Source organism: Pseudomonas sp. DF11 (assembly GCF_058148565.1).
Genome location: NZ_JBYVYN010000006.1, coordinates 1 through 55258, shown reverse-complemented (window position 1 = coordinate 55258; position 55258 = coordinate 1). Strand labels below are relative to the sequence as shown.

The 55258-nt window shown below is 61.8% G+C and carries 55 protein-coding genes and 1 pseudogene (1 of these 56 cut by a window edge); 32 read left to right on the top strand and 24 right to left on the bottom strand.

Translation table 11 applies throughout. The features are described from left to right. Both AC30D9_RS18460 and AC30D9_RS18455 read left to right on the top strand, forming a co-directional pair. Positions 1–1096, top strand: the 3' portion of a protein-coding gene (locus AC30D9_RS18460) for a TRAP transporter large permease (protein ID WP_134923897.1). The gene continues 185 nt to the left of window position 1, outside the view; only the last 1096 of its 1281 coding nucleotides appear in the window; its start codon lies beyond the left edge, outside the window; it ends in the stop codon at positions 1094–1096. A 191-nt stretch (positions 1097–1287) separates the two neighbouring features. Beyond that, positions 1288–2157, top strand: coding sequence for an aldose 1-epimerase (locus AC30D9_RS18455; RefSeq protein ID WP_490144542.1), 870 nt, complete (start codon positions 1288–1290; stop codon positions 2155–2157). A gap of 138 nt (positions 2158–2295) precedes the next feature. Here the strand turns inward: AC30D9_RS18455 and AC30D9_RS18450 are convergent, their stop codons facing one another. Then, positions 2296–3096: a sulfite exporter TauE/SafE family protein gene (locus AC30D9_RS18450; protein ID WP_134923895.1), complete on the bottom strand. Its 801-nt coding sequence runs from the start codon at positions 3094–3096 to the stop codon at positions 2296–2298. 138 nt (positions 3097–3234) lie between these two features. Here AC30D9_RS18450 and AC30D9_RS18445 point away from each other — a divergent pair, with 138 nt between their 5' ends. Then, on the top strand, positions 3235–4098 hold the full coding sequence (locus AC30D9_RS18445) for an MBL fold metallo-hydrolase (protein ID WP_490144541.1): 864 nt from the start codon (positions 3235–3237) through the stop codon (positions 4096–4098). Between the two features lie 224 nt (positions 4099–4322). On the opposite strand, the gene bkdR is transcribed toward AC30D9_RS18445, so the two are convergent. Then, a complete protein-coding gene (gene bkdR / locus AC30D9_RS18440) occupies positions 4323–4811 on the bottom strand; it encodes a Bkd operon transcriptional regulator BkdR (protein ID WP_109755132.1) in 489 nt (162 codons plus the stop codon). Between the two features lie 192 nt (positions 4812–5003). On the opposite strand from bkdR, the gene AC30D9_RS18435 reads away from it, so the two are divergent. From AC30D9_RS18435 to AC30D9_RS18415, 5 genes are all read left to right on the top strand, one after another. After that, complete coding sequence (locus tag AC30D9_RS18435) at positions 5004–6239, top strand: 3-methyl-2-oxobutanoate dehydrogenase (2-methylpropanoyl-transferring) subunit alpha (RefSeq protein WP_134923893.1); 1236 nt, start codon at positions 5004–5006, stop codon at positions 6237–6239. Between the two features lies 1 nt (position 6240). Next, complete coding sequence (locus AC30D9_RS18430) at positions 6241–7299, top strand: alpha-ketoacid dehydrogenase subunit beta (RefSeq protein ID WP_018605866.1); 1059 nt, start codon at positions 6241–6243, stop codon at positions 7297–7299. Continuing rightward, the gene (locus tag AC30D9_RS18425; protein ID WP_490144540.1) at positions 7300–8577 is read left to right on the top strand and encodes a dihydrolipoamide acetyltransferase family protein; all 1278 of its coding nucleotides are present in this window, start codon (positions 7300–7302) and stop codon (positions 8575–8577) included. 3 nt (positions 8578–8580) lie between these two features. After that, positions 8581–9966 (top strand): dihydrolipoyl dehydrogenase, encoded by a 1386-nt coding sequence (gene lpdA / locus AC30D9_RS18420; protein WP_490144539.1) that lies wholly within the window; start codon positions 8581–8583, stop codon positions 9964–9966. Between the two features lie 309 nt (positions 9967–10275). After that, positions 10276–11295: a branched-chain amino acid aminotransferase gene (locus tag AC30D9_RS18415; RefSeq protein ID WP_134923890.1), complete on the top strand. Its 1020-nt coding sequence runs from the start codon at positions 10276–10278 to the stop codon at positions 11293–11295. A gap of 85 nt (positions 11296–11380) precedes the next feature. Here AC30D9_RS18415 and AC30D9_RS18410 read toward each other — a convergent pair whose 3' ends face one another. Beyond that, positions 11381–12310 (bottom strand): DMT family transporter, encoded by a 930-nt coding sequence (locus AC30D9_RS18410; RefSeq protein ID WP_490144538.1) that lies wholly within the window; start codon positions 12308–12310, stop codon positions 11381–11383. A gap of 108 nt (positions 12311–12418) precedes the next feature. Here AC30D9_RS18410 and AC30D9_RS18405 point away from each other — a divergent pair, with 108 nt between their 5' ends. Beyond that, positions 12419–13210 (top strand): AraC family ligand binding domain-containing protein, encoded by a 792-nt coding sequence (locus AC30D9_RS18405; RefSeq protein WP_490144537.1) that lies wholly within the window; start codon positions 12419–12421, stop codon positions 13208–13210. Positions 13211–13419: 209 nt separating this feature from the next. Here the strand turns inward: AC30D9_RS18405 and AC30D9_RS18400 are convergent, their stop codons facing one another. After that, positions 13420–14175 carry an ArsR/SmtB family transcription factor gene (locus AC30D9_RS18400; protein WP_490144536.1) on the bottom strand — a complete coding sequence of 252 codons (756 nt, stop codon included), beginning with the start codon at positions 14173–14175 and terminating at the stop codon, positions 13420–13422. Between the two features lie 59 nt (positions 14176–14234). Beyond that, positions 14235–14576, bottom strand: a complete 342-nt coding sequence (locus tag AC30D9_RS18395) for an FKBP-type peptidyl-prolyl cis-trans isomerase (RefSeq protein WP_003182897.1) — start codon at positions 14574–14576, stop codon at positions 14235–14237. 145 nt (positions 14577–14721) lie between these two features. Here AC30D9_RS18395 and AC30D9_RS18390 point away from each other — a divergent pair, with 145 nt between their 5' ends. Together AC30D9_RS18390 and AC30D9_RS18385 are read left to right on the top strand one after the other, a co-directional pair. Continuing rightward, positions 14722–15783: a M4 family metallopeptidase gene (locus tag AC30D9_RS18390; RefSeq protein ID WP_307571071.1), complete on the top strand. Its 1062-nt coding sequence runs from the start codon at positions 14722–14724 to the stop codon at positions 15781–15783. Then, entirely contained in the window at positions 15783–16106 is a 324-nt protein-coding gene (locus tag AC30D9_RS18385) for a protealysin inhibitor emfourin (protein ID WP_134923885.1), read from the top strand. The genes AC30D9_RS18390 and AC30D9_RS18385 overlap by 1 nt, the downstream gene beginning before the upstream one ends. 3 nt (positions 16107–16109) lie before the next feature. On the opposite strand, the gene AC30D9_RS18380 is transcribed toward AC30D9_RS18385, so the two are convergent. After that, positions 16110–16418: an RcnB family protein gene (locus tag AC30D9_RS18380; protein ID WP_109755169.1), complete on the bottom strand. Its 309-nt coding sequence runs from the start codon at positions 16416–16418 to the stop codon at positions 16110–16112. Between the two features lie 162 nt (positions 16419–16580). On the opposite strand from AC30D9_RS18380, the gene AC30D9_RS18375 reads away from it, so the two are divergent. Further along, complete coding sequence (locus AC30D9_RS18375; RefSeq protein ID WP_490144535.1) at positions 16581–17681, top strand: DNA alkylation repair protein; 1101 nt, start codon at positions 16581–16583, stop codon at positions 17679–17681. 7 nt (positions 17682–17688) lie between these two features. Here the strand turns inward: AC30D9_RS18375 and AC30D9_RS18370 are convergent, their stop codons facing one another. Then, positions 17689–19767, bottom strand: a complete 2079-nt coding sequence (locus AC30D9_RS18370; protein ID WP_490144534.1) for a putative bifunctional diguanylate cyclase/phosphodiesterase — start codon at positions 19765–19767, stop codon at positions 17689–17691. A gap of 445 nt (positions 19768–20212) precedes the next feature. On the opposite strand from AC30D9_RS18370, the gene pncA reads away from it, so the two are divergent. Both pncA and AC30D9_RS18360 read left to right on the top strand, forming a co-directional pair. Next, positions 20213–20866 (top strand): bifunctional nicotinamidase/pyrazinamidase, encoded by a 654-nt coding sequence (gene pncA / locus AC30D9_RS18365; protein WP_134923881.1) that lies wholly within the window; start codon positions 20213–20215, stop codon positions 20864–20866. Positions 20867–20907: 41 nt separating this feature from the next. After that, positions 20908–21549: a DUF1345 domain-containing protein gene (locus tag AC30D9_RS18360; protein ID WP_307571073.1), complete on the top strand. Its 642-nt coding sequence runs from the start codon at positions 20908–20910 to the stop codon at positions 21547–21549. Between the two features lie 68 nt (positions 21550–21617). On the opposite strand, the gene AC30D9_RS18355 is transcribed toward AC30D9_RS18360, so the two are convergent. The 7 genes and pseudogenes from AC30D9_RS18355 to AC30D9_RS18325 form a co-directional block, all read right to left on the bottom strand. Further along, on the bottom strand, positions 21618–22919 hold the full coding sequence (locus tag AC30D9_RS18355) for an ATP-binding protein (protein ID WP_490144533.1): 1302 nt from the start codon (positions 22917–22919) through the stop codon (positions 21618–21620). A 3-nt stretch (positions 22920–22922) separates the two neighbouring features. After that, entirely contained in the window at positions 22923–23624 is a 702-nt protein-coding gene (locus tag AC30D9_RS18350; RefSeq protein ID WP_134923879.1) for a response regulator, read from the bottom strand. 184 nt (positions 23625–23808) lie between these two features. Further along, a complete protein-coding gene (locus AC30D9_RS18345) occupies positions 23809–24993 on the bottom strand; it encodes a pyridoxal phosphate-dependent aminotransferase (protein ID WP_490144532.1) in 1185 nt (394 codons plus the stop codon). Positions 24994–25034: 41 nt separating this feature from the next. After that, the gene (locus AC30D9_RS18340; protein ID WP_373459150.1) at positions 25035–25898 is read right to left on the bottom strand and encodes a methyl-accepting chemotaxis protein; all 864 of its coding nucleotides are present in this window, start codon (positions 25896–25898) and stop codon (positions 25035–25037) included. Continuing rightward, a pseudogene (locus tag AC30D9_RS18335) lies at positions 25890–26660 on the bottom strand (MCP four helix bundle domain-containing protein); the annotation flags it as partial. The pseudogene AC30D9_RS18335 and the gene AC30D9_RS18340, both read right to left, overlap by 9 nt. A 177-nt stretch (positions 26661–26837) precedes the next feature. Then, positions 26838–27974 (bottom strand): glycerate kinase, encoded by a 1137-nt coding sequence (locus AC30D9_RS18330; protein WP_307571078.1) that lies wholly within the window; start codon positions 27972–27974, stop codon positions 26838–26840. A 305-nt stretch (positions 27975–28279) separates the two neighbouring features. Then, positions 28280–29404 carry a sugar diacid recognition domain-containing protein gene (locus tag AC30D9_RS18325; RefSeq protein WP_490144531.1) on the bottom strand — a complete coding sequence of 375 codons (1125 nt, stop codon included), beginning with the start codon at positions 29402–29404 and terminating at the stop codon, positions 28280–28282. Between the two features lie 185 nt (positions 29405–29589). On the opposite strand from AC30D9_RS18325, the gene AC30D9_RS18320 reads away from it, so the two are divergent. The 3 genes from AC30D9_RS18320 (at position 29590) to rarD (ending at position 33172) form a co-directional block, all read left to right on the top strand. Continuing rightward, positions 29590–30900 (top strand): MFS transporter, encoded by a 1311-nt coding sequence (locus tag AC30D9_RS18320; protein WP_307571079.1) that lies wholly within the window; start codon positions 29590–29592, stop codon positions 30898–30900. Between the two features lie 197 nt (positions 30901–31097). Continuing rightward, positions 31098–32132 carry an aldo/keto reductase gene (locus AC30D9_RS18315; protein WP_490144530.1) on the top strand — a complete coding sequence of 345 codons (1035 nt, stop codon included), beginning with the start codon at positions 31098–31100 and terminating at the stop codon, positions 32130–32132. Positions 32133–32287: 155 nt separating this feature from the next. Beyond that, complete coding sequence (gene rarD / locus AC30D9_RS18310) at positions 32288–33172, top strand: EamA family transporter RarD (RefSeq protein ID WP_490144529.1); 885 nt, start codon at positions 32288–32290, stop codon at positions 33170–33172. Between the two features lie 178 nt (positions 33173–33350). On the opposite strand, the gene hppD is transcribed toward rarD, so the two are convergent. Further along, the gene (gene hppD / locus AC30D9_RS18305; protein WP_109755185.1) at positions 33351–34427 is read right to left on the bottom strand and encodes a 4-hydroxyphenylpyruvate dioxygenase; all 1077 of its coding nucleotides are present in this window, start codon (positions 34425–34427) and stop codon (positions 33351–33353) included. 250 nt (positions 34428–34677) lie between these two features. Further along, positions 34678–35622, bottom strand: a complete 945-nt coding sequence (locus AC30D9_RS18300; RefSeq protein WP_490144528.1) for a DMT family transporter — start codon at positions 35620–35622, stop codon at positions 34678–34680. A gap of 239 nt (positions 35623–35861) precedes the next feature. On the opposite strand from AC30D9_RS18300, the gene AC30D9_RS18295 reads away from it, so the two are divergent. The 3 genes from AC30D9_RS18295 to AC30D9_RS18285 all read left to right on the top strand — a co-directional run bounded on the left by AC30D9_RS18295 (position 35862) and on the right by AC30D9_RS18285 (position 39093). Then, the gene (locus AC30D9_RS18295) at positions 35862–36725 is read left to right on the top strand and encodes a LysR family transcriptional regulator (RefSeq protein ID WP_307571083.1); all 864 of its coding nucleotides are present in this window, start codon (positions 35862–35864) and stop codon (positions 36723–36725) included. 234 nt (positions 36726–36959) lie between these two features. Then, positions 36960–38504 carry an EAL domain-containing protein gene (locus AC30D9_RS18290; protein ID WP_490144527.1) on the top strand — a complete coding sequence of 515 codons (1545 nt, stop codon included), beginning with the start codon at positions 36960–36962 and terminating at the stop codon, positions 38502–38504. 223 nt (positions 38505–38727) lie between these two features. Next, positions 38728–39093, top strand: coding sequence for a histone-like nucleoid-structuring protein, MvaT/MvaU family (locus AC30D9_RS18285; protein ID WP_307571085.1), 366 nt, complete (start codon positions 38728–38730; stop codon positions 39091–39093). Between the two features lie 106 nt (positions 39094–39199). On the opposite strand, the gene AC30D9_RS18280 is transcribed toward AC30D9_RS18285, so the two are convergent. Next, on the bottom strand, positions 39200–39736 hold the full coding sequence (locus AC30D9_RS18280; protein WP_307571086.1) for a DUF4946 domain-containing protein: 537 nt from the start codon (positions 39734–39736) through the stop codon (positions 39200–39202). A 194-nt stretch (positions 39737–39930) separates the two neighbouring features. On the opposite strand from AC30D9_RS18280, the gene gloA reads away from it, so the two are divergent. Continuing rightward, entirely contained in the window at positions 39931–40452 is a 522-nt protein-coding gene (gloA, locus tag AC30D9_RS18275; RefSeq protein ID WP_134923867.1) for a lactoylglutathione lyase, read from the top strand. 233 nt (positions 40453–40685) lie between these two features. Here the strand turns inward: gloA and ahpF are convergent, their stop codons facing one another. The 4 genes from ahpF to galU all read right to left on the bottom strand — a co-directional run bounded on the left by ahpF (position 40686) and on the right by galU (position 45628). Continuing rightward, positions 40686–42248, bottom strand: a complete 1563-nt coding sequence (gene ahpF, locus AC30D9_RS18270; protein ID WP_490144526.1) for an alkyl hydroperoxide reductase subunit F — start codon at positions 42246–42248, stop codon at positions 40686–40688. Between the two features lie 124 nt (positions 42249–42372). After that, entirely contained in the window at positions 42373–42936 is a 564-nt protein-coding gene (ahpC, locus tag AC30D9_RS18265; protein ID WP_134923866.1) for an alkyl hydroperoxide reductase subunit C, read from the bottom strand. A 173-nt stretch (positions 42937–43109) separates the two neighbouring features. Then, positions 43110–44468 (bottom strand): glutathione-disulfide reductase, encoded by a 1359-nt coding sequence (gene gorA, locus AC30D9_RS18260; RefSeq protein WP_490144525.1) that lies wholly within the window; start codon positions 44466–44468, stop codon positions 43110–43112. Between the two features lie 320 nt (positions 44469–44788). Then, entirely contained in the window at positions 44789–45628 is an 840-nt protein-coding gene (galU, locus tag AC30D9_RS18255; RefSeq protein ID WP_003182953.1) for a UTP--glucose-1-phosphate uridylyltransferase GalU, read from the bottom strand. Positions 45629–45862: 234 nt separating this feature from the next. Between galU and AC30D9_RS18250 the strand changes: the two genes are divergently transcribed. Both AC30D9_RS18250 and AC30D9_RS18245 read left to right on the top strand, forming a co-directional pair. Then, positions 45863–46078, top strand: coding sequence for a hypothetical protein (locus AC30D9_RS18250; protein ID WP_134923864.1), 216 nt, complete (start codon positions 45863–45865; stop codon positions 46076–46078). 115 nt (positions 46079–46193) lie between these two features. After that, complete coding sequence (locus AC30D9_RS18245; RefSeq protein WP_134923863.1) at positions 46194–46475, top strand: hypothetical protein; 282 nt, start codon at positions 46194–46196, stop codon at positions 46473–46475. Between the two features lie 3 nt (positions 46476–46478). Here the strand turns inward: AC30D9_RS18245 and AC30D9_RS18240 are convergent, their stop codons facing one another. Then, entirely contained in the window at positions 46479–46709 is a 231-nt protein-coding gene (locus AC30D9_RS18240; protein WP_109755196.1) for a hypothetical protein, read from the bottom strand. Between the two features lie 109 nt (positions 46710–46818). Continuing rightward, positions 46819–47172 (bottom strand): hypothetical protein, encoded by a 354-nt coding sequence (locus tag AC30D9_RS18235; protein WP_109755197.1) that lies wholly within the window; start codon positions 47170–47172, stop codon positions 46819–46821. A gap of 202 nt (positions 47173–47374) precedes the next feature. Between AC30D9_RS18235 and AC30D9_RS18230 the strand changes: the two genes are divergently transcribed. From AC30D9_RS18230 to ada, 5 genes are all read left to right on the top strand, one after another. Beyond that, complete coding sequence (locus AC30D9_RS18230; RefSeq protein ID WP_003182962.1) at positions 47375–47677, top strand: DUF1883 domain-containing protein; 303 nt, start codon at positions 47375–47377, stop codon at positions 47675–47677. Positions 47678–47705: 28 nt separating this feature from the next. Then, positions 47706–47876: a hypothetical protein gene (locus tag AC30D9_RS18225; RefSeq protein WP_167659312.1), complete on the top strand. Its 171-nt coding sequence runs from the start codon at positions 47706–47708 to the stop codon at positions 47874–47876. 263 nt (positions 47877–48139) lie between these two features. Next, on the top strand, positions 48140–48859 hold the full coding sequence (locus tag AC30D9_RS18220) for a 2OG-Fe(II) oxygenase (protein WP_490144524.1): 720 nt from the start codon (positions 48140–48142) through the stop codon (positions 48857–48859). Continuing rightward, positions 48846–49526: a DNA oxidative demethylase AlkB gene (gene alkB / locus AC30D9_RS18215; protein ID WP_490144523.1), complete on the top strand. Its 681-nt coding sequence runs from the start codon at positions 48846–48848 to the stop codon at positions 49524–49526. The genes AC30D9_RS18220 and alkB overlap by 14 nt, the downstream gene beginning before the upstream one ends. A gap of 88 nt (positions 49527–49614) precedes the next feature. Continuing rightward, the gene (ada, locus tag AC30D9_RS18210; protein ID WP_490144522.1) at positions 49615–50688 is read left to right on the top strand and encodes a bifunctional DNA-binding transcriptional regulator/O6-methylguanine-DNA methyltransferase Ada; all 1074 of its coding nucleotides are present in this window, start codon (positions 49615–49617) and stop codon (positions 50686–50688) included. Here ada and AC30D9_RS18205 read toward each other — a convergent pair. After that, entirely contained in the window at positions 50652–51140 is a 489-nt protein-coding gene (locus tag AC30D9_RS18205; RefSeq protein ID WP_134923860.1) for a GyrI-like domain-containing protein, read from the bottom strand. The two genes, ada and AC30D9_RS18205, sit on opposite strands and share 37 nt — an antisense overlap. Before the next feature lie 148 nt (positions 51141–51288). Here AC30D9_RS18205 and AC30D9_RS18200 point away from each other — a divergent pair, with 148 nt between their 5' ends. From AC30D9_RS18200 to modC, 4 genes are all read left to right on the top strand, one after another. Continuing rightward, positions 51289–52362: an NAD(P)H-dependent flavin oxidoreductase gene (locus AC30D9_RS18200; RefSeq protein WP_307571092.1), complete on the top strand. Its 1074-nt coding sequence runs from the start codon at positions 51289–51291 to the stop codon at positions 52360–52362. Between the two features lie 356 nt (positions 52363–52718). Next, positions 52719–53471: a molybdate ABC transporter substrate-binding protein gene (gene modA, locus AC30D9_RS18195; protein ID WP_490144521.1), complete on the top strand. Its 753-nt coding sequence runs from the start codon at positions 52719–52721 to the stop codon at positions 53469–53471. After that, the gene (modB, locus tag AC30D9_RS18190; RefSeq protein WP_490144520.1) at positions 53472–54152 is read left to right on the top strand and encodes a molybdate ABC transporter permease subunit; all 681 of its coding nucleotides are present in this window, start codon (positions 53472–53474) and stop codon (positions 54150–54152) included. It abuts the gene before it with no gap. A gap of 3 nt (positions 54153–54155) precedes the next feature. Continuing rightward, on the top strand, positions 54156–55235 hold the full coding sequence (gene modC / locus AC30D9_RS18185; RefSeq protein WP_490144519.1) for a molybdenum ABC transporter ATP-binding protein: 1080 nt from the start codon (positions 54156–54158) through the stop codon (positions 55233–55235). The last annotated feature ends 23 nt before the right edge of the window (positions 55236–55258 follow it).

The window sequence follows — 55258 nt, the reverse complement described above, 5'->3', positions numbered from 1 at the left end:
GCTGGCCGGTGCGATTATGGCCGAAGGCGGCATGTCCCGCCGATTGGTGGCATTCGCCAGTGTGTTGGTAGGCTTTGTGCGCGGTGGCCTCTCCTTGGTGAACCTCGTGGCCTCGAGCTTTTTTGGCGCGATCTCCGGTTCCTCGGTAGCCGATACGGCCTCGGTCGGCTCGGTGCTGATCCCGGAAATGGCACGCCAGGGCTATCCGCGTGATTACGCCACCGCCGTCACCGTCAGTGGTTCGGTACAAGCGCTGCTGACACCGCCAAGCCACAACGCGGTGCTGTACTCCCTCGCCGCTGGCGGCACCGTCTCCATCGGTTCGCTGTTCATGGCCGGCATCGTCCCCGGCATCATGATGAACCTCTGCCTGATGGCGCTGTGCCTGGTCTTCGCGAAAAAGCGCAACTACCCCAAGGGCGAAGTGATTCCCCTCAAGCAAGCGTTGAAGATCTGCCGGGAAGCCATGTGGGGCATGATGACGCTGTTCATCATCCTTGGCGGCATTCTCTCGGGTGTTTTCACCGCCACCGAATCGGCCGCCATTGCCGTGGTGTGGGCGTTCTTCGTGACCATGTGCATCTATCGCGACTACAAGTGGAGCGAGTTGCCGAAACTGATGCACCGTACGGTACGCACCATCTCCATCGTGATGATCCTGATCGGCTTCGCCGCCAGCTTCGGCTACATCATGACGCTGATGGAGATTCCGGCGAAGATCACCACCGCGTTCCTGACACTGTCGGACAACCGCTACGTGATCCTGATGTGCATCAACGTGATGTTGCTGCTGCTGGGCACCGTGATGGACATGGCGCCATTGATCCTGATCCTGACGCCGATCCTGATGCCAGTGATCGTGGGCATCGGCGTGGACCCGGTGCAGTTCGGCATGATCATGCTGGTGAACCTGGGTATCGGGTTGATCACGCCACCGGTGGGCGCGGTGTTGTTTGTCGGTTCCGCCATCGGCAAGGTCAGCATCGAAAGCACCGTCAAGGCCCTGCTGCCGTTCTACGCCATGCTGTTCGTGGTGCTGATGCTGGTGACCTACATCCCTGCCATCTCCCTGTGGTTGCCGCATCTGGTGTTGTAAGAGACAACGACAAATCCCCTTGTGGCGAGGGGATTTATCCCCTCTGGGCTGCATAGCAGCCCAAAACCAGCAACCTCGATCTGCCTGATATACCGAGATTGGGCCATTTAGGGCTGCTTCGCAGCCCAGCGGGGATAAATCCCCTCGCCACAAAAAGCTATCTACCCCCCTTCCAAACAGAAGCGACTACCATGACGCAGCCTCTCCTGTACCTCGAAGACGAGCTGACCCGCCTCACCCTGGCCCCGCACCTGGGCGCCAGTCTCGTTGAATGGACATTGCGCAGCACCGGCGCTCCCCTGCTGCGCCCTCCGGCACCGCAAGCCCTGAAAAACGGTTTACCCGGCAAGCTTGGTGGTTTCCCGCTGATTCCCTGGTCGAACCGGATCGCCAACGGCGGTTTCGACTGCCCGGACGGCTGGCTTGCCCTGGAGGCCAACAGCCCCAACGATCCGTTTCCAATCCACGGCAGCGCGTGGCAACAACCCTGGCAGGTGACCGAACAAAATGCCCAGGAAGTGTTGTTGCAACTCGACAGCCAATACCCATTCGCCTACTGCGCCAGCCTGCGGATCCGCTTGAGTGGCGGCCAGTTGCAAATCTCGATGCACGTCACCCATATGGCCGAACAGGCCGCCTGGCACGGGCTGGGTTTGCATCCGTACTTTCCGCGCACCGCCGGCACTCGCTTGCAAACCCGCGCCCGCGAAGTCTGGATGTGTGACGCCTCGAAACTGCCGACAGAACTTCGGAAGATTCCTGAAAGTTGGGATTTCCAGCAGCCCCGATTGCTGCCGGATACGCTCGTGGACAATGGCTTTGGCGGTTGGGACGGACAGTGCCTGATCCAGCAACCGGACCTGGGGTATGAACTGCAATGCCGCGCCAGCGGTAGCACGTACTTCCTGCTGTACTGCCCCGTGGGCCTGGATTTCTTCTGCATCGAACCGGTCAGCCATCCGGTCAATGCCCATCACCTGCCAGGGCGACCGGGGTTGCGCTTGCTGGAGCAAGGGCAGTCGGCGGCGCTGGGGTTTTCGATGCAGTGTCGGGAGCTGTAAGCGGCACACGATCCCTTGTGGCGAGGGGATTTATCCCCGCTCGGCTGCGAAGCAGACGTCAGGCTTGAAAATGGATGGGCCTGCTTCGCAGGCCAGCGGGGATAAATTCCCCCGCCACAGAAGCTCTGTCGGGGGTGGTTACGCCCGCACCCACATGAACACTGCAACCCCCAGACACACCCCGGCAAACCCCACTTGCAAAGCTCGGGCCGGGACCTTGGCCGACACTCGCCGCCCGAGCACCATCCCGACGATGCTCGCCGCAATGAACGCCGCCCCGACCCGGTCGATGCTCACCCCGGCATGAAACGCGCCCACCACGCCGATCAACGAAATCAGGCTGATGACCATCAAGGATGTCGCGACGATCCCGCGCATCTGCACATCGGTCAGTTGCTTGAACGCCGGCACGATCAGGAAGCCCCCACCCACCCCCAGCAAACCCGAGACCAAGCCCGTCACCGCCCCCAATGCCGACAGCGTGGCGGTGCAGCGAGCGGTCCAGGCCAGGCGCCCGGTCTCGCGGTCGAGCATGCAATTCTTCTGGCCCCAACTGGCGGCGCCGTGATCGCTGGGCCCCGCTTGCGGCGTTTCCCGACGCAACATGCGCGCCGCCACCAGCACCATCAACAGGCTGAACAGCATCATCAGGATTTTTTCCGGAAGCTGATGGGCGAAATAGATGCCCAGCGGCGAAAACACCGCGCCCAGCAGCGCAATCAGCAGGGCCGCACGGTAGCGCACCAGGCCATGGCGCAAGCCGTCGATAGCGCCCACCGCCGCCGCGCTGCCTACCGCGAACAGCGCCACCGGCGCGGCCTGGGTCATGCTCCAGCCCAGGCCCAACACCAACGCCGGCACCGCCAGGATGCCACCGCCCGCCCCCGTCAGGCCAAGGACCAGGCCCATGACCACGCCAAAAAAACTTGCCAGTAACATTCATGATCTCTCAAGCCGCGCACACCTGTTGGCAGGTGCGATCGCATTTGCAGGACGCCTTGGCCCTCACTAAGCTGCGGACCATATGTTGTAAACCTCGAGCGTTGCAACCGCTTCTTCCCGCATAGGTTCGCTGTCATGCCCGCGCAGATCCAGAGTTTTCTCGACCCCGCCTCAAAGACCTACACCTACGTTGTTTTTGAACACGATGGCGGGCAATGCGCGGTGGTCGACCCGGTGCTCGACTACGATCCGGCCTCGGGACGTAGCGCCACCACCCAGGCTGACCGGGTGATCGCCTTCGTGCGCGAACACCAGTTGACGGTGCAATGGCTGCTGGAAACCCACGCCCACGCCGATCACCTGTCCGCCGCGCCGTACTTGCGCCGGGAACTGGGCGGCAAGATCGCCATCGGCCAAGCCATCGGGCAGGTCCAGAGCGTCTTCAAGACCCTGTTCAACCTCGAAGCGCCATTTGCCGTGGATGGCTCGCAGTTCGATCACCTGTTCGCCGCCGACGAGTCCTTTCTGATCGGCAACCTCAAGGCCACGGCGCTGCATGTGCCCGGCCACACCCCGGCGGACATGGCATACCTGATCGACGGCGACGTGATCCTGGTGGGCGACACCTTGTTCATGCCCGACGTGGGCACCGCCCGCTGCGACTTCCCCGGCGGCAACGCCCATCAACTCTACGCCTCGATCCGCAAGCTGCTGGCCTTCCCCGCCAGCGTGCGGCTCTATGTGTGCCACGACTATCCACCGGACGCACGCGAGCCCCAATGCATGAGCACCGTGGGCGAGCAGCGCCAGCACAATATCCATGTCCACGACGGCATCGATGAAGCCACGTTCGTCGCCATGCGTACCCAACGCGACAAGACACTGGGCATGCCGACGCTGCTGTTGCCGGCGATCCAGGTGAATGTGCGGGCGGGCCACCTGCCGCCGGCGGAGGACAATGGCGTGACGTATCTGAAGATTCCGATCAACCAGCTCTAGATGCTCAACAGATCACCACATCAAGTCAGTTTGCATCATGTTGAATGACAGGCCGCTATCGCGAGCAAGCTCGCTCCCACAGGGGATCGGCGGCGGACACAAGATCAAGCATCACCACGGACCCAATGTGGGAGCGAGCCTGCTCGCGATAGCGGTGGGTCTGCTTGCATCAGTGCTGAATGTGCCGACGCTATCGCGAGCAGGCTCGCTCCCACAGAAACTCTTCAGGTGCCCAAGGTCAACCCATTGGCCGGCAACGGCAACGCTGTCTTGTAGCGCACCTGCTTGAGGGCAAAGCTGGAGCGGATATTCGCCACGCCCGGGACCTTGGTCAGAAAGTCCATCATGAACCGCTCCAACGACTGGATGGTCGGCACCAGCACGCGGATCAGGTAATCCGGATCGCCGGCCATCAGGTAGCACTCCATCACTTCCGGCCGGTCGGAAATCGCCTCTTCGAAGTGCTGCAGCGCCTCCTCCACCTGTTTCTCCAGGCTGACATGGATGAACACGTTGACGTGCAACCCCAGCAGATCGGCGTCCAGCAGCGTGACCTGCTCGCGGATCACCCCCAGCTCCTCCATGGCCCGGACGCGGTTGAAGCACGGGGTCGGCGACAGGTTGACTGAACGGGCAAGCTCGGCGTTGGTGATGCGGGCATTTTCCTGAAGGCTGTTCAGAATCCCGATGTCGGTGCGATCCAATTTACGCATGAGAGAAATAATCCTGTTTTTTATCGTTATGCAGATTTTTTATCTGCAAATGATCTGAACAGCAAGCCAACAGAGAAAAATATTCTTCTGCGTCGAGCCTATGATTGTTGTAGGACAATTTTCCTTACCCAGGAAAGTTCGTCAGCTAGCGCGCCCACTACAAGAAATTCACAAGATCGAGCGTAGAAAGCCATGAACCCAGCGTATGAACCGCTACGCCTGCACGTCCCCGAACCCTCGGGCCGTCCCGGCTGCCAGACCGACTTCTCCTACCTGCATCTGTCCGATGCCGGCACGGTGCGCAAACCCTCCATCGACGTTGAACCGTCCGACACGGCCGACCTGGCCCGCGGGCTGATTCGCGTGCTCGATGACCAGGGCAATGCCCACGGCCCATGGGCCGAAGACGTGCCACTCGAAATCCTTCGCAAAGGCATGCGTGCCATGCTCAAGACGCGCATCTACGACAACCGCATGGTGGTCGCCCAGCGCCAGAAAAAAATGTCGTTCTACATGCAGAGCCTCGGCGAGGAAGCGATCGGCAGCGGTCAGGCCCTGGCGCTGAACATCGATGACATGTGCTTCCCCACCTATCGCCAGCAAAGCATCCTGATGGCCCGCGAGGTGCCGTTGGTGGGCATGATCTGCCAACTGCTGTCCAACGAGCGCGATCCGCTCAAGGGCCGGCAGTTGCCGATCATGTACTCGGTCAAGGACGCCGGTTTCTTCACCATTTCCGGCAACCTCGCCACGCAATTCATCCAGGGCGTGGGCTGGGGCATGGCCTCGGCGATCAAAGGCGATACCAAGATCGCCTCGGCCTGGATCGGTGACGGCGCCACCGCCGAATCGGACTTCCACACCGCCCTGACCTTCGCCCATGTCTACCGCGCGCCGGTGATCCTCAACGTGGTCAACAACCAGTGGGCGATCTCCACCTTCCAGGCCATCGCCGGCGGTGAAGCCACGACCTTCGCCGGACGCGGCGTCGGTTGCGGCATCGCCTCCCTGCGTGTCGACGGCAACGACTTCATGGCGGTCTACGCCGCTTCGCGCTGGGCCGCCGAACGCGCCCGCCGCAACCTCGGCCCGGCGCTGATCGAATGGGTCACCTACCGCGCCGGCCCGCACTCCACGTCCGACGATCCCTCGAAGTATCGCCCCGCCGACGACTGGAGCCACTTCCCACTGGGCGACCCGATTGCGCGCCTCAAGCAGCATCTGGTGAAAATCGGCCACTGGTCCGAAGAGGAACATGCCGCCGTCACCGCCGAACTCGAAGCCGAGGTGATCGCCGCGCAGAAGGAAGCCGAGCAGTACGGCACTCTGGCCGGAGGGCAGATTCCAAGCGCCGCGACCATGTTCGAAGACGTCTACAAAGAGATGCCGGAGCACTTGAAGCGCCAGCGTCAGCAGTTGGGGATCTGACATGAACGATCACAACAACAATATTGCGTTGGACACCGCCATGACCACTACCACCATGACCATGATCCAGGCCCTGCGCTCGGCCATGGACGTGATGCTCGAACGCGACGACAACGTCGTGGTCTTCGGCCAGGACGTGGGCTACTTCGGCGGCGTGTTCCGTTGCACCGAAGGCCTGCAGAACAAGTACGGCACCTCGCGGGTGTTCGACGCACCGATTTCCGAAAGCGGCATCGTCGGCGTGGCCGTGGGCATGGGCGCCTACGGGCTGCGGCCGGTGGCCGAGATCCAGTTCGCCGACTACGTCTACCCGGCGTCGGACCAGATCATTTCCGAGGCCGCGCGCCTGCGCTATCGCTCCGCTGGCGAGTTCACCGCGCCGATGACCCTGCGCATGCCCTGTGGCGGCGGCATCTATGGCGGCCAGACCCACAGCCAGAGCATCGAGGCGATGTTCACCCAGGTCTGTGGCTTGCGCACCGTCATGCCTTCGAACCCTTATGACGCCAAGGGCCTGCTGATCGCCTCCATCGAAAACGATGACCCGGTGATCTTCCTCGAACCCAAGCGCCTGTATAACGGCCCGTTCGACGGCCACCACGACCGTCCCGTGACACCGTGGTCGAAACATCCCTCGGCGCAGGTGCCAGACGGTTACTACACCGTGCCGCTGGACGTGGCCGCCATTACTCGTCCGGGCAAGGACGTGACCGTTCTCACCTACGGCACTACGGTCTACGTCTCCCAAGTGGCGGCCGAAGAAACCGGCATCGACGCCGAAGTCATCGACCTGCGCAGCCTCTGGCCGTTGGACCTTGAGACCATCGTCAAATCCGTGAAGAAAACCGGCCGCTGCGTGGTCGTCCACGAAGCCACCCGTACCTGCGGCTTTGGCGCCGAGCTGGTTTCTCTGGTGCAAGAACACTGCTTCCACCACCTGGAAGCGCCCATCGAGCGTGTCACCGGTTGGGACACCCCCTACCCGCATGCGCAGGAGTGGGCGTATTTCCCAGGGCCGTCCCGTGTGGGCGCGGCGTTGAAACGGGTCATGGAGGTCTGAATGGGCACGCACGTTATCAAGATGCCGGACATTGGCGAAGGCATCGCCGAAGTTGAGCTGTCGGTGTGGCACGTCAAGGTCGGCGACATGGTGGTCGAGGACCAGGTACTGGCCGATGTCATGACCGACAAGGCCATGGTCGACATTCCCTCGCCGGTGCATGGCCGGGTCATCGCCCTGGGTGGCGAGCCAGGCGAAGTCATGGCGGTAGGCAGTGAACTGATCCGCATTGAAGTCGAAGGTGCGGGTAACCTGAAAGAATCGGCACAACCGGCTCCAGCTGCGGCGACGCAGGCGGCTCCACAGACGCCAAAGCCGACGCCGGTGGCAACACCTGAACCCGTGGTGGAAAAGACCACTGCGCCACGCTGCGCCACGCAAGCGCCGGTGGCCCGCGATCCCGAAGAACGCCCACTGGCCTCGCCGGCCGTGCGCAAGCACGCGCTGGACCTGGGCATTCAATTGCGCCTGGTCCAGGGCAGCGGCCCCGCCGGGCGTATCCTGCATGAAGACCTCGAGGCTTATCTGGCCCAGGGTCCATCGACCCAGGCCAAGGGCGGTTCGGGCTATGCCGAGCGCCACGACGAGCAGCAGATCCCGGTGATCGGCATGCGCCGCAAAATCGCCCAGCGCATGCAGGAAGCGACCCAACGCGCCGCCCATTTCAGCTACGTCGAGGAAATCGACGTCACGGCCCTGGAAGAGCTGCGGGTGCATCTGAATGAAAAACACGGGGCCAGTCGCGGCAAGCTGACCTTGCTGCCGTTCCTGGTCCGCGCGTTGGTCGTGGCCCTGCGGGACTTCCCGCAGATGAACGCCCGCTATGACGACGAAGCCCAGATGATCCACCGCTCCGGCGCCGTGCATGTCGGCGTCGCCGCCCAGAGCGACGTTGGCCTGATGGTGCCGGTGGTGCGTCATGCCGAGGCCCGCAGCCTGTGGGACAGCGCGGCGGAAATCTCGCGCCTGGCCACGGCGGCGCGCAATGGCAAGGCCAGCCGCGATGAGCTGTCCGGTTCGACCATCACCCTGACCAGCCTCGGTGCGTTGGGCGGCATCGTCAGCACGCCGGTGCTGAACCTGCCGGAAGTGGCGATTGTCGGCGTGAACAAAATCGTCGAACGGCCCGTGGTGATCAAAGGCCAGATCGTGATTCGCAAGATGATGAACCTCTCCAGCTCCTTCGATCATCGGGTGGTCGACGGCATGGACGCGGCGCAATTCATCCAGGCCCTGCGTGGCCTGCTCGAACAACCCGCAACGCTGTTTGTGGAGTAAGGCATGCAACAGACTTTGAACACCACGCTGCTGATCATCGGCGGCGGTCCTGGCGGTTATGTGGCAGCGATCCGCGCCGGCCAGTTGGGCATCCCGACCATCCTGGTGGAAGGCCAGGCGCTGGGCGGGACCTGCCTGAACATCGGCTGCATTCCGTCCAAGGCGCTGATTCATGTAGCCGAACAGTTCCACCAGACCCGGCACCACAGCCAGGGCTCGGCCTTGGGCATCACCGTGTCGGCGCCGAGCCTGGACATCGGCAAGAGCGTGGAATGGAAGGACGGCATCGTCGATCGCCTGACCACTGGCGTCGCGGCGCTGTTGAAAAAGCACAAGGTCCAAGTCATTCATGGCTGGGCCAAGGTGATCGATGGCAAGAGCGTTGAAGTCGGCGACACCCGCATCCAGTGCGAACACCTGCTGCTGGCCACCGGCTCGAAAAGCGTCGACCTGCCGATGCTGCCGATTGGCGGGCCGGTCATTTCCTCCACCGAAGCCCTCGCGCCCACCTCGGTGCCCAAGCACCTGGTGGTGGTCGGCGGTGGCTACATCGGCCTGGAGCTGGGCATCGCCTACCGCAAGCTCGGTGCCGAAGTCAGCGTGGTCGAGGCCCAGGAACGGATCCTGCCAGCCTACGACGGCGAGCTGACCCAACCGGTGCACGAGGCGCTCAAGCAACTGGGCGTGAAGCTGTACCTCAAGCACAGCGTCGAAGGTTTCGATGCCCAGGCCAGCACCTTGCAAGTGCGTGATCCCAATGGCGAGATGCTGAACCTGGACACCGACCGGGTGCTGGTGGCCGTTGGTCGCAAACCCAACACCCAGGGCTGGAACCTTGAGGCGTTGGACTTGGCGATGAACGGTTCTGCGGTGAAAATCGACCACCGTTGCCAGACCAGCATGCGCAACGTCTGGGCCATCGGCGACCTGAGCGGCGAGCCGATGCTCGCCCACCGGGCCATGGCCCAGGGCGAAATGGTCGCCGAGCTGATCGCGGGCCAGCATCGCGAGTTCAACCCGACCGCCATCGCTGCAGTGTGCTTCACCGACCCGGAACTGGTGGTGGTCGGCAAGACGCCGGACGACGCCAAGGCCGCCGGGCTCGATTGCATCGTGTCGAGCTTCCCGTTCGCCGCCAATGGCCGGGCCATGACCCTGGAATCGAAAAGCGGTTTCGTGCGGGTCGTGGCGCGCCGGGACAATCATTTGATCGTCGGTTGGCAAGCCGTTGGTGTCGGTGTCTCGGAGCTGTCTACCGCGTTCGGCCAATCCTTGGAAATGGGCGCACGCCTGGAAGACATCGCCGGCACCATCCACGCCCACCCGACGCTGGGCGAGGCGGTGCAGGAAGCGGCGTTGCGGGCGTTGGGGCATGCGTTGCATCTGTAACTGTTTCAGGTGATTGGCCTTGTGGCGAGGGGATTTATCCCTGCTGGGTTGCGAAGCAGCCCCAAAACCTGTCATCGCGGTACATCAGGTATATCGGGGATCGCAGCGCCAATGGGGTTGCTGCGCAACCCAGCGGGGATAAATCCCCCCGCCACAGGGTTATGTGGAGCGGCCAATCATTGGGTTTTCACCCACAGGATTGGTGTTACAGGCTGCGAAACAGCCCCGGAATGAAGTATTGTTGTCCCCATCCAAAAAACGTCAGAAGCCTTGAACCGTTTCGACGGTTGTTAAGAAATAGAGGGTGTCATGGGTAACGAGAGCATCAATTGGGACAAACTGGGCTTTGACTACATCAAGACCGACAAGCGCTACCTGTCGCACTGGCGCGATGGCGCCTGGGACGCCGGCACCCTGACCGACGACAACGTGCTGCACATCAGCGAGGGCTCCACCGCCCTGCACTACGGTCAGCAGTGCTTCGAAGGCCTGAAGGCCTATCGCTGCAAGGACGGTTCGATCAATCTGTTCCGCCCGGACCAGAACGCCGCCCGCATGCAGAACAGCTGCGCCCGTCTGCTGATGCCGCAAGTCGCGACCGAGCAATTCGTCGAAGCCTGCAAGCAAGTAGTCCGCGCCAACGAGCGCTTCATCCCGCCTTATGGCACCGGCGGCGCGCTGTACCTGCGCCCGTTCGTGATCGGCGTGGGTGACAACATCGGCGTGCGCACCGCACCCGAGTTCATCTTTTCGATTTTCTGCATCCCGGTCGGCGCCTACTTCAAGGGCGGCCTGACCCCGCACAACTTCCTGATCTCCAGCTACGACCGCGCCGCGCCACAAGGCACCGGCGCGGCCAAGGTCGGTGGCAACTACGCCGCCAGCCTGATGCCCGGCTCCCAGGCCAAGAAGGCCAGCTTCGCCGACTGCATCTACCTGGACCCGCTGACCCACTCGAAAATCGAGGAAGTCGGCTCGGCGAATTTCTTCGGCATCACCCACGACAACAAATTCGTCACTCCTAAATCCCCTTCGGTCCTGCCGGGCATCACCCGCCTGTCGCTGATCGAACTGGCCAAATCGCGCCTGGGCCTGGAAGTGATCGAAGGCGACGTGTTCATCGACAAGCTGTCGGACTTCAAGGAAGCCGGCGCTTGCGGTACCGCTGCGGTCATCACCCCGATTGGCGGCATCAGCTACAAGGACAAGCTGCACGTGTTCCACAGCGAAACCGAAGTCGGCCCGATCACCCAGAAGCTCTACAAAGAGCTGACCGGCGTGCAGACCGGCGACGTCGAAGCGCCAGCGGGTTGGATCGTCAAGGTTTGATCCCCGCTCGCCACAACGGCGCGCGGCCTCAATAAAAAAGCCCACCTCTGCTTCAACAGGGGTGGGCTTTTTATACTTCGTTCAGTTACTCCTGCCGCAACACCGGCCATCGCCCCCAACGCTGGCGAAACCATCCATAACCGCTGACCAGCAAGATCCCGCCCAGTACCAGAATCGCGCCGACGATGAAGTTCGGCTCCAGCGGCTCATCCAGCAACCAGACGCCAAAACCGATGCCGAACAGCGGCGTCATGAACGACAGCACACCCAGTTGCGAAGCGAGGTAGCGGCGCAGCAGGGAGAACCAGATCAGGAAGCTGGCGAAAGACACCAGCAACACCTGGAATGCCATGCTGGCAATGAGTTGTGGCGTGGGGTTGATCGTTGTTTGCCCCAGCGCCAGCGACATTCCGATCAGCAGTACGCCGGCGCCAACCAGTTGATAAAGCAGCGTCTGGCTGGCGGGCAGGTCCGTCAGCCGCGAACACCGCACCGTCACCGTGGTTGCGCCCCATAACGCGCCAGCCAACAAGCCCATGCCGTCACCGAGCAACGAGCTGCCACTCGCCGCGTCCGAGCCGCCACTGAAGGCCACCACGATCCCACCAAACGCAACGGCAATACCCAGCCATTGCGCCGGCTTGAGGCGTTCGCTCGGCAGTTTCCAGTGCAAGCCAAGGGCGGCGAACATCGGTGCGGTGTACAGGAAAATCACCATGTGCGAAGCCGTCGTATGACGCAGGCCTTCGCCTACCATCACGAACTCCAGGGCGAACAACAACCCCACCAGCAGGCCCGGGCGCCAACTGCCGCCGGCCAGCGACAGGCGCTCACCGCGCGCCAGCACCAAGAGCCAGACCAGTACCGCCGCGATGGCGGAACGCACACCCAGTTGCAGCATCGGCGCCATATCAGCGGCGCCGGCCTTGATTGCGACTTGCTGGAAACCCCAGATGGCGCAGAGGCCAGTCATCAGGGCGCAGACCTGGCCATCCAGGGCACGGCGGGTGGTCATGGGAAGATCCTTGGGCAGAAATAGATGAAAGGATTGTCTGCCTGACACCTTTGCTGGATATAGTGATTACCCGACAAGCCATCCCGGTAATCCGCCATTGCGGTCGATATGCAGCCTCCAGCCCAACATCTGAAGATTCCTCCGTTCGACGCGGCCCTGCCCTCGCCGATTTTCTTTCGCAGCGCCTGCATGCCGGCTCACGCCACTTACCCCCGGCACCGGCATGCCTGGGGTGAGTTTGTCTATTCCTATAGCGGGGTGATGGAAATCGAGATCGCCCAGCATCATTACCTGGCGCCACCGCAGTACGGCATCTGGCTGCCGCCGGACATGGAACACGTGGGGTTCAATCGGCATGAGGCCTGCCATTGTTCGCTGTACCTGGCCGCCGAACTGTGCGGTGCACTGCCTGCCGCGCCCTGCGCGCTGACCTTGAGCCCGCTGATCCGCGCGTTGCTGGAAGAGCTGCGCAGCGATCCGCCAAGCCAGCCACAGACGCCCGAGCAACAGCGGTTGTTGCAGGTGTTGGTGGACAAGCTGACGCAGGCGCCCCATGTCGGCAGCTACCTGCCGTCCTCGGATGATCCACTGCTGGGCCCCGTACTACGGGCCTTGGAGGCGAACCCCAGCGACCCGCGCTCCTTGCCGCAACTGGCCCGCGCCGCCAACACCACCGAATGCACGCTGATGCGCCGGGCGCAACGTGACCTGGGCATGTCACTGGTGGAATGGCGCCAGCGCCTGAGAGTCATCGAGGCCCTGGCCCTGCTCGAACGTGGCCAGAGCGTGGAAACCATCGGCCTGGACCTGGGCTACAGCAGCGCCTCGGCATTCATCAGCATGTTTCGCAAGATGATGGGCACCACCCCGGATGAATATCGGCGCAGGCATATGGCTTGATGATGTGGGTGGTGCTGGAATGGCTATCGCGAGGCTCGCTCCCACAGGGTCTGTCGGTGGAAATCAATCATGTGTTCACCGCAGGCCCATTGTGGGAGCGGGCTTGCTCGCGAAAGCGGTGGGTCAGCTTGCATGGAGGTTGGATGTGAGAGCCCCTTCGCGGGCAAGCCCGCTCCCACAGGGTCTGTCGGTGGACATCAATCATGTGTTCAGCGCAGGCCCACTGTGGGAGCGAGCCTGCTCGCGATGACGCCAGTGGGTTTGACCTCGATTTCGGCACTCACACCAAACCGCCCCGCCATCTCCCTGCGGCCACTGGCCGTCACCCCCAGCGCCCGGCTGTCCAGGTCCTGGATTACCCATTTGCGCTTGATCGCCACCTGCAATAACGCCGCTCCCAAGGCACCACCCAGGTGCGGGCGGCGCATGCTCCAGTCCAGGCAAGGGCAGGCGAATCGGCGGCGTTGCGTGGCGAGGCGTTGGACATCGATGCCCAATCCTTCGCACAGCGCCTCGCCGGATTCACTCAGCCGATAACCCTCGCCCTCCACGTCCACCAGCCACCCGGCCTCGATCATCCGGTCATGCAGGCGCACCGCCAAGGTGCCGGCCATGTGGTCGTAGCAGGTGCGGGCGAATTGCAGGCGATCCGGTGTGCGCGGCGTGAAGGTCGGCGTGGCGCTCTGGCCAATCACCATCAACGCCTCCAGTGCCTGGGCGACGCGCGGGTCCGCCAGGCTGTAATAACGGTGACGGCCCTGGACATGCAGGCGCACCAGGGCCATCTGCTTGAGTTTCGCCAGATGGGCGCTGGCGGTCGAGGCGCCGACCTCGGCGATGCTCGCCAATTCGGTGCTGGTGCGGGCATGGCCGTCCATCAGCGCACACAGCATTCGGGTACGGGCCGGCTCGGCAATGGCTGCGGCCACCTGGGACACGCCCAGATCATGCTGCTCTGCGTTCATATTTCGCTCCTCGACGAATCAAGCCATGCATCGACTGGAGATAGTAGCAACAGAGCCTTTCAATCGTCTCGGGTCAGGACTTCCAGCAACTCGATTTCAAAGATGAGGTTGGCATTGGGCTTGATGTGAGCGCCCATGGATCGTTCACCGTAGGCCAGGTGCGCCGGTACCAGCAGTTTGCGCTTGCCACCGACTTTCATGCCCATCAGGCCCAGGTCCCAGCCCTTGATGACGCGACCGGTGCCGATCACACACTGGAAAGGTTTGCCACGGCTGTAGGACGAGTCGAATTCGGTGCCGTCTTCAAGGGTGCCGCGGTATTGAGTGGTTATCAGCGCACCTTTGACTACGCTTTTGCCGTCGCCCTGTTCCAGGTCGATGATTTGCAGTTCTTCGTTCATGGCGTCTCGCTCTTGTGATCCAGGCGCGGGGTTTTCGCAGAAATCAGGACGCATGGCAAACGTTGTCTGCCATGCAGCAGGGAACCGCGACGGACTCTTCGGTTCACATGGGTATCGACCCTGTATTTCAGATAAGGATTTTCTGATGATCGACTCTCGCCCGCTCCACGGCTTCATTCCTCCATACATCCTCAATCGCATCATCGCCCACGGCTCCGAACAGCAACGCTCCAGCGCCCTCGGCACCTTGACCCACGTGCGCAGCCTGCGGCACAACCCCGGTCCGCCCAGCACCCCGCCCGTCGCCGCGGCGCTGCCCAAGCCCGGCAAGGCCGGACAGCCGCAGCGCAGTGTGCATGACGCCCAGAACACCATGGAACTGCCCGGCCAGCCGGTACGCCTGGAAGGCCAACGGGCCAGTGGTGACCCTGCCGTGGACGAAGCCTACGATGCCCTCGGCGCCACCTATGATTTTTTCTGGAAAGTCCTGGGACGCGATTCCATCGACAACAAAGGTTTTGCCCTGGTGGGCAGCGTGCATTATGGCCAGGGCTATGAAAACGCCTTCTGGAACGGCGCGCAGATGGTATTCGGCGACGGCGATGGCGAAATCTTCCAGCGCTTCACTCGCTCCCTGGACGTGGTCGCCCACGAGTTGGCCCATGGCGTCACCGAAAGTGAGGCCGGGCTGATCTACGCCAACCAGTCCGGGGCGCTGAACGAATCCATCTCCGATGTGTTTGGTGTGCTGGTCAAGCAGTTCGTGCTTGAGCAGACCGCCGACCAGGCCGACTGGCTGATCGGCGCCGACCTGCTCACGGACAAGATCAACGGCGACGGCCTGCGCAGCATGTCCAACCCCGGCAGCGCCTACGATGACCCGTTGCTGGGCAAGGACCCGCAACCGTCGCACATGCGCGAATTCGTCATTACCCGTGAAGACAACGGCGGCGTGCACATCAATTCCGGCATTCCCAACCGGGCCTTTTATCTGGTGGCGACCACGCTGGGCGGATTTGCCTGGGAAAAGGCCGGCCGGATCTGGTATGAAACCTTGTGCGACCGAAGACTGCCCAACGACGCGACCTTCAGCACCTTCGCCCGCCTGACCGTCGAGCATGCCCGCCAGCGTTTCGGCACACGGGAAGTGCAAGCGGTGCAGAACGGCTGGACCCAGGTCGGCGTCGACCTGACACAGGAGAGCTGATGAAAACCCTTCCAGACCTCGACGACAAGGCCGTGGTACGGCTATCGCGCCAGGGCGGCGTGGCCGCCATCCATGCGTTGAGCCGACCACGGGAAATCGAGTTCGCCCAGTGCGACCTCGACCAGCGCACACGCATCTGTTCGGTCCTGGAGGGCTGCCTGCCGCTGACCTCCTCCACGCCCGGGCGCGGCGACCAACGATTTTTCCAGATCGAGGTGCGCTATCGTGCCAACGACCAGGACGACGAAATGGTGCTGCAGGTGCCCGAGGACCAGGCACCCGGCGAGCTGGTTCACCTGTGGGACAAAGGCGAAGTGCTCTGAGATTTAACGTGTGGCCGGAACGATCTTGACGATGGCGCCGGACACGGTTTCGATCAGCAGGTACTTGTCGTCGATCTGCACCCACTGCTGCTCTTTTGTCGGCTGCTCAAGTTTTTTCTGTTTCCAGTCTTTCATGGCCCGGTCCGCGCGCTGGTAGTCCGCCGGTACCCGGTCGTTCTCCACCAGCCGGCGGCCATTGCTCGGCGAATGCTCCAGGGCGTCTCCGGTTTTCTCGACCGCCTGCGCAACAGGCCCAAGGGCTCCGAGGCCGGCGATCAGGACCAGACTGGCGATCAGGGTTGGTTTGCGCATAGAAAAAAACTCCAGTTATTCGAGGGACTGAAGCTGGGACTTCGCGGGTGGCGAATCATTCCCTTTACTGTAGCGACTGACGGCTGAGAGCCTCCCTCGCCATGGCTCATGCATGGCATAGTGACCGGCCCAGAACGATAACACCCGCCGGACGGACCCATCATGAGCACCACTGCCTCCTCCCCTGCCCTCAAGGAAATCTTCAACAGTGCCCGCCTGGAGCACATCGCCGGCGAAATGCTCGCGGTGTATCCGGCATTCGACGCCAAGGCGTTCTTGCACATGACCAACGACGGGCTGGCCCCATTGTCGGTAATGCAGCGCATGGCACGGGTCAGTGAATGCCTGCATGCGGTGCTCCCCCTGGGTTATGAAGCGTCGCTGGAGGTGCTGCGTGCCCTGGCGCCGCGCCTCAACAGCATGTTTGTCAGCATGTTCCTGCCGCACTATGTGGCATCTTACGGCCGGCACACCTTCGACCTGTCCATGGACGCGCTCAAGTACTTCACCCAGTTCAGCTCGTCGGAATTCGCCGTGCGGCACTTCCTGCGTGACGACCTGGCGCGCACCCTCAAGGTCATGCACGACTGGGCACTGGACGGCAACGAGCACGTCCGTCGCCTGGCCAGCGAAGGCAGCCGACCGCGCTTGCCGTGGTCATTCCACCTGGAACCGATCCAGGCCAACCCCGACCTCGCCGCCGGGATCCTCGACGCGCTCAAGGCCGACGACAGCCTCTATGTGCGCAAGTCCGTGGCCAACCACCTCAACGACGTGACCAAGCAGCATCCGGACTGGGTGCTGGAGCGGATCGAAAGCTGGCCCCTGCAAGAGCGCCACACCGCCTGGATCGCCCGGCATGCCCTGCGCAGCCTGATCAAACAAGGCCATCCCCGGGCGCTGGCCATCATCGGGGTCGGCGGCAAGGCCCAGGTCGAAATCCTTGACCTGAAGGTGACGCCGGCGGTCATTCGCTTGGGAGAACAAATCACCCTGTCCTTCACCGTGCAATCAACCCTCGACCAGAGCCAGCGCCTGGTGATCGACTACGCCGTCGACTACGTGAAAGCCTCGGGCGGCACCTCGGCCAAAGTCTTCAAGCTCAAGACCTTCGACCTGCCCGCCCGCGGTTGCGTCAACCTCAGTCGCTCCCAACACATTCGCGAGCTGACCACCCGCAAGCATTACGCGGGCCGGCATGCCGTGCACCTGTTGGTCAACGGCGAGCGACTGGGTAGCACGGCGTTCGATATCGTCCCCTGAGGCTGCCTCAGACCACTGCTACGCGTTTGGCCTGGCGTATCTCCCGCAGGAAACGCTCGGCCGGCAGCGGATGACCGAGCAGATAGCCCTGTAGCGAATCGCAGCCCAACTGGGTCAGGAAGTCTTGCTGCACATCGGTTTCCACCCCTTCGGCGACGATCCGCAGGCCCAGGGCCCGGCCGAGGGCGACAATGGCCGAGACGATGGCTGCATCATCGCTGTCATGTTCCAGGTCACGCACGAAACCGCGATCGATCTTCAACTCGTTGGCCGGCAGGCGCTTGAGGTACATCAGGCTCGAATAGCCGGTGCCGAAATCGTCGATGGACAGGTCCACCCCCATGTCCGAGAGCTGTTGCAGCACCGTCATGCTCGCGTCCGCATCACTCATGGCGGTGGTTTCGGTGATTTCCAGGGTCAGGCTGTTGGCCGGCAGCTGATGCGTCTCCAACGCCTTGGCCACGCTCTGCACCAGGCCTGTATGGCAGAACTGCAAGGCCGAGAGATTCACCGCGATACGCCAGTCGGTATAACCGAGCACGTACCATTCGCGCATCTGCCGACAGGCTTCGTTCAGTACCCATTCGCCGATCGGGATGATCAAACCGGTCTTTTCCGCCAGGTCGATGAACGTGTCGGGCATCAACAGACCCTGGGTCGGGTGGGTCCAGCGCAACAGGGCCTCGGCCCCCACCGGACGGCCATTGGCCGCATCGAACTTGGGCTGGTAATGCAGGCTGAATTGCCGCTGTTCGACGGCCGTGCGCAGGTCTTGCAGCAGTTGCAATTGCTTGCGGGCATTGCTGTTCATCGAGGCGTCGAAAAAGCTGTAGCCGTTTTTGCCGGCGCCCTTGGCGTGATACATCGCCGCATCGGCATTCATCAGCAGTTCTTCGGCGCTCCGGCCGTTGCCCGGGTAAAGGGCGATGCCGACGCTGGCGGATATCTGCAAGTCATGGTCAGCCACCCGGAACGTGCGTCCGATCAAGCCGACCTGACGTGCCGCCAACCGCAGGGCATCGTCGGGCTCGGCCAGTTGCACCAGCAGCACGAACTCATCACCGCCGATTCGTGCCAGGGTGTCCTGGCTGCGCAGGTCTTCGCGCAGGCGCAGGGCTACGTCCCGCAGCAACAAATCGCCCATGTGGTGACCAAAGGCATCGTTGACCGGCTTGAAACCATCGAGGTCGATGAACATCAGGGCGAAGCAACCGCCCTGCTCTTGCACAAGGTGCATGGCCTGGTCGATACGATCGGCCAGCAATACACGGTTGGGCAGTCCGGTAAGGGGGTCGTGCAGGGCCAACTGGGTCAGTTCCCGGTTGGCCTGGGTCAGGGACTGGGCCAGCTCTGCGGTCCGGGCTTCCAGGCGCGCGTCGAGAATCGAGGTCAGCAAGGCAATGGCCAACACCGCCAGGGTGGTGATCAACACCAGATTGTCCAGGCCCTTGCCGCTCAAGCCGTCCAAAGAGCCACAAAAGCTGCCCTCGCTGAACTGCGCCCCGGCCATGCCGGTGTAGTGCATGCCAACGATGGCAACACCCATGACCACCGCGGCGCCCGCGCGAGCCAAACGCACGTGAGGGGTGTTCTGGCGCAGGCGAAAGGCAATCCACAGCGCCGCCGCAGAAGCGCCGACCGCAATCACCAACGAAGCCCCGAACAGCGTCGGGTCATAATCGATGCCCGGCTGCATCCGCAGCGCAGCCATGCCGGTGTAGTGCATGGCGCTGATCCCGGCGCCCATGATCAGCGCGCCAAACGCCAACTGCCAGGCCGGCAACTGCGGTTGGCTGACCAGCCACAGGGCAAAACCGCTGGAAAGAATGGCGATCAACAATGACAGCGCGGTGATCGATACATCGTAGCCAAGCTCCACCGGCAAGCTGAACGCCAGCATGCCGATGAAGTGCATGGACCAGATGCCCACCCCCATCGCCAACGCGCCCCCGGTCATCCACAAATGCGCCGCGCGCCCCTGGGCGGTCGCGATACGCCCGGCCAGGTCCAGCGCGGTGTAGGAAGCCAGCACGGCAACAAACAAGGAAATCGAAACCAGGGCGGGGGAATAACTGCCGATGAGCATGGTTTTTTCTCGTAACTGGAGAACCGGACTGCGTCCATGCCCGGTTGGAGGCCGGCGATTGTACTTAATCGTGACAGGGACGCACGAACCAAATGTCAAAAAGCCATCAAAGCTGAATATTTTCGACGAAAGACACTACTCCCAACAGGGTGAAAAATTTTGAAGCCATCAATCATTCGTTCACCGCAAATCCTGTGCCCGCCCAGATATCCCTGTGGGAGCGAGCCTGCTCGCGATAGTGGTGGGTCAGCTTGCATCAGTGTTGAATGTGTCGCCGCCATCGCGAGCAGGCTCGCTCCCACAATGGATCTTCAGTGAACACAAATCCTGTGCCCGGCCCAAATCCCCCTGTGGGAGCTTTCTCCCGATGGCGGCGGGTCAGTCTGCACACCTGGCCAAGGTCGTTCAGCTACTATCGAAGAACCACTTCAAGGAGGATTCATTCATGGGCGTTCCAACCACCCGGGCGTTGACCACTGCGTTGGTAGTGATCGATGTACAGAACGATTTCATTCCTGGCGGCCAACTGGCTGTGCCGGGAGGCGATGAGATCGTGCCGTTGATCAACGAGCTCGGCCATTCATTCAGGCACGTCGTCCTTGCACAGGACTGGCATCCGGCCGGGCACGCCTCATTTGCCTCCAGCCATCCGGGCAAGCAACCTTTCGACATCATCCAACTGCCCTATGGCGAGCAGAAACTCTGGCCCGACCACTGCATACAGGGCAGCCATGGCGCCGCGCTGCACCCGGCACTCAGGCTTGACCATGCCAAGCTGATCATTCGCAAGGGTTGCAACCCGGACATCGACAGCTATTCAGCCTTCATGGAAGCGGACCACCTGACCCCCACCGGTTTGACGGGCTACCTCAAGGAACGCGGTATCGACACCGTGTACCTGGTGGGGCTGGCCCTGGATTTTTGCGTTATGTTCTCGGCGCTCGATGCCCGGCTGGCCGGGTTCAACGCGTTCGTGGTGCTGGACGCCTGCCGGGGCATTGATATGGATGGCTCGATGGCGGCGGCGATCCGGCGGATGCAGGAAGCGGGCGTGCAATTGATCGAGTCCAGCGCGATAGACCATCGTGCCTTCGCCTGATGGCTCATACTAGAGGCCTTTTTTCCGGACAGTGAGTCTCCATGCCCTTCCTCGCCCGCACCCACCCACGTCTTTCCAGCGCCACGGTCCTTGGCCTGGCGGTGGGCCTGCTGGTTCCCGTGGATTCGATCATCAGCAAAATCCTGATCGGTTGGAACGCCGGGGTCTGGACCTACCTGGTGCTGATGTCTTGGCTGACCGTGCGGGCCAAGGCTCCGGACGTCAAGCGCATCGCCGAGATCGAAGACGAAAACGCCGGGCTGGTCCTGCTGGTGGTCTGCATTGCGGCGTTGGCCAGCCTGGCGACCATCACCTTGGAACTGGCGGGCAGCCGCGACCTGCAAACCGGCGGCAAGCTGCTGCACTACGGCTTCACGGCAATGACCGTGATCGGTTCCTGGTTGCTGATCGGGGTGATCTTCAGCGTGCACTATGCGCGGTTGTATTACACCTGGGAGGGCAAGGAGCCGGCCCTGCGATTCGCCGAGGGGCTGACCACGCCCAACTATTGGGATTTCCTGTACTTCTCGTTCACCATCGGGGTCGCGGTGCAGACGTCCGACGTGGGGGTTGCCACGCGGCAGTTGCGCAAGATCGTGCTGGCGCAATCGTTGATCGGGTTTGTGTTCAATACGGCGATCCTGGGGTTTTCGATCAATATTGCGGCGGGGTTGTTTGGCTGATAGTCATTGGGGTCGCTTCGCGCCCCAGCGGGAGCAAGCGCCCTCGCCACAGGGGATCGTGTCGGGGCTCAAGACAGCGTGGGCAGCCACAGCCTGAAGCGTGCCCCGGCCAGCGGCGAGGCTTCGACCGTCAGGGTGCCGCCCTGGGCTTCCAGGGCGCGGCGGCTGATGGCCAGGCCCAGGCCAAAACCGCCCGTGGCGCGGTCGCGGCTGCGGTCCAGGCGGTAGAACGGCTCGAATACGCGCTCGCGTTCGCTGTCCGGAATTCCGATGCCATCGTCGTCCACCCAGATCTCACACCCGCGATCACTGACCAGCACGCCGACCTGGATCCGCTTTTCGCAATAACGCATGGCATTGCGCAACAGGTTCTGTAGCGCCCGTGCAGTCAGGCGCGGGTCCAGCACGAAACGCTCCAGCGTGCCGTGCAACTGCACATCGATCACCACGTCCGGTGCCACCAGGTCCTCGTCGACACTGCCCAGGATGCTGTCGATGAATTCGTCCAACGGCACTTCGACCCGCTCGGGCAAACGCTCGGGGTTCTGCAAACGGCTGTAGGACAGCAACTCCAGCACCAACTCATCCAACTCACGGATGTGTGCCACCAACCCTTGCAGGCGTTCACGACTGGCCGGTGGCAGGTCATCGGACAGGGCCAGGGCCAGGCCGAAGTCGAGCCGCGTCAGGGGCGTGCGCAGTTCGTGGGACACCGCATTGAGCAGATCGCGCTGCTGGTTGAGCAGGTTCTCGATGTCGCCGGCCATCGTATCGAACACATGGGCCAGGCTGCCGATGTTCGAGCTGGAGGCGATGTGCGTGCGTTCGCCCAGATGCCCCTTGCCAAAGCGCTCCGCGGTACTTCTGAGGCGCTCCAGATCGCGCCAGTGCGGTCGTAGCCAAAGCAACAGGCAGGCGAGCATCGTCGCGCCGATCAGAACGTTGATGCTCCAGTACAGCCAACTGACGTCTGCCGGGTCCGGAGGCACGATCATCTTGACCGCCGTGTGCTCGTCCAACGGCGCGGCCGTCAGGGTGCGCCAGGCCCATTCACCCAGGCGCACCACGTTTTCACCGCGTTTGAGACGGGCCTGTTCGTCGGGGCTGAAATCCTTATCCTCGACAGCCGTCAGCTCGATGCGCAACGGCTCGAACTCCTTGTCCATCTGCGCCGCCAGCGCCGGCCACTGTTCGCTGGGCACGGCGCGGAATTGCTTGACCATCAAGGTTTGCAAGCCACGGGAATGATCGAGGTTGTAAGTCAAAAAGCGCTCATGGAACAGGCGAATCACCAACTCCGGCATCAAGTAGATCGCCGCGCTGTAGGACACGATGGTGACCAGGTACAGGCGAATCAGCAGTTTCCACATTGCTCAGTATTCCCACTCGGAACGACTGAACAGATAGCCCTTGCCCCATACCGTCTTGATCTTGCGCGCTTCACCGGCGTTATCGTCGAACTTGCGCCGCAGCTTGGAAATCGCCACGTCCACCGAGCGGTCGGTGCCGTTGAATTCGATGCCCCGCAGGCGTTGCAGGATCTGGTCGCGGCTCAGCACTTCGCCGGAATGCCGGGCCAGCACCACCAGCAGGTTGTATTCGCCACTGGACAACTCCACCGGTTGTCCGCGCCAGGTCACGGTGCGCTCGGACAAGTCGATGCACAGGTTACCCATGAGGATGCGGTCGTTGGCCGTCTGCGGTTCGCTGAGGCTGCTGCGACGCAATAAAGTTCGCACCCGCGCCAGCAGCACCCGCGGCTCGCAAGGCTTGGTGACGTAGTCGTCGGCGCCCATTTCCAGGCCCAGGACCTGGTCGTGGCTGTCGTCCCGGGCGGTGAGCATCAGGATCGGCAAGGTCGCCGAGTCGGCCCGCAGCAAGCGGCAGACCTGCAAGCCGTCCAACCCCGGCAGCATCAGGTCGAGGATCACCAGGTCCGGCGGATCGACCCGGGCCCGCTCGCGCACATGGTCGCCACGGCTGAGCACGCTGACCTGATAGCCGTTGCGTTCCAGGTAACTGGCGATCAGTTCGGAGAGTGCGGTGTCGTCTTCGACCAGGAGGATGTTGGGCATGGGTGTTTCCAGAAAAGTGCTGTGGCGCCGGATAAATCGCTATCGCGAGCAGGCCCCCGTGGGAGCGAGCCTGCTCGCGATGAGGCCCTGCCAGGCGCAGAAAATCTCAAGCTGCCAAGGATATACGCCCTCGCCCATCCACGAGCAAAACCCTTACACAATTTCACACAGCCTCTACAAAACTTTACCGCTGGGCCCGCAGCAAATCCTCCGCACACGAGGCGATCCGCTGGCACGCATCCGCCAGCTTCACCTGATCGACCACCAACCCGATCCGAATATGCCCCGCCGCACTGGGCCCGAACGCCTCGCCGGCCAGTACCGACACGCCATACCCGTCCAGCAGCCGCTCGGCAAAAGCCTGGGCATCGAGACCGGTCTGGCGCACGTCGACCATCACGAACATGCCACCATCGGGCCGCACGGGCTTGAGACCCGGGCAGTCATCGAGCATGGCGCACACCAGATCCCGACGCTGGCGATATTCCTCATGCATCTGCGCCACTTCAGGCAAGTCTCGCTCCAGCGCCACCTGGGCGGCCCGCTGCACGAAGTCCGGCAAACCGAACAGCATGCACAAGGACAGGTTTGCCAGATGGTCGGCAAGGGACTCAGGACCAATGACCCACCCGATGCGCCAACCCGTCATGGCATGGGACTTGGACAGGCTGTTGATCGTCGCGGTGCGCTCGGCCATGCCCGGCAGGCTGGCCGGGCTGATGTGTTCGCCTTCATAGACCAGGTCGCTGTAGACCTCGTCACTGATCAGCCACAGGTCACGTTCGATGCACAACTGTGCCAGTGCTCGCCAGGTGGGCAACGACAGGCTGGCGCCGGAAGGATTGTTGGGGCTGTTGAGCAACATGGCCCGGGTACGCGGGGTAATCAGGCGAGCGACATCAGCCGGCTCGACCCGGAAACCGTTCTCCGGGCGTACCGCCACCGGCACCACTTTCGCCCCGCAGGCGCCGAATACCGCTTCGTAGGTGACATACATCGGTTCGGCGACAATCACTTCATCACCGGGATCGAGCAGGCATTGCGCGACCGCATACGCCCCGCACTGAGCCCCTGGCAGCACAATGACCTGTTCGGCTCCCACCGGCTGGCCACAGCGCAGGCGATGACGCCGGGCGATGCTGGCCCGCAAGGTGTGCAGGCCACGGATGTCCGAGTAATGGGTGTCCCCGGCCCGCAGGCTGGCCACGGCGGCGTCGACAATGGCACGCGGCGTGTCAAAGTCCGGGTCGCCCACTGACAGCAACAACACATCCATGCCCCGCTCGCGCATGGCCAGCGCCCGGTCGTGAATCTGCCAGGCGGCGGCACCATCGCCGGTGATGCGTTGGGTCAAGGCTGAAAAGCGCATGTACGTCTCCTGATTGCGCGATGTCCAGCCTCAACCCTATCTCAAATCACAAACCGCGCCACCATCGCATTCAACCCCACCGCCAGGCGCGACAGTTCGTGGGTCGCGTCGCTGGTCTGTTTCGCGCCGCTGGCCGACTGGGTGGCCAGGTCGCGGATGTTGATCAGGTTGCGGTCCACTTCACGGGAAACCTGGGCCTGTTCTTCCGAGGCGCTGGCGATGACCAGGTTGCGTTCGTTGATCTGGTTGATCGATTGAGTGATCTGCTCCAGCGCCACGCCGGCGGCCCGGGCCATTTCCAGGGTGCTTTGGGTGCGCTGGTTGCTTTGCTGCATCGACTGCACGGCTTGGCCGGTGCCGTTCTGGATGCCGGCGACCATTTTTTCGATTTCCTGGGTCGATTGCGCGGTGCGATGGGCCAGGGCCCGCACTTCGTCGGCCACCACCGCGAAACCGCGCCCGGCTTCCCCGGCACGGGCCGCTTCGATGGCGGCGTTGAGGGCCAGCAGGTTGGTCTGTTCGGCGATAGCGCGGATCACGTCCAGCACCTTGCCGATGTCGCGGCCCTGGACCGCCAGGCCTTCGATCATCGAGGCGGTGGCCTGCACGTCGTGGGTCATGGTCTGGATCGCGTCGACGGTTTCCACTACCCGTGAACGGCCTTCCTGGGCGGCTTGGGTCGATTGGTTCGAGGCCTCGGAGGTGGACACCGCGTTACGGGCAACCTCCTCGACAGCGGCGGTCATTTCGTTGACGGCGGTAGCGGCCTGTTCGATTTCGTTGTGCTGCTGTTGCAGGCCACGGGAGGATTCCTGGGTGACCGCGCTCAACTCTTCGGCCGCGGCCCCCAGTTGGCTGGCGGAGCCGGCAATCTGCTCGATGGTCTGGCGCAGGCTGCCTTGCATGGCGGCCAGGGCCTGGAGCAAGCGGGCGGGCTCATCCTTGCCATCGTCGACGATGACCTGTACCAGGTTGCCGCCGGCGATGGTCCGGGCCGCCTCCAGTGCACGATTGAGCGGGGTTACGATGCTGCGAGTCAACAACAATGCCAGCACGATAGTGGCCAACGCAGCGATGATCGAGACGATGATGATACCGGTGATGGCGCTCTTGTAGTTCTCACCCGCCTCGGCCGATGCTTCGCCAGCGCCTGCCACGTTTATCGCGATGAGCTTGTTGAGCTGCTCACCCATCAGGTCGGTGCCTTCCTTGATGCGCGTATTGATGTGGGTGCGCAACTGGTCGACCTTGTCCTGGCGCGACAGCTCCAGCATTTCCTGCTGGGCTTGCAGGTATTTTTCCAGGGTGGCCGAAAAGGCCTTGTACAGCTCGGTCTCTTCCGGAGTGGCTGGCAGGGCGGCGTAACTGTTATTGGCCTTGTGCAGTTTCTCCACCAGCACATTGATGCGGGTCTCGGCCTCTTTCAGGCTGGCCGGATCCCGGTTGACCAAAATCCGAAACGAGAGAATTCGCATACGCAGAACGCTTTCCATGACGTTGCCCAGGTACCCGACACTGGGCACTTGGTTCTGCTCCATGTTCAACGAAGCCTGGCGGATGATTGACATGCGATTGGCGGCGAACACGCCGAGGGCGATCACCAGCAAAGCTATGAAGGCGAAGCCTAAAAAGGCTCGGGGGGCGATATTCAGACTGCGTAGAGACATGGGGAGACCTCGCGACGTTGGAGTCGAGCATCCATGCCATCAGCGCACCGGTTGAAATAATTATGGATGCGCCTGACTCGTTATCGGCCGGGCTTTAGGCTTTTAACAGGGGGGACTGCAAAAATATTTCGCGAGACTTTTGTGGCGAGGGCGCCTGCTCCTCGCCACGGGATCGTGTTACCGGGCGGCCACCCGCCACAGCCGGGCGATGTCCCGGGCGCGCTCGCTCAGCAAGCGCGGGGCGTCGATACAGGCTTGCTGCAAGGTCATCGGCCCGTTGGCCAGGGCAAAGGCGGCGTCGATGCCATGGTCGTACAGTGCCTGGTAGCCCTCCCCCAGTGTGCCGGCGATGACCAGCACCGGTACGCCCTGCTGGCGGGCGATGCGGGCCACGCCAAAGGGGGTCTTGCCGCGCAGGGTCTGGGCGTCGAAGCGGCCTTCGCCAGTGATCACCAGGTCGGCGCCACTGATCGCATCGGCCAGCCCGGTCAGTTGGGCGACGACTTCCACGCCGGTACGAAACTGCGCCCCCAGGAACGCCTTGGCCGCGAACCCCAGGCCACCGGCGGCGCCGCTGCCCGGTTCGTCGCGTACATCCCGCCCCAACACCTGGGCGCAATGGTCGGCGAAATGTCCCAGGGCCCGATCCAGCTCCTGCACCTGCTCGGCGCGGGCGCCCTTCTGCGGCCCGAAGATCGCGGAAGCGCCGTGGGGCCCGCACAGTGGGTTATCGACGTCGGCGGCGATCTCGAAACTGACCTGGGCCAGGCGCGGATCGAGATTGCCCAGGTCGATGCGCGACAGGTTCGCCAGGGCCAAGCCACCGGGTCCCAGGGGTTGGCCATGCTCATCGAGCAACGCCACGCCCAAGGCCTGCATCGCTCCAGCACCGCCATCGTTGGTGGCACTGCCGCCGATTGCCAGGATCACCCGCCCGGCCCCTTCGTCCAGTGCGGCACGGATCAGCTCGCCGGTGCCGCAGGTGCTGCTGGAACAGGCATCGCGCTGCTCCGGCGGCACGAGTTGCAGGCCACTGGCCTCGGCCATCTCGATGATCGCGGTGCGGCTGTCGGCCAACCAGCCCCAACGCGCTTCGACAGGAGCGCCCAGGGGGCCGTGGACTCGGGTGCGGCGCCACTCACCGTTGCAGGCGGCCAGCACCGACTCCACCGTCCCCTCGCCGCCGTCGGCCATCGGGCACTTGATCAACTGCGCATCCGGCCAGACCTCGGCCAGCCCCCGGGCGATGGCATCGGCGACACCTTGGGCGCTGAGACTGTCCTTGAACGAGTCGGGGGCGATGATTATTTTCATATTATTCTCCGGTTCCGATGCACAGCATGCTGCCAGTTGACCGCAACCATGACGCCGGTCCGCCGCACAAAAGACACCGGGCATTATTGTTCAATTTCACAAACATTGGTTTGGCCGGGAGATTCAGGTTGAGGCGGTTGGCCTCATCGCGAGCAAGCTCGCTCCCACATGCGCCTGTCATGAACTCAGTATCTGCATACAACAGAGACCAACTGTGGGAGCGGGCTTGCTCGCGAAGGCGTCAGGTCAGTCGATGATGAGTTGGCTGACACACCGCTTTCGCGAGCAAGCCCGCTCCCACAGTTTTATATCGGTGTGCTCTCGGTCTGCGGCAACAACTGCACCCCCAGGTACAACGCCAGCATCCCATCCAGCCGCAACGGATCCACACCGCTCAGTTCAGCGATGCGCTCCATGCGGTAGCGCAGGCTGTTGCGGTGGATGCCCAGGGCTTCGGCACAGGCCTGGCTCTGGCCGTAGTGTTCGCACCAACTGCGCAGGGTGGCGAGCAACTGGCCGTTGCTGTCCTTGGCGATGACCTTGCGCAACGGGGTCAGCAATTCGTCGAGGGCATCGTCGCTGCGATGGCGCCAGAGCAGCACCGGCAGGCGGTAACGGCTGAGGCTCAGCAAGCGCGATTGCGGCAGCACATCGCGTCCGTAGGCCAGCAAGTCCGCCACCCGTCGATAGCAACGCCGCAGGCCCGCCAAGCCCTCGGCCTGGCCGCCCACTGCGATCCGCAGGATGTTCCAGCCCAGCCCATCGAGCTTGCCCAGTAGCCGCTCGTTCTCCACCGAGGCGGTGACCGGCCGGCACCAGAGCAAGGAAGATTTGGACGAGGTCAGGCACCAACTGTCCGGGTAGCGCGACATCAGCCAGGCACTCAACGTCTCGACGGTCTGGCCAGGCCCATGTTCCAGGCCCAGTTCGAACAGATACGGCACCCGCGACAATTGTGGCTTGAGGCCCATTTGCCGGGCTTCGTCCAACAAGCGCGGCGAATCCCCGGCATCCCCCAGCAGCAACGCCAGCAAGTCATCGCAGCGCTGGCGGCGCCATTGCTGCTCGGCCTGTTGGTTGCGCTGGCCCACCAGCATTTCGGCGGTCATGCGCACCAGCTCGGCGTAGGTGCGCAGTTGCGCTGGCTCGCCGGTGATGCCGAGGACGCCGATCAGGCGTTGATCAAGCATCAGCGGCAGGTTGATTCCCGGCTGCACGCCCTTGAGGTGCATCGCGGTGTGCTCGTCGATTTCCACCACCCGACCGTTGGCCAGGACCAGTTGCGCGCCCTCGTGCCGGGTATTGATCCGCTCGCGCTCACCGCTGCCGAGGATCAGGCCCTGGTTGTCCATGACATTGACGTTATACGGTAGGATCGCCATCGCCCGGTCGACGATGTCCTGCGCCAGGTCGTGATCGAGTTCGAACATGGGCGGTGTTCCTTGCAAGCGGCGTGGATTGTTGTTTTAGGCGTGGGTTTGGTCAGGCGCACAGGGTTTGAATGCAGACCCTGTGCTCTGGCACAAAGACACGGGGCCTTGGGCTGGCCGAGACTCAAGGGGCGGTCAACGTTACCCCCTTGGCTCGCGAAAATCATAATAAAGAGAGACCCGCCATGTCCCAGAGCGCAATAGCCCTCCTGGCTACCCCCGACGAAAAAAATACCGTCTACAAGCGCATCACCCTGCGCTTGATCCCCTTCATCTTCATCTGCTACCTGTTCAACTACCTCGACCGGGTCAACGTTGGCTTCGCCAAGTTGCAGATGCTCGATGCCCTGAAATTCAGCGAAACGGTGTACGGCCTCGGTGCCGGGATTTTTTTCATCGGCTACGTACTGTGCGGCGTGCCGAGCAACCTGGCCCTGACCCGATTCGGCCCACGGCGCTGGATCGCGCTGATGATGATCACCTGGGGCAGCCTGTCGACTTGCCTGCTGTTCGTCACCACGCCAACCGAGTTCTATACCTTGCGGTTGTTTACCGGTGCCGCTGAAGCCGGGTTCTTTCCCGGCGTGGTGCTGTACCTCTCGCAATGGTTCCCGACGTTCCGACGTGGCCGGATCATGGCGTTGTTCATGTCGGCCATTCCAGTGTCGGGCCTGCTGGGCAGCCCGTTTTCCGGGTGGATCCTCAACCACTTCGCGGCGGGCCAGGGCGGCCTGGCGGGTTGGCAGTGGATGTTCCTGCTGCAAGGCATTCCGACGGTGATCCTCGGCGCGCTGGCGTTCTTCCTGCTCAGCGACACCTTCGCCAACGCCAAATGGCTGACCGACCAGGAACGCGCCGTGCTCACCGCCGACCACGCCGAAGACCTGGCCAACAAGCCAAAGACCGCCACCGACTCGCTGCTGGCGGTGTTCAAGAACCCGGCGATCTGGGCCTTTGGCCTGGTGTACTTCTGCATCCAGAGTGGCGTGTACGCGATCAACTTCTGGCTGCCGTCGATCATCAAGAACCTGGGCTTCAGCGATAACCTGGTGATCGGCTGGCTGAGTGCGATCCCTTATCTGCTGGCGGCGGTGTTCATGTTGCTGGTGGGCCGCTCAGCGGACTTGCACAAGGAACGCCGCTGGCACCTGGTGGTGCCAATGCTGATGGGCGCGGCGGGGCTGCTGATCGCCGTCAACTTCGCCACCACCCCGGCGATCGCCATCATTGGCCTATCCATCGCCACCATGGGTGCCCTCACCGGCCTGCCGATGTTCTGGCCGGTGCCCACCGCCCTGCTCAGCGCCGGTGCCGCCGCCGGTGGGCTGGCCTTGATCAACTCCATGGGCCAGATGGCCGGGTTCCTGAGCCCGTACCTGGTGGGCTGGGTCAAGGACGCCACCGGCTCGACCGACGCGGCGTTGTACCTGCTGGCCGGGGTGATTGTCTGCGGTAGCCTGTTGGCGTTGCGCATGACCCGTACCCTGCGGGCCTGACACCCCTGTGCCCCCTGTGGGAGCGAGCCTGCTCGCGATGGCGGTGTATCAGTCGATATAAATGTTGGCTGACCTGACGCTATCGCGAGCAGGCTCGCTCCCACAGTGGATTTTGGTGGGGTTGAGAAAACGGTTGGATCCACGCGACGGTTCTGGTATTTGATTGAGCCTTTCCCCATGGATAAAAGGATCTTGTCATGAGCTACCGCACGCTAGGCCATTCCGGGTTGCAAGTCTCGACGTTGACCCTGGGCACCATGATGTTCGGCGAACAGACCAGCACCGAGGATTCGCTGCGGATCATCGACAAGGCCTGGGACCAGGGCATCAATTTCATCGACACCGCGGACGTCTACACCAACGGCCGCTCCGAAGAGATCGTCGGCGAAGCGATCGCCAGTCGCCGCCAGGAATGGGTGCTGGCCACCAAGGTCGGCTTCGGCCCGGCGGACGGCGTGCCCAACCGCAGCGGCCTGAGCCGCAAGCACATTTTCAATGGCATCGAAGCCAGCCTGACGCGCCTGGGCACCGATTACCTGGACATCTATTACCTGCACCGCGAAGACCACAACACGCCGCTGCATGTCACGGTGTCGGCCATTGGCGACTTGATTCGCCAGGGCAAGATCCGCTACTGGGGCCTGTCGAACTACCGTGGCTGGCGCATCGCCGAGGTGATCCGGATCGCGGACAGCCTGGGCATCGACCGACCGGTGATCAGCCAACCGCTGTACAACATCGTCAACCGCCAGGCGGAAACCGAGCAGATCACCGCCGCGCAGAACTACGGCCTCGGCGTGGTGCCGTTCAGCCCCCTCGCCCGCGGCGTGCTCAGCGGCAAGTACGCCCCGGATGTGCCACCGGACGCCAACAGCCGCGCCGGACGCCAGGACAAACGCATCCTGGAAACCGAGTGGCGGGTCGAATCCCTGCGCATTGCCCAGCAGATCCTGCAATACACCCAGGGCCGGGGTGTGGGCATCGTCGAGTTCGCCATCGCCTGGGTGCTGAACAACAGCGCCGTGACCTCGGCCATCGTCGGGCCGCGTACTGAGGAGCAGTGGGATTCGTACACCAAGGCACAGGCAGTGAAGATCAGCGCGGAAGACGAAGCCTTCATCGATTCGCTGGTGACGCCGGGGCATGCTTCGACGCCGGGGTTCAATGATGTGAGCCATTTCGTGCCGGGGCGAGTGCCTGTAGGAGCAAGGCTTGCCCGCGATGAACGATAACGCGGTTCACCTGTTGAATCGCGGCGTGGCTATCGCGGGCAAGCCTTGCTCCCACAGGTTTTGCTACCGCAGGCCTGGCTCCCACATGACTCGCTCCCACAACCAACACCCTGCCACAGGTAGGGTGTTGGTTGATCGCCCCCAAGAGAATCACTGTGTCCAAAGGCATCGCTCTATCGGTCTCGGCCTCTGCGCTGTTCGCCGTCATGTACTACTACACCTCGCTGCTCTCCCCCCTTACCGGCGTGGAAATCTTCGGCTGGCGCATGCTGCTGACGATGCCGTGCATGACTGTGTTCATGCTGGTGGCACGGGAGTGGAACCTGGTCACGGCGCTTATCCAACGCCTGATCGCCACGCCCCGACTACTGATCGCGGCGATAGCCTCTTCGGCACTGATGGGCGCGCAACTGTGGCTGTTCATGTGGGCGCCGCTCAATGGCTACAGCCTGGACGTGTCGCTGGGGTATTTCCTGTTGCCGCTGTCGATGGTTCTGACCGGCCGCATCGTCTATGGCGAACGCCTGTCCTACTTGCAGAAAGTCGCCGTGTTCTTCGCCACCCTTGGCGTGTTCAACGAGTTGTACCAGGTGGGTGGTTTTTCCTGGGCGACCTTGCTGGTGGTGATCGGCTACCCGATCTATTTCATCCTGCGCAAACGCATCAAGACCGACAACCTGGGCGGGCTCTGGCTGGACATGACGCTGATGCTGCCCGTGGCGCTATGGTTCGTGCAAAGCGGCGAACAGGGCCTCGACGTTTTCGATCAGTACCCGTGGCTGTCACTGCTGATCCCGCTGCTCGGGGTGATCAGCGCCAGCGCGCTGGTGTCCTACATCGTCGCCAGCCGGCTACTGCCGTTCAGCCTGTTCGGATTGTTGAGTTATGTCGAGCCGGTGTTGCTGCTGGGCGTTGCGCTGCTATTGGGCGAAAGCATCAAGGCCGGTGAATGGCTGACCTACATCCCCATCTGGATGGCCGTGGCGGTGCTGGTGTTCGAAGGGTTCAAGCACCTGGTGCGGCAGCAGCGCCGGAATTAAGGTCACCACTTAACCCTGTGGGAGCGAGCCTGCTCGCGATGGCGGTGGCACATGCCCCATTGATGTACCAGCCAGATCGCAATCGCGAGCAGGCTCGCTCCCACATTTTGATCTGCGTATGGCAACAAAAAAGCCCGCCCGGCGATGACGTCAGGCGGGCTTTTTCATGGATCAGGCTTTACTCGGTCGCCAGCACACCACGACGGACCTGGTCACGCTCGATGGACTCGAACAGCGCCTTGAAGTTGCCCTCGCCGAAACCATCGTCGCCCTTGCGCTGGATGAATTCGAAGAACACCGGCCCCATCAGGGTTTCCGAGAAGATCTGCAGCAGCAGGCGCTTGTCGCCCTGCTCGGAAGCACCATCCAGCAGAATGCCCCGCGATTGCAGTTCCGCCACGGGCTCTCCGTGGTTAGGCAGGCGGCCTTCGAGCATTTCGTAGTAGGTGTCCGGCGGCGCGGTCATGAAGCGCATGCCGATGCTTTTCAGCTTGTCCCAGGTCTTGATCAGGTCATCGGTGAGGAAGGCCACGTGCTGGATGCCTTCGCCGTTGAACTGCATCAGGAACTCTTCGATCTGCCCGGCACCCTTGGACGATTCTTCGTTCAACGGGATGCGGATCATGCCATCCGGGGCGGTCATGGCCTTGGAGGTCAGGCCGGTATATTCGCCCTTGATGTCGAAGTAGCGGATCTCGCGGAAGTTGAACAGTTTCTCGTAGAAGCCGGCCCAGTAGGCCATGCGCCCGCGATAGACGTTGTGGGTCAGGTGGTCGATGATTTTCAGGCCCGCGCCCACCGGGTTGCGGTCAACGCCCTCGAGGAAGACGAAGTCGATGTCATAGATCGAGCTGCCTTCGCCAAAACGGTCGATCAGGTACAGAGGCGCGCCGCCAATGCCCTTGATGGCCGGCAGGTTCAGCTCCATCGGGCCGGTCTCGATGTGGATCGGCTGGGCGCCGAGTTCCAGGGCGCGCTTGTAGGCCTGTTGCGAATCCTTGACCCGGAACGCCATGCCGCACACCGATGGGCCGTGCTCGGCCGCGAAGTACGACGCCACGCTGTGGGGCTCGTTGTTGAGGATCAGGTTGATCGCGCCCTGGCGATACAGGTGCACGTCCTTGGAACGGTGCGTGGCCACTTTGGTGAAGCCCATGATCTCGAAGATCGGCTCCAGGGTGTTGGGTGTGGGGGATGCGAATTCAATGAATTCGAAGCCCATCAGGCCCATGGGGTTTTCGTATAGATCTGCCATGTCGGCGCCTCATCATGCTGGTCAATTAACAGAAAAAGTTAGTTGCAGGCGATGCAGGGGACACGGGGCGGCGCGCAGGAAATGCCACGAACGCTGCGGGCGAGGAAATCGCCATAGATCAGTTGAAACCCAAGTATCTTCATTGTCGACCCAAGGCTCTTGCGGGCGAGGCTTCTGCTGCCAGAAGACGTTATTCTTATATGCGTAACCCGATTCTACACAGCGTAACCAGGTTTGTCCGCCTTCTGTATCAAATCGCCTTTTTCTTCGACCACGCAAGGGGTTTGTTGCACAGGAAAATGCCCATCAGGATCACGCCCCCGCCGACACACATCAAGGCCGTGAGCCGTTCGTCGAGCAGCAGCGCCCCCAGCAACACCGCCGTCAGCGGGTTGAGCGCGATGAATACACCGGACCGGGTCGCACCGATACGGCGAATACCGTCGTACCAGGCGATATAAGCCAGGGCCGAACCCAGCACGCCGAGGTACAACAGGCTCAGCCATTGCTCCATGTCCAGCGCACGCAAGGCTTCGAGGCGGATCTCCCCCGCCGTTGCGCAGGCCAGCCACAACATCAACGTGCCCAGCAGAATCGACCAGGTCACGGTCTGCAAGGGGCCGAGGCTTTCATTCAGGTTCCTGGAAAACAGCGAATAGATGCCCCAGCCCAGCACGCAGCCAAAAATCAGCAGATCACCGATCCAGCCCTGTACTGCGCCTTGCAACAAGGCCGGATCACGACTGACGATCACCAGTCCCGCTCCACCGATGCACAGCGCGATGCCCAGCACTTTCAAGGAGCTCAGCCGCTCCTTGAACAGCCACCAGGACGCCAGCCCGATCACCGCCGGGTTCAGGGCCACGATCAGCGAGGCCCGCGACGCATTGATGTACTGCAAGCCATAGAAGAAGCACAGGTTATAGAAAAAGATCCCGAAGAACCCCAGGGCGGCCAATTGCAATCCCTGCTTCACACTGGGCCTGACCAGCGGGATCCCGGCTAGGGCGAGGAACGACAACAGCGCGATACTGGCCAGCAGGAAACGCAGGCTGGCGGCAAACATCGGCGCCAAGGCATCGGAAAGGATCCGGCCGGCCACGAAGGTCCCGCCCCAGATCATGGTGACCATGGCGAGCTTCAGGTAGACCGGCAGGTTCGACGGGGTCGGGATGCTTTGTTCGAGGGTTTTCATGGTTTCACCACGGCACGCTAATGAGAACGACACAAGCTGTGGTGAAGGGATTGATTGTGGGAGCAAAGCTTGCTCGCGATGGAGGCGGCGCGATTCAGCAGGCAAACCGAGTCATCGTTCATCGCGAGCAAGCTTTGCTCCCACAGCCCCCACACAACAGGGCGATGCTGCTTCCTGATTCAGGTCAGATACGTCAGTATTGGGCTCATGCTTGATCATCGTAAAATGAGCAATTCCTCATGACCCTCACCCAACTCGAAATCTTCTCCCTGGTCGCCGAGCTCCGTGGTTTCACCGCGGCGGCGACGCGCCTGGGCATCGGCCAGTCAGCGGTCTCTCATGCCATCAAATCCCTGGAACAAGAGTTGGGGGTGGAATTGCTCAGGCGTCATCAGTCGGCGGTGGAGCTCAGCGACATTGGCCAGCAGTTGCTGCTGCGGGCCCGGGCCATGCTCGGGCTGGCCAACACTTTGCGCCAGGAAGCCGCCGATGCCCGGGGCATGCGCCGGGGCACCTTGCGCATCGGCTCGTTCGGGCCAACTTCATCGATGAAACTGTTGCCCGGTATCCTGCGGCGCTATCGAGACCTGCACCCAGGGATCGAAGTGCACATCGATGAGGGGCCTGACAGGCAGATCATCCAGTGGCTGGACGAACGGCGGATCGACGTCGGCTTCGTGGTGCTGCCCGAGGATCGTTTCGATACGTTCATGCTGATGGAAGATCAGATGGTCGCCCTGCTGTCCACTTCACACCCCCTCGCCACCCAGGCCAGCCTGAGCCTCAAGGACCTGTGCAACGACCCCTTCGTGCTCACCGAGGCCGGATCGTCGGAGTTGGTCACTCGCCTGTTCAATGCCGCCCGGCTGACGCCGAATGTGCGTTTTCGTTGCTCGCAACTGCTCAGCACCCTGGATGTCGTCAGGCGTGGAGAAGCGGTGAGCGTGGTTTCCGAAGGTTCGTTGCCGGACATCGAAAGCCCGGGCTTCGTCGCGCGGCCATTGTCACCGCCGGTGCCGCGCCAGATTGGCCTGGCGGTTTTGGACAGCCGCCAGGCCTCGCCCGCCACCCTGGCGTTCATCGAACTGGCCCGACAGCCATGAGCCCAGCACTGAACCTGTGGGAGCTTGGCATTGAACCTGTGGGAGCAAAGCTTGCTCGCGATGAAGGCACCTCGGTTCTCCAAGTGGACCGCATGATCGTTCATCGCGGGCAAGCCTTGCTCCCACAGACCTCGCTCCCACAGTCACACTGCTGTCAGCAAGTAACCGACAGGCCATCTATCATGGTCGGCATCCAACGTTTCCCCCTTCATCCCCTTTTCCCAGGTTGTGCCGATGCCCTTGACCGCCACCCGCTCGCACACCCGGCCCCGTCGCTATCTGGTCACCCTGCTTTGCGGCCTGGTGCCAATACTGTCAGGGCTGGCCATTTTGTACATGCAGGCCGAACGGACGCTGGCGCAACAAACCCGGCAGACTGCCGGAGAGCTGGTCCGACAGGTCGAGTCGATGCTCGACAATACCGCGTTGGCGGCCCGTGAGTTGCTGCCCCTGGCCGGCCAGCCTTGCGAAGCGGTCAAGCTGGCGTTGCGCGAACAAGTGACACGTCGCCCCTTTGTCCGTTCGACCAACCTGGTGCAAGACAACACCCTGTATTGCAGTTCCTTGTTCGGTGCCTTCGCGGAAAAGGTCAATCCAAACGACTACTACCAGGGCACGTTGTGGCTCATGAACGGCAACCCGGTCACGCCCAACACCGCTTTGTTGATCTACCGGCTCAACAAGGACCAGCAAGGGGTTTTGGCCACCCTCGATGGTTACTACCTGGCCAATGCCCTGCAGCTGATTGGCGGCCAGACCCGACTGCTGCTCCAGGTCGGACCGAGCTGGCTGGCCGCGGACGGCAAGGTCCAACAAACCCCGTTGCCCGCTTTGCCAGTCGCTCAGAGCGACCTCGCTTCATCGCGCTACCCCTTCAATGTCGAAGCCGGCTTTGACGAGGGAGAAGTCTGGCGCTACATGGCCCGGGAATATCCACCGCTGTTCAGCCTGCTTATCTTCTTCGGTGTTATCGCCGGAGCACTCGGACACTGGCTGCAAAAACGCACTTCATCCCCCAGTCGTGAACTGCAACGGGCACTGGGAGCCGGTGAGTTCGTTCCGTATCTGCAACCGGTCGTGCACAGCGATAGCAAACGCTGGGCCGGCGTCGAAGTACTGATGCGCTGGAACCACCCCAAGGAAGGCCTGGTTCGCCCGGACCTGTTCATTCCATTCGCCGAACACAGCGGCCTGATCGTAGCGATGACCCGGGCGCTGATGCAGCAAACCATGCACCTGCTGGTGCCGTTGGCACCTCGACTCGAAGCGCCGTTTCATGTCGGCATCAACATCACCGCCCGTCACTGCCAGGACTTGGCACTGGTGGACGATTGTCGCGAATTTCTCGGTGCCTTCGCACCAGGTACGATTACCCTGGTACTGGAGTTGACCGAGCGCGAGCTGATCGAACCTACGCCCGTTACCCAACAACTGTTTGGCCAACTGCGGGAACTGGGCGTCAAGATCGCCCTCGACGACTTCGGCACGGGTCATTCCAGCCTGGCGTACTTGCGCCAGTTCAATGTGGACTTCTTGAAGATCGACCAGAGTTTTGTCGCGATGATCGGTGCCGATACCCTGTCACGGCACCTTCTTGACAGCATTATCGAACTGTCGGGCAAACTGGGCCTGGACATGGTTGCCGAGGGTGTCGAAACCGTCGAACAAAGCGACTACCTGAGCGCCCATGGGGTGAACTTTCTACAGGGTTACCTATTTGGTCGACCGATTAGCGGGCAGGCGTTCATTGAGACGTTGGCCGGCATTAATGGCAGTTAACCGCCGCCGATCTATTGACGACGATGCGCCAACTGGTAAAAACGTTTGCTGTTGTTACATAACGAAAAAGTTACGATTTACACTTTCCGGATTAACTACTACAATTTTTTCTACCTGTGCCAGATAGCAGGAGAGTCATTAACACTGAGTCGCTTCAAGGCGCTTAGCTTATAGCTTTGTTTGCGGTTGATATCAGCCAAATATTTTGATTGGAGTAACGATTTTGTCCAGACTCGCTGAATTTCGTGCAGCCGAAAAGGCCCTTCAAGAACAGCTCAAGCAGCTGGAGTCGCTGAAGAACGATGCCGGGCTCAAGAAGGAAATCGAATTCGAGGAAAAGCTCCAGGGACTGATGAAAACCTACGGCAAGAGCCTGCGCGACATCGTCGCGATCCTCGACCCGAACCCGTCCAAGGCCAGCCTGCAATCGACCAAACCCACCAAGACCCGCCGTGCGCGAGTGGTAAAGGTTTACCAGAACCCGCACACCGGCGAGTTGATCGAGACCAAAGGCGGCAACCACCGCGGCCTGAAAGCCTGGAAAGAACAGTACGGTGCAGCTACCGTCGATTCCTGGTTGCGTAGTTGACAGTGCGTGGCTGACAGCCTCCCTGCAAAAAAGCCCTGAATACACTCAGGGCTTTTTTATGGGCTAAACTTCTGGATTAAATCCCGGGTGTATTACGCTGACGGCGTTATAGTTTCAAACTGTTTCGCACCGACTGTATTTCATCCTGGCTTTCAACAAACACCTGCGCCTGCCCTGCATAGGACAGCACATAGGCCTTGCCCTCATTTAGTGCTGCGACGAGGGTCTGAGACAATACATGTCGCCCGTTTTGTGTGATCGTACAAGTGGTTTCCAATGCAGTTACGCCGCCCAACATGGAAGCATGGATCTTAGTGCATACACTCTGGTAACCACCCTGGAAAAAATCCTTCTGGATTGATTTGCGCATTTCCAGCAATACGCCTTGCAAGTTGACCTGGTGATCGGGCTCGACAGTGGTCGTGGTCAGTTCCATGACCATCACGGCATTGCCTGCCGAATCGCTCTTGGTTGCACGTTGTCGCTGGGGGGCCGGCGCCGTAGAGGCCGATACATCGGCGGGCAGCGGCTCGACAACCCAACCCTGGGGCCAAGCGACCTGCGGTTCGGCCGCCTGGACACCACCAACACTCGCAACACAGGCAAACAGCAGGACAAACAGCGAAGGGAACGGTCGAATCATTGCGTTGGCACCCAGGGACGAATCGTCAAGTCTGAAGCCCGAGGCAGGACCAGGCAAGAGCCACACGCGGTTTGGCGATGCCGCGCCCCTTGCGTATCATGGGCGCACCTGCAAGGACGCTGTTTGACGCAAGCCCAGGAACCGCCGCAGCAAGGTTGCGGCGCCGTTTGCCCCACTTATTTTCCGGAGGGCCCATGAGCCTGCACGAACTCAATACTTTCCCGGGCGTGACTGCCCAACCCGACACCGCCACGGCCAAATTCGTCTTCAACCACACCATGCTGCGAGTCAAGGACATTACCAAGTCGCTGGATTTCTACACCCGCGTGCTGGGTTTCTCGCTGGTGGAGAAACGCGACTTCCCGGAGGCCGAATTCAGCTTGTATTTCCTGGCTTTGGTGGACAAGAGCCAGATTCCAGCGGACGCGGCGGCGCGTACCGAGTGGATGAAATCGATCCCTGGCATCCTCGAACTGACCCACAACCATGGCACCGAAAGCGATCCGGCGTTCGCCTACCATAATGGCAACAGCGACCCACGCGGCTTCGGCCACATCTGCATCTCTGTACCGGACATCGTCGCAGCCTGCGAGCGCTTCGAAGCACTGGGTTGCGATTTCCAGAAGCGCCTGAACGATGGCCGCATGAAGAGCCTGGCCTTCATCAAGGACCCGGATGGCTACTGGGTCGAAATCATCCAGCCTGCGCCGCTGTAAGCTCCATCACCGCCCATTCTGTGGGACCTGGCTGCTCCCGTTCGACGCGGTCAAATGTGGGAGCGAGCCTGCTCGCGATGACGGCGGCACATTCAGCATTGATGCAGGCTGATCCACCGCTATCGCGAGCAGGCTCGCTCCCACATTGGTTAGTGGTGAGTGCATGAAATAGCCAATAAAAAACCCCACGAGCCACTGGCCCATGGGGTTTTGTTTTTTCCGCTATTGCCAGCTTATGCCGGCGCGGAGGTACGGATCAGGTGGTCAAAGGCGCTTAGCGAAGCCTTGGCCCCCTCGCCCACCGCAATCACAATCTGCTTGTACGGCCCGGTGGTCACGTCACCGGCGGCGAACACACCAGGGATCGAAGTTTCACCCCGGGCATCAACGATGATCTCGCCACGCGGCGACAGCTCGACGGTGCCTTTGAGCCAATCGGTGTTGGGCAACAGGCCGATCTGTACGAAGATCCCTTCCAGCGCCACGTCCAGCACTTCACCGCTTGGGCGGTCCTTGTAGCGCAAGCCGTTGACCTTCTGGCCATCCCCCGTCACTTCGGTGGTCTGGGCGTTGGTAATCACGGTCACGTTCGCCAGGCTGTGCAGTTTACGCTGCAACACCGCGTCGGCACGCAGTTGCACATCGAACTCCAGCAGGGTGACATGGGCCACGATACCGGCCAGGTCGATGGCCGCTTCGACGCCGGAGTTACCGCCGCCAATCACCGCCACGCGCTTGCCTTTGAACAGCGGACCGTCGCAGTGCGGGCAGTACGCCACGCCCTTGTTGCGATACTGCTGTTCGCCCGGTACGTTCATTTCGCGCCAGCGGGCACCGGTCGCCAGGATCACGGTCTTGGCCTTGAGGTTCGCACCACTGGCGAACTTGATTTCATGCAGCCCGCCGTCCTTGCCCGGCACCAGGGCGTCGGCGCGTTGCAGGTTCATGATGTCCACGTCGTACTGCTTGACGTGTTCTTCCAGGGCGACGGCCAGTTTCGGCCCTTCGGTTTCCTGGACCGAGATGAAGTTCTCGATGGCCATGGTGTCGAGCACCTGGCCGCCGAAACGTTCGGCCGCCACGCCAGTGCGGATGCCTTTACGAGCGGCGTAGATCGCCGCCGAAGCACCGGCCGGGCCACCGCCGACCACCAGTACATCAAAGGCGTCCTTGGCACTGATCTTCTCGGCCTGGCGTTCGATACCGCTGGTGTCGATCTTGGCGAGAATTTCTTCCAGGCCCATGCGGCCCTGGCCGAAGTTCACCCCGTTCAGGTAAATGCTTGGAACGGCCATGATCTGGCGTTCATCGACTTCGGCCTGGAACAGCGCACCGTCGATAGCGACGTGGCGAATGTTCGGGTTCAGCACCGCCATCAGGTTCAGCGCCTGGACCACGTCCGGGCAGTTCTGGCACGACAGCGAGAAATAGGTCTCGAAGTTGAACTCGCCCTTGAGGGAGCGAATCTGTTCGATGACTTCGACACTGGCCTTCGAAGGGTGGCCGCCGACTTGCAGCAAGGCCAACACCAGCGAAGTGAATTCGTGGCCCATGGGAATGCCGGCAAAACGCAGGCTGATATCGGCTCCCGGGCGATTCAACGAGAACGAAGGCTTGCGCGCATCGGTGCCGTTGTCGAGCAAGGTAATCTGGTGGGAAAGACTGGCAACGTCTTTGAGTAACGCGAGCATTTCCTGGGATTTCGCACCGTCGTCGAGGGAGGCGACGATCTCGATCGGCTGGGTGACCCGTTCCAGGTATGACTTCAACTGAGCTTTAAGATTGGCGTCCAACATACGGGCGATTTCCATTTTTTGAATTTCAGAAAAAACAACGCCCGAGCGAATCTCGCCCGGGCGTTTTTTGGGGCGAAGCGGCTTACTTGATTAAGAGCGAATCGCCCTCGGATGACTCACCGGCTTAGATCTTGCCGACCAGGTCCAGGGACGGAGCCAGGGTGGCCTCGCCTTCTTTCCACTTGGCTGGGCAGACTTCGCCCGGGTGAGCGGCAACGTATTGAGCGGCCTTGATCTTGCGCAGCAGCTCGGAAGCGTCACGGCCTACGCCGCCATCGTTGATTTCAACGATCTTGATCTGGCCTTGCGGGTTGATCACGAAGGTACCGCGGTCAGCCAGGCCGGCTTCTTCGATCAGCACGTCGAAGTTGCGGGAGATGACGTGGGTCGGGTCGCCGATCATGGTGTACTGGATCTTGCCGATGGCTGGCGAAGTGTTGTGCCAGGCAGCGTGGGCAAAGTGGGTGTCGGTGGAGACGCTGTAGATCTCGACGCCCAGTTTCTGGAATTCGGCGTAGTTGTCGGCCAGGTCTTCCAGCTCGGTTGGGCAAACGAAGGTGAAGTCAGCCGGGTAGAAGAACACGACCGACCACTTGCCTTTCAGGTTGGCGTCGGATACTTCGACGAATTCGCCGTTTTTGAAAGCGGTAGCGTTGAACGGTTTAACTTGGCTGTTGATGATAGGCATCGATGTTTCTCCGTCAGGGTTGAAAGTTGATGGAGAGGATCTTAACCACTCATCCCCAGGCTGGCTCATTGGCAAACCTCATGCAAATGATTGGTTTTGGCTATCAGCAGCTAAGTAGATAGAAGAAAACTTAATATGGCGAGCAGACTCGCTCGCCATAGGTTCAGTGGGGATCAGGAGGCCACGGGGGTACGCATCGTCACGAATTCTTCGGCGGCGGTCGGATGCACGCCAATGGTCTCGTCGAAATCGCGCTTGGTGGCACCCGCCTTGAGGGCAATGGCCAGTCCCTGGACGATTTCCCCGGCATCCGGCCCGACCATGTGGCAGCCCAACACCTTGTCGGTCTTGGCATCCACCACCAGTTTCATCAGGGTGCGCTCCTGGCAGTCGGTCAAGCTCAGCTTCATCGGCCGGAAGCGGCTTTCGAAAATCTCTACCGTATAGCCTTCCTCCTCGGCCTGCTCCTGAGTCAGACCCACCGTGCCAATGTTCGGCAGGCTGAACACGGCGGTGGGAATCATCCGGTAATCCACCAGGCGATACTGCTCAGGCTTGAACAGACGTCGCGCCACCGCCATGCCTTCGGCCAGGGCAACGGGGGTGAGCTGGACACGACCGATCACGTCGCCAATGGCCAGGATCGACGGTTCAGTGGTCTCGTATTTTTCGTTGACCTGGACAAAGCCTTTCTTATCCAGCGTGACTGCGGTGTTCTCCAGGCCAAGATTGTCGAGCATCGGTCGCCGGCCGGTGGCATAGAACACACAATCGGTGATCAGCGTCTTGCCATCCTTGAGCTCGACCCTGAGGCTGCCATCGTCGAGTTTTTCGATGGACTTGATGTCGGCGTTGAACTGCAGATCCAGGCCACGCCGGGTCAGTTCTTCCGCCAGGTGCTTGCGCACCGCACCGTCAAAGCCGCGCAAGAACAGCTCACCGCGATAGAGCAGCGAGGTCTGCGCGCCCATGCCGTGGAAAATCCCGGCGAATTCCACCGCGATATAACCACCGCCCACCACGATGATGCGCTTGGGCAGTTCCTTGAGGAAAAATGCCTCGTTGGAGCTGATGGCATGCTCGCGCCCCGGAATGTCCGGGATCACCGGCCAGCCGCCGGTAGCGATCATGAGGTGCTTGGCGGTGTAGCGCTGGCCATTGATCTCGACCTCATGGGGCCCGGTGATCCTGGCGTGACCTTCGTGCAGCACCACGCCACTGTTGACCAGCAGGTTGCGGTAGATGCCGTTGAGGCGATTGATCTCCCGATCCTTGTTGGCGATCAGCGTGGCCCAGTCGAAACTCGCCTCCCCTGCCGTCCAGCCATAGGCCGACGCCTGCTCGAAGTCCTCGGCGTAATGCGCGCCGTAGACCAGCAGTTTTTTCGGCACGCAGCCCACGTTGACGCAGGTGCCACCCAGGTAGCGGCTTTCCGCCACGGCCACCTTGGCCCCGAAACCGGCGGCAAACCGCGCCGCCCGTACACCACCGGAACCGGCGCCAATCACATACAAGTCAAAATCGTAGGCCATTTTCTATCTCCTTCGGCAGGTCATCAGCATACCTGCTGTTTTCACCTGAGGCAGCGTTGCGATGGTTATGGGGGCGGAAAATGAAAAAGCCAGTTGGATTGGCTCATGTCGATCGGCCAAGCCCAAAACCTGTGGGAGCGGGCTTGCTCGCGAATGCAGTGTGCCAAGCGACATCAATGTTGGCTGTGCCGCCCTCTTCGCGAGCAAGCCCGCTCCCACAGGGGGTTGGCATGTGTGATTGATGATTTGCGCGAGACTTTTCCCCGAAAAAAAAAGCCCCGAACCAGTCGGGGCGTTTTTTCAAGGCGCGGCGCAGGCTATCAGTAAGCCTTGCCGGTCTTGTAGAAGTTCTCGAAGCAGAAGTTGGTCGCGTCGATGTAGCCTTCGGCGCCACCGCAGTCGAAACGCTTGCCCTTGAACTTGTAGGCCATGACGCAGCCGTTCTGGGCCTGCTTCATCAGGGCGTCGGTGATCTGGATCTCGCCACCCTTGCCTGGCTCGGTCTGTTCGATCAGGTCGAAGATGTCCGGGGTCAGGATGTAGCGACCGATGATCGCCAGGTTCGACGGCGCGTCTTCAGGTTTTGGTTTTTCGACCATGCTGTGGACGCGGTAGATGTCGTCGCGGATCATTTCGCCGGCAATCACACCGTACTTGTTGGTTTCCTGCGGATCGACTTCCTGGATCGCCACGATGGAGCAGCGGAACTGCTTGTACAGCTTGACCATCTGGGTCAGCACGCCGTCGCCTTCGAGGTTGACGCACAGGTCGTCCGCCAGGACCACGGCGAACGGTTCGTCACCGATCAGCGGGCGACCGGTCAGGATCGCGTGGCCCAGGCCTTTCATTTCGGTCTGGCGGGTGTACGAGAACGAGCACTCATCCAGCAGTTTGCGGATGCCGACCAGGTATTTTTCCTTGTCGGTGCCCTTGATCTGGTTTTCCAGCTCGTAGCTGATGTCGAAATGGTCTTCCAGCGCGCGCTTGCCACGACCAGTCACGATGGAGATTTCAGTCAGGCCCGCATCGAGGGCTTCTTCGACGCCGTACTGGATCAGTGGCTTGTTCACCACCGGCAGCATTTCTTTGGGCATGGCTTTAGTCGCTGGCAGGAAGCGAGTACCGTAACCGGCTGCTGGGAACAAGCATTTCTTGATCATATAAGTCCTTGAAAAGGCGGTGTGTACGAGTTTCGGCGCAGTCTAATCAGACGAGGGGCACCTTACAATGCCCGCACTGGCCAACCGATGCCATCATAGAGAAATAAAAAACGACGGATAGTTCAATCGCCTTTCGTTTCGATGGCGGCAGCCGACCCACTGTACGCCAGTGAGCGCTGTTTGCGAGCATTTGACGTATCATGGCGCCCTTGATCACGCCAATGAGGCAGCTAGATGTCGGCAACAAGAAACGCAAACGGTTATTCGGTCAGCCAGGACAAGGACGGCCAATGGTGGATTATCAACTACCATGGCGAGCAGGTCGCCGGCCCTCTGCCCAGCAAAACGATGGCGGTAGAAGTGGCGGCGGTATTCCAGGACGAACGCTCCGCCCCGGCGGCCAAGGAACGTGACACAGCCCCGGCACGCAGCCCCCGCCGCAAGAAGTAAACAGACAAACCCCAAGTAAATGACGCACGGCATTGAACGGGGCTTTGTTTATCTGTACCGGAATGGCCATTCGCTATACTCTCGCGCCTGCCCCTCCCTTCTTGATGACGATTCCATGAAAACACTTCTGGCGCTGTTTGCCGTCCTGGCCTTGGCGGGCTGTGCCTCTGCCGAAAAAACCTACCTGAACAATGGCGAGCAGGGACTGACCATCGACTGCTCCGGCGAGGCCAATGACTGGGCCACCTGTTACGAGAAAGCCGATGCCTCCTGTGCCGGCACCGGCTACCGCATCGTCGGCACCGATGGCACACCGCAGGCCAAGGAAAGCGAAAAGACCCTGGGTGTCGACGTCGGCAACTACACCAGCCGCAGTGTCGTGGTGGTATGCAAGTAAGAACTACATGTGGATCTCGGCGAACTTGATGCCCAGGCCGCGTATGGTCTCGATCAGTTCGTCGAGGCTGCTGAAGGATTCGACTTCATCCTGCTCATCCACCAGGAAAAAACTGCGCCCGGCGCTTTTCTTGAAGAACACGATCCATTCACCCGGGCTTGCCGGGTTCTGGATCACATGGGTGGCAGATATAAGACCTTCTGCATGGCGCTCACGCACCTGCTCGCGCTTCATCGTCTGACTCCATAAATGACAATGCCGCCAACGTTGACCGTGGCGGCATTTTTTGTCGAGGGCAGCAGTTTATCCGATGCCCGGCCCGCTCGTCAGGCGCCGCCTGCGATCAGCCGGAAATGCAGGCGTTGGCCGCATCCTGCACGTCGCCCGGACGTACCGGTACGTTGGACATGCTTTCGTGCAGCTTGATGCTGCTGCCACTGGAGCGCTCGTCAATGTCGAACACCGCAGCCGGCAGAGTCGACAGTTTGCCCGGGACGATCAGCCGCACACCACCGTTCTTGTGCGGTTCCACTTGCAATGGACCACGGCTGCTGGCCAGCTTGTCGGAAACACACTTGGCATATTCGTGGGGTTTCTTTCCGGAAATGACGCTCATGGTGGGCGGCGTCTGGTTGATGTCCGATACCGATGCACATCCACTCATGGCCAATGCCAACACCCACACGCTGCGCTTCATATGATTCCTCCAATAAAGACCCTCCGACAGTGCAGACGCCGTTTTTCTCCGGTGCCGCACCGCTTTTTTTATCCCGCTTCCTGCGATAAATGAACAAAGCCTGGAGCGCGGGCCGGATATTAACACTCGGGGCTGATAAACTGCGCATCATTGCCCTTGCTATCGTTTTGATTTGGTAGAAAAAGCCCTCTGGAGGCGCCCCATGAAATTCATTCACCAGCGCGAGCACCTGAACGAAGACGACATCGTCGTCATCGAATGCTCCCAAATGTGCAACATCCGTTTGATGAACGACGCCAACTTCCGCAGTTTCAAGAACGGCGGCCGGCACACTTATCATGGCGGCGCGTTCGATACCTTCCCGGCCAGGATCACTGCCCCTAGCACCGGTTTCTGGAACATCACCATCGACACCGTGAACCGCCGGGCCATCAGCGTCACACGCAAGCCGACCCTGACCCACAAGATCAAAATCATCCGGCGTTCCAGCTCGAAACTGAGCTGAGCATCGCCCTTTCAAGAAAGGCAAGACCGTGACCCACACGACCAAATACGTCATCAAGTACAAGCTCAACGGCGAACGCCGTTTCGAGTTCGCGCAACTGGAAAACGGCACCGAGGAAGAAGCCAAGGCAGCGTTGCAAAAGCTGCATGGCGAAACCGCCGACGTGATCAGCGAAGTCAGTGTCAGCAAAGCGCTGTAACGGCTCACCCCGATTGATTGTTGTAGCACCTGGTCGGGTATGTTTTTTGTGGCGAGGGGATTTATCCCCGCTGGGCTGCGCAGCAGCCCCAAAAAGGCTGAATGTAACCAACCTGACACACTGCGCCGCTGGGTTCGGGGCCGCTTCGCAGCCCAGCGGGGATAAATCCCCTCGCCACAGGGAATGGCGCACCGCAAGAATCGGAGTGCCCGGCAACGCAGCACTACGCAGACTGAACAGTCCTTCCACCAAGGATTGCTATCGTGCCCCCTACGTCTTCCCTGCCCCAACACCTCGCCAACCTTGACTGGCCCGCCCTGGAACAGAGCCTCGATCAGGACGGCTGTGCAATCATTCGCAACCTGCTGCCGCCAGCGCAATGCCGGCTGCTCGGTGATTTGTACGCCGATACCGGACTTTTCCGTTCCCGGGTGATCATGGCCCGTCACGGATTCGGGCGCGGCGAGTATCAGTATTTTCGCTATCCGCTGCCCGACCTCGTCCAGCAATTGCGTCAATCCTTGTATCCGCAGCTGGTTCCGCTGGCGAACCGCTGGAACGAATACATGGGCCTTGAGGTGCGATACCCCGACGAGCACGCCGACTTTATCCAGCGCTGCCATGCCGCCGGCCAACAGCGCCCGACGCCGTTGCTGCTGCAATATGGCCCGCAGGATTACAACTGCCTGCACCAGGATTTGTACGGTGAACAGGTGTTCCCACTACAAGTCGCGATCCTGTTGTCGGAACCGGGCCGGGACTTCAGCGGCGGTGAGTTCGTGCTGACCGAGCAACGCCCGCGCATGCAATCGCGGCCGCAGGTCATCGATCTGAAACAAGGCGACGCCGTGGTATTTGCCGTGCATCAGCGGCCGGTCAAAGGCGTTCGCGGTTATTATCGGGTGAACATGCGCCATGGCGTCAGCTGCGTACACAGCGGCAGGCGGCAGACCTTGGGAATCATTTTTTATGATGCGCAATAACGACACACCACTCACATTGGACCTGTTCGCCGACCAGGCGCCCACCACGTCCGGCCAGGTCGAACAAATCGGCCAACAATCCTTCGTGCTGCGCGGTTTCGCCTTGGCCTGGCTCGACCGTTTGCTGCCGGCCCTGGAAACGGTCTTGCAGGCCGCGCCGTTCCGGCAGATGGTCACGCCCGGTGGCTTTACCATGTCGGTGGCCTTGAGCAGTTGCGGCGCGCTGGGCTGGACCACCGACCGCAGCGGCTATCGCTACACCGCCCATGACCCACAGACCGGCCAACCCTGGCCCGAGATGCCGGCGGTGTTTCGCGAACTGGCCCAGGCCGCCGCCCGGCAGGCCCGGTTCGAGCATTTCGAGCCCGACAGTTGCCTGATCAACCGCTATGTGCCCGGTGCACGGATGTCGCTGCATCAGGACAAGAACGAACGCTCCCTCGCCGCCCCTATCGTCTCGATGTCCCTGGGCTTGCCGGCGGTGTTCCAGTTCGGCGGCTTCGAGCGCAGCGACAAGAGTATGCGCATCCCGTTGTTCCATGGCGACATCGTGGTCTGGGGCGGCGTGGACCGTTTGCGTTACCACGGCGTGCTGCCGCTCAAGGAAGGACAGCACCCGCGCCTGGGCAGCCAACGGATCAACCTGACGTTCCGCACCGCCGGATAAAGGTGCAGAATTCAACCGCAAGACCCGGAGTGTCGCCCCCTGAATGGCTCGTTATTGTAGGCAAAACGGGCCAATGGACATAACGACCATGAACAGCACTTCGAACAATCTCGCCCCTGAACTGGATCCGCGCTGGGCCGCCGTGCTCGCCCGGGATCCGCGCGCCGACGGGCAATTCGTCTATGGCGTGAAAACCACCGGCATCTATTGCCACCCCAGCAGCCTGTCGCGGCTGCCCAACCCGCGTAACGTCGAGTTCTTCGACACCCCGGAACAGGCTCAGGCAGCCGGTTATCGCCCCAGCAAGCGCGCGGCCAGGGACCAGACCCAGGTCGCCGCCCAACAAGCGGCTAGAGTTGCGGCCGCCTGCCGGCAGATCGAAGCCGCCGAAGAACTGCCAGGCCTGAATGAACTGGCAGAAAGCGCCGGCTTGAGCCCTTTCCATTTTCATCGGGTGTTCAAGGCGGTCACCGGCCTGACCCCCAAGGGCTATGCCGCCGCCCACCGTTCGCGCAAGGTGCGCGAGCGCCTGGCCGATGGTGGGACGATCACTGATGCGCTGTACGACGCCGGTTTCAATTCCAACAGCCGCTTCTATGAAGCCGCCGACAAAGTCCTCGGCATGAAACCCGCCGACTACCGCGCCAAGGGGCAGAACACTGACATCCGTTTCGCCGTCGGCCAATGCTCCCTCGGGGCGATCCTGGTGGCGCAAAGCGAGCGTGGCGTGTGCGCGATCCTGTTGGGGGACGACCCGGACACGCTGGTGCGGGACCTGCAAGACAAGTTCCGCCGGGCCAACCTCATCGGTGCCGACCACGCGTTCGAGCAGTTGATCGCCCAGGTGGTGGGCTTTATCGAAGCACCGGCGCTGGGCCTGGACCTGCCCCTGGACCTGCGCGGCACCGCGTTCCAGGAGCGGGTCTGGCAAGCCCTGCGGGACATTCCACCGGGCAGCACCGCCAGCTACGCCGAGATCGCCCAGCGCATCGGCATGCCCAAGGCCGTGCGCGCCGTGGCCCAGGCCTGCGGTGCCAACAGCCTGGCGGTGGCGATCCCCTGCCACCGGGTGGTGCGCAGCGACGGCAACTTGTCGGGCTATCGCTGGGGCGTGGAACGCAAGCGTCAGTTGCTGGCGCTGGAACGCTCGTCCGCGGACTGAACGCCGATGTAGATCGCCACGGATTCGTCGCCGCTGTAGACCTCGAAATCGGTGGTGAAACGACGCAGTGTCTGCGGGTTATCCGCAAAGTACGCCCAGATCAGGCCCCAGGTCTGGATCACGCAATCGGGCATCGGCCCCTTGGCCGCAAACATCAGGTAATCCCCGCCTTCGATGTCCACGGCGGGGAAGCCTGCGCTCGTCGCATCCACCTGCACGCCGGCGGTCACATCGAAGTAGCCGGTCGCATCGGACTCATAATTGGAATACACCCCGTAGACGAATGACTCCGACCGCCGGGCCGGGATTTTGTCGAACAGCTCTTCGGTGAAGAACTGCTGCCACATCGGACCGATCCGGGCCGTGTCGGGTTGCTGCTCATCGGTGTTGCGGGTGCGCACCTGCAGACCGGCCACGGTGAAGGGTTCGACGGTCTTGAGTTTCACTTCCATGAGTCAGGCTCCTTGATGAATGAAGCCGCATGGTAACCCTCCCGCCGTGGGGATCAAGCTACGGTGCGCCATTGAAAAACTCGACTGGCCCTGGCCGGGGTACACCTGCTAAAAACGCTGTTTCCTTTCTGCCGTCGGAGACCCGCCCATGAGCCAGTGGCCAGATACGCGCATTCTTGACCTGCTCGGAATCGAGCTGCCGATTATCCAGGGGCCGCTGGCCGGGGTGACGGGGCCGGCCATGGTAGTCGCCACCTGCAATGCCGGCGGGCTGGGTTCGATGCCGGCGGCAATGCTCGATGTCGAGCAACTGCGCCAAGCGCTGACGACCATCGGTGAACAGACCGACAAACCATTCAATGTGAATTTTTTCTGTCACCAGCCGCCGGCCTTCGACGAACAGCGGGCCGAGGCCTGGAAGCAACGGCTCAAGCCGTACTACCAGGAACTGGGCGCGGACTTCGACGCACCGACGCCGGTGTCCAACCGCACCCCCTTCGATGATGCCGCCTGCCGCGTGCTGGAGGAGATGCGTCCGAAAGTGGTCAGTTTCCACTTCGGCTTGCCGGAAAAGTCCTTGCTGGATCGAGTGAAGGCCACTGGCGCGAAAATCCTCTCGTCGGCCACCACCGTCGAGGAAGCCATCTGGCTGGAACAGCACGGTTGCGACGCGATCATCGCCATGGGCTATGAAGCCGGCGGCCATCGCGGGATGTTTCTCAGTGATGACCTCAACACCCAGGTCGGCCTGTTCGCCTTGCTGCCGCAGGTGGTGGATGCGGTGAAGGTGCCGGTGATCGCTACCGGCGGCATCGGCGATGCCCGGGGAATCGTCGCCGCGTTCGCCCTTGGCGCCTCGGCGGTGCAACTGGGCAGCGCCTACCTGTTCACCCCCGAGGCCAAGATCAGCGCGTCCCATCACCGGGCGCTGCGCACAGCCAAGGAAAGCCAGACCGCCGTCACCAACCTGTTCACCGGCCGCCCGGCCCGAGGCATCGTCAACCGGGTGATGCGCGAAGTGGGCCCGATGAGCCCGCTGGCGCCGGCCTTTCCCCTGGCCGGCGGGGCATTGATGCCGTTGCGTGCCAAGGATGAGGCGGACTTCAGCAACCTCTGGGCCGGCCAGGCGTTTCCCCTGGGTCGCGAGTTGTCGAGCGCCGAGCTGACCCGGCGGCTGGCCGAGGAGACATTGGCCCGATTGAACAGCCGTGGCAGTTCCTGACTCATCATCGCCTATCAGGCCGCCATCGCGAGCAGGCTCGCTCCCACAGGGGATTGCTGGCCACCACGACATCTGGGCACACCACTGGACCTGTGGGAGCGGGCTTGCTCGCGAAAGCGGTGGGTCCGTCGACTGAAATGTTGAACATACCGCCGTCTTCGCGAGCAGGCTCGCTCCCACAGGGGTTCTGGTGTGGCTGCAAAAGGTATGTTCGCCATAGATTCAATGTGGGAGCGAGCCTGCTCGCGATGGCTGTCTCCCTGTTGTTGATCCCCGACAAAATGCCGCGTTCCGTTTACCAGCCATTCGCTATATATTTCCGTATATAGCGAATATGACCCTACGGAGCCGTCCCCATGCCCTTCCCCCGCTTCGCGCCGTTGCTGCTGACCACACTGTTTACCGTTGGCACCGTCCAGGCCGATGAGGTGCAAGTGGCGGTCGCCGCCAACTTCACAGCCCCGCTACAGGCCATCGCCGCCGATTTCGAAAAAGACACCGGACACAAAGTGGTGGCGGCCTACGGTGCGACCGGACAGTTCTACACGCAGATCAAGAACGGCGCGCCATTCGAGGTCTTTCTCGCCGCCGACGACAGCACCCCGGCCAGACTCGAAAGCGAAGGTGACACCGTCAAGGGCTCGCGCTTCACCTACGCGGTCGGCACGCTGGCGCTGTGGTCGGCCAAGGACGGTTATGTCGACAACCAGGGCCAGGTACTCAAGGGCAACGCTTTCCAGCATCTGTCCATCGCCAACCCGAAAGCCGCGCCCTATGGCCTGGCCGCGACCCAGGTGCTGGACAAGCTGGGCTTGACCGCGCAGGTCAAGAGCAAGATTGTCGAAGGCCAGAACATCACCCAAGCCTATCAGTTCGTCTCCACCGGGAATGCCGAACTGGGCTTCGTCGCTCTGTCCCAGGTGTACAAGGATGGCAAGGTAACGGGCGGTTCGGCCTGGATCGTCCCGGCCGAACTGCATGACCCGATCAAACAGGACGCGGTGATCCTCGGCAAAGGCCGTAACAATCCGGCCGCCCTGGCACTGGTGGATTACCTCAAGGGCCCTAAAGCCGCCGCTATCATCCAAGCCTACGGTTATCAACGCTAAATGCCACTGACCAGTGCCGACTTCGCAGCGATCTGGCTGACCCTGAAACTGGCGTCGTTGACCACGGTGATCCTGCTGCTCATCGGCACGCCCATCGCCCTGTGGCTGTCGCGCACCCGCTCCTGGCTGCGCGGGCCAGTGGGTGCGGTGGTGGCGTTGCCGTTGGTGTTGCCGCCCACGGTGATCGGCTTTTACCTGTTGCTGGCGTTAGGGCCTAACGGCTGGATCGGCCAGCTCACCCAGGCCCTCGGGTTGGGCACCCTCACCTTCAGCTTCACCGGGTTGGTGATCGGCTCGGTGATCTATTCCATGCCATTTGTAGTACAGCCATTGCAGAACGCCTTTGCCGCGATCGGCAGTCGTCCCCTGGAAGTCGCCGCGACCTTGCGGGCCAGTCCTTGGGATACCTTCTTCAGCGTCATCCTGCCCCTGGCCCGCCCCGGTTTTATCACCGCGGCGATTCTCGGCTTTGCCCACACCGTCGGCGAATTCGGCGTGGTGTTGATGATCGGCGGCAACATCCCGGAAAAAACCCGGGTGGTGTCGGTACAGATCTACGACCATGTCGAAGCCCTGGAATATGCCCAGGCCCACTGGCTGGCGGCGGCGATGCTGGTGTTTTCATTCCTGGTGCTGCTGGCGCTGTATTCCAGCCGCCGAACCCGTGCCGGTTGGAGCTGATCGATGATTCACGTGCGTTTGCAGCTCGACCACGGGGCTTTTGCCCTGGACCTGGATGTGCAACTGCCAGGCCGTGGCGTGACCGCACTGTACGGGCCTTCCGGTTCCGGCAAAACCACCTGCCTGCGCTGCATTGCCGGGCTGGAGCGACCGCCCCATGGCTTCATCGAGGTCAATGGCGACGTGTGGCAGGACAGTGAACACGGTGTATTCGTGCCGCCCCATAAACGGCCGGTGGGGTATGTGTTCCAGGAGGCGAGCCTGTTCGCCCATTTGTCGGTGCGAGCCAACCTGGCGTTCGGCCTCAAGCGCATTGCGCCGGCTCAACGGCGGGTGGATATGGACCAGGCGACTGACTTGCTGGGCATCGGCCCCTTGCTCGATCGGCCGCCGCACAACCTGTCCGGTGGCGAACGCCAGCGGGTGGGCATCGCCCGCGCCTTGCTCACCAGCCCACGACTGCTGCTGATGGATGAACCGCTGGCGGCCCTCGATAGCCGGCGCAAAAACGAAATCCTGCCTTATCTGCAACGGCTCCACGATGAGCTGGATATCCCGGTGCTGTACGTCAGCCATTCCCAGGACGAAGTGGCGCGCCTGGCCGACCACATCGTGCTGCTCGATGCTGGCCGCGCTCAGGCCAGCGGCCCCATCGGCGAGACCCTGGCCCGGCTCGACCTGCCATTGGCCCTCGGGGATGACGCCGGGGTGGTGATCGAGGGCAAGGTCAGCGGTTATGACCCGACTTATCAATTGCTGACCCTGAACCTGCCCGGCAGCCAACTGAACGTACGCGTGGCCCACACCTCCCTGGCCCTCGGCCAACCGCTGCGTTTCAAGGTCCAGGCCCGGGACGTCAGCCTGAGCCTGGCAAACGATGCCCAGACCAGCATCCTCAATCGCCTGCCAGTCACCGTGGTCAGCGAACAAACCGCCGACAACGCCGCTCATGTGCTGATCCGCCTGGAAGCGGCCGGCACGCCACTGTTGGCGCGTATCACCCGGTATTCGCGCGACCAGTTGAAGCTGCATCCGGGGCAGGTGTTGTGGGCGCAGATCAAGGCGGTGGCGGTGTTGGCGTAGGACCCCGTAGCCAAATGATCTCA

Bases quoted from the DNA above. Each gene is read 5' to 3' on its own strand.
- bkdR (WP_109755132.1), bottom strand. From the start codon at position 4,811: ATGCGTAAATTGGATCGCACCGACATCGGGATTCTGAACAGCCTTCAG.
- lpdA (WP_490144539.1), top strand. From the start codon at position 8,581: ATGCAACAGACTTTGAACACCACGCTGCTGATCATCGGCGGCGGTCCT.
- modB (WP_490144520.1), top strand. From the start codon at position 53,472: ATGCCACTGACCAGTGCCGACTTCGCAGCGATCTGGCTGACCCTGAAA.
- gloA (WP_134923867.1), top strand. From the start codon at position 39,931: ATGAGCCTGCACGAACTCAATACTTTCCCGGGCGTGACTGCCCAACCC.
- AC30D9_RS18415 (WP_134923890.1), top strand. From the start codon at position 10,276: ATGGGTAACGAGAGCATCAATTGGGACAAACTGGGCTTTGACTACATC.
- pncA (WP_134923881.1), top strand. From the start codon at position 20,213: ATGGGCGTTCCAACCACCCGGGCGTTGACCACTGCGTTGGTAGTGATC.
- AC30D9_RS18300 (WP_490144528.1), bottom strand. From the start codon at position 35,622: ATGAAAACCCTCGAACAAAGCATCCCGACCCCGTCGAACCTGCCGGTC.
- AC30D9_RS18390 (WP_307571071.1), top strand. From the start codon at position 14,722: ATGATCGACTCTCGCCCGCTCCACGGCTTCATTCCTCCATACATCCTC.
- AC30D9_RS18205 (WP_134923860.1), bottom strand. From the start codon at position 51,140: ATGGAAGTGAAACTCAAGACCGTCGAACCCTTCACCGTGGCCGGTCTG.
- AC30D9_RS18345 (WP_490144532.1), bottom strand. From the start codon at position 24,993: ATGCGCTTTTCAGCCTTGACCCAACGCATCACCGGCGATGGTGCCGCC.
- AC30D9_RS18280 (WP_307571086.1), bottom strand. From the start codon at position 39,736: ATGATTCGACCGTTCCCTTCGCTGTTTGTCCTGCTGTTTGCCTGTGTT.
- AC30D9_RS18230 (WP_003182962.1), top strand. From the start codon at position 47,375: ATGAAATTCATTCACCAGCGCGAGCACCTGAACGAAGACGACATCGTC.
- AC30D9_RS18245 (WP_134923863.1), top strand. From the start codon at position 46,194: ATGAAAACACTTCTGGCGCTGTTTGCCGTCCTGGCCTTGGCGGGCTGT.
- AC30D9_RS18370 (WP_490144534.1), bottom strand. From the start codon at position 19,767: ATGCTCATCGGCAGTTATTCCCCCGCCCTGGTTTCGATTTCCTTGTTT.
- AC30D9_RS18405 (WP_490144537.1), top strand. From the start codon at position 12,419: ATGCAGCCTCCAGCCCAACATCTGAAGATTCCTCCGTTCGACGCGGCC.
- AC30D9_RS18235 (WP_109755197.1), bottom strand. From the start codon at position 47,172: ATGAAGCGCAGCGTGTGGGTGTTGGCATTGGCCATGAGTGGATGTGCA.
- AC30D9_RS18435 (WP_134923893.1), top strand. From the start codon at position 5,004: ATGAACCCAGCGTATGAACCGCTACGCCTGCACGTCCCCGAACCCTCG.
- AC30D9_RS18395 (WP_003182897.1), bottom strand. From the start codon at position 14,576: ATGAACGAAGAACTGCAAATCATCGACCTGGAACAGGGCGACGGCAAA.
- ahpC (WP_134923866.1), bottom strand. From the start codon at position 42,936: ATGCCTATCATCAACAGCCAAGTTAAACCGTTCAACGCTACCGCTTTC.
- AC30D9_RS18250 (WP_134923864.1), top strand. From the start codon at position 45,863: ATGTCGGCAACAAGAAACGCAAACGGTTATTCGGTCAGCCAGGACAAG.
- AC30D9_RS18430 (WP_018605866.1), top strand. From the start codon at position 6,241: ATGAACGATCACAACAACAATATTGCGTTGGACACCGCCATGACCACT.
- galU (WP_003182953.1), bottom strand. From the start codon at position 45,628: ATGATCAAGAAATGCTTGTTCCCAGCAGCCGGTTACGGTACTCGCTTC.
- AC30D9_RS18410 (WP_490144538.1), bottom strand. From the start codon at position 12,310: ATGACCACCCGCCGTGCCCTGGATGGCCAGGTCTGCGCCCTGATGACT.
- AC30D9_RS18295 (WP_307571083.1), top strand. From the start codon at position 35,862: ATGACCCTCACCCAACTCGAAATCTTCTCCCTGGTCGCCGAGCTCCGT.
- AC30D9_RS18350 (WP_134923879.1), bottom strand. From the start codon at position 23,624: ATGCCCAACATCCTCCTGGTCGAAGACGACACCGCACTCTCCGAACTG.
- AC30D9_RS18290 (WP_490144527.1), top strand. From the start codon at position 36,960: ATGCCCTTGACCGCCACCCGCTCGCACACCCGGCCCCGTCGCTATCTG.
- AC30D9_RS18315 (WP_490144530.1), top strand. From the start codon at position 31,098: ATGAGCTACCGCACGCTAGGCCATTCCGGGTTGCAAGTCTCGACGTTG.
- hppD (WP_109755185.1), bottom strand. From the start codon at position 34,427: ATGGCAGATCTATACGAAAACCCCATGGGCCTGATGGGCTTCGAATTC.
- AC30D9_RS18445 (WP_490144541.1), top strand. From the start codon at position 3,235: ATGCCCGCGCAGATCCAGAGTTTTCTCGACCCCGCCTCAAAGACCTAC.
- AC30D9_RS18425 (WP_490144540.1), top strand. From the start codon at position 7,300: ATGGGCACGCACGTTATCAAGATGCCGGACATTGGCGAAGGCATCGCC.
- AC30D9_RS18340 (WP_373459150.1), bottom strand. From the start codon at position 25,898: ATGCAAGGCAGCCTGCGCCAGACCATCGAGCAGATTGCCGGCTCCGCC.
- AC30D9_RS18380 (WP_109755169.1), bottom strand. From the start codon at position 16,418: ATGCGCAAACCAACCCTGATCGCCAGTCTGGTCCTGATCGCCGGCCTC.
- AC30D9_RS18320 (WP_307571079.1), top strand. From the start codon at position 29,590: ATGTCCCAGAGCGCAATAGCCCTCCTGGCTACCCCCGACGAAAAAAAT.
- ada (WP_490144522.1), top strand. From the start codon at position 49,615: ATGAACAGCACTTCGAACAATCTCGCCCCTGAACTGGATCCGCGCTGG.
- AC30D9_RS18450 (WP_134923895.1), bottom strand. From the start codon at position 3,096: ATGTTACTGGCAAGTTTTTTTGGCGTGGTCATGGGCCTGGTCCTTGGC.
- AC30D9_RS18360 (WP_307571073.1), top strand. From the start codon at position 20,908: ATGCCCTTCCTCGCCCGCACCCACCCACGTCTTTCCAGCGCCACGGTC.
- AC30D9_RS18385 (WP_134923885.1), top strand. From the start codon at position 15,783: ATGAAAACCCTTCCAGACCTCGACGACAAGGCCGTGGTACGGCTATCG.
- AC30D9_RS18330 (WP_307571078.1), bottom strand. From the start codon at position 27,974: ATGAAAATAATCATCGCCCCCGACTCGTTCAAGGACAGTCTCAGCGCC.
- AC30D9_RS18240 (WP_109755196.1), bottom strand. From the start codon at position 46,709: ATGAAGCGCGAGCAGGTGCGTGAGCGCCATGCAGAAGGTCTTATATCT.
- AC30D9_RS18200 (WP_307571092.1), top strand. From the start codon at position 51,289: ATGAGCCAGTGGCCAGATACGCGCATTCTTGACCTGCTCGGAATCGAG.
- alkB (WP_490144523.1), top strand. From the start codon at position 48,846: ATGATGCGCAATAACGACACACCACTCACATTGGACCTGTTCGCCGAC.
- AC30D9_RS18455 (WP_490144542.1), top strand. From the start codon at position 1,288: ATGACGCAGCCTCTCCTGTACCTCGAAGACGAGCTGACCCGCCTCACC.
- AC30D9_RS18400 (WP_490144536.1), bottom strand. From the start codon at position 14,175: ATGAACGCAGAGCAGCATGATCTGGGCGTGTCCCAGGTGGCCGCAGCC.
- AC30D9_RS18355 (WP_490144533.1), bottom strand. From the start codon at position 22,919: ATGTGGAAACTGCTGATTCGCCTGTACCTGGTCACCATCGTGTCCTAC.
- gorA (WP_490144525.1), bottom strand. From the start codon at position 44,468: ATGGCCTACGATTTTGACTTGTATGTGATTGGCGCCGGTTCCGGTGGT.
- modA (WP_490144521.1), top strand. From the start codon at position 52,719: ATGCCCTTCCCCCGCTTCGCGCCGTTGCTGCTGACCACACTGTTTACC.
- ahpF (WP_490144526.1), bottom strand. From the start codon at position 42,248: ATGTTGGACGCCAATCTTAAAGCTCAGTTGAAGTCATACCTGGAACGG.
- AC30D9_RS18375 (WP_490144535.1), top strand. From the start codon at position 16,581: ATGAGCACCACTGCCTCCTCCCCTGCCCTCAAGGAAATCTTCAACAGT.
- modC (WP_490144519.1), top strand. From the start codon at position 54,156: ATGATTCACGTGCGTTTGCAGCTCGACCACGGGGCTTTTGCCCTGGAC.
- AC30D9_RS18325 (WP_490144531.1), bottom strand. From the start codon at position 29,404: ATGTTCGAACTCGATCACGACCTGGCGCAGGACATCGTCGACCGGGCG.